The following is a 56,300-nucleotide window of genomic DNA, read 5'->3' on the forward strand; positions in this document are numbered from 1 at the left end:
TCCACCCACAATTAAGTTACGCTATGATCTAATTATTAAACGATATTTCTGTTATAATGCTTTATAAACAAGAAAGAAGGCGATTACATGACGGTTCATTTATATTTGGTACGACACGGACAAACAGAATTAAATCGCCAGCATAAATTTCAAGGAAGAACTAACTCAGCTTTGACGTTAAAAGGCGTTGCAGCTGCCAAAAAATTAGCTACTCTTTTAGAACCAATTCATTTCGATAAGGCATACTCAAGTTTTTCTGGTCGAGCCAGTCAGACTTCTCAGTTAATCGCTGATCGACATCATGAATTGAGTGAAATAACGGCTGTTGATGGCCTAAGTGAATATGATTTTGGTGGGCTTGAAGAAAAGCCTGTCTTAGCTTTCTGGCCGTTAGTATTGAAGAACTTAAAGTGGCGCGGACCTTTTCAAATTCTATGGGGTGGTCGACGAGTTGCCAGAATCGTTCATTTGTTCCACGAATTAGACGATACTGGGGCGGCAGAAACGATGGTTCAAGTCAGTTCACGAGCCCGTCAAACAATTCAAAAAATTGCCAGTGATTTAGATGATGGAAATGAGAAGAATGTGCTCATTGTGTCACATGGACTAGTATTAAGTGCCTTTTTATACGCTTTAAATGCCCGAGCAGTTCCTAGACTTCTATTGAAAAATGCGAGCGTTACGCGAGTTGATTTCGAACATGGTCGTTTCCACATTGTAAAAGTTAATGAGACAGCAAAATAAGAGAGTGAGAATAAAGACGGGTTGATTTTGAGCAATAGCATAGGAAACCGAATGATTCGTACTTGGAATCGTTTGGTTTTCGTAGCTATGCGCAGAAATCAGTCTTGATTCTCCGATTTAGACTATTATCAAATGACAATATAAAAGAGGTTGTGGGAAAACGATAGTTTTCTCTCAACCTCTATTTCTTTAATTCAAAAGTATCATCATAATCGGCACTACTGCTAATGATAGTAATGTTGTTTCAGTTACCATAATTGAAGCAAAGTCTGCATCTGCGTTATACAGTTTGGCAACTACCGGAGCGTTAGTCATAACCGGCATGCATGATTGTAAAATGAAGACTTGTTTCATCATGTTAGGCATGTCGCTGTGAGCAACTAAGAGATACATTAGGATTGGTGCAAAGATAAATCTTCCGGAAAGGACGCCTAAACTGTCCTTATTCAATCTCATATTTGAAAGGCCAGCATCGTAAACTGAAATTCCGATAAATAACATAGACAGTGGAATGGTTAATCCACCAAGGTAGGTAAAGGTTTTCGATAATACAACTGGAAGATGAATGTTTAAAACAATTAAGACAATTCCAATTATAAACCCTAGTAATGGAGCGGAGAAAACTTTTTTGATTCCATCTACAAAATTAAATTTAACTTGGGTATTCGGATTATCGCGCTGGATAAAGTACACGCCTAGCGTCCAGAAGATGGTAGTGTTGGCCATGTAGTACACTAGCACGTAAGGCAGACTCTTGGTACCAAAGATAGCTAGATTAATTGGCAGCCCCACAAAAACGGTGTTGGAATTAAAGAACATCGACATGAATAATCCGCGCCGTTTGGGATCGACTTTGATAAATCGAGCAACTATCCATGAGATACCCATCAGGATAAACATTGATAAAACCGGATAACGTAAATTGGGTAACAATTTTGCGAGCTCTGATTTAGAAAAGTCATTAGTCATTGAGATGATCATGTAGGGTGGCAAGGCAATTTGAGTAACTAATTTAGCAATTAATTTTTTAGAATTTTCTGTAAACCAATGTTTAGCAGCTAGAGTATAACCAACTGCAACCATAAGAATAATAATTAGAACTCCTTGAATACTGTTTAGAAATGTAGACATACAATCCGTCCTTTAAAGTTAGTACTTCCATTGTACGGCCTGGTTTGGGAAATAACCAGACGGGTTTCACAAATGAATAAATGATTTTGTTATAAACAAATACTTAAACATGATAGAATTGACCCATGAGAATATAGGAGGAATTGGAATATGATTCAGATACCAAAGGATATGGTCGAATTACGTATTCGATTAGAACAACTTAAAGAACTAGGTGACAACTCAAGCGAAGAAGATGTTATTAAAGATGCTGTTAGTGATAACGCACAAGGATTTTTGGACGAAGCACTTGAAGGACACTATTACTCATGCAAATTGGATGGGGATACTATCACAGTTTATGGGATGATTGATGAACCAGTAGGTACGATTAAATCAACTTCAGGTAGCTTTGTGGATGATTTTAAAAATGATGCTGCATCACTTTTACTTAAATTAGATACAGAAGTTAACAAAATAGTAAGAAACAGCTAGGAGGACGCTATGGCAGTTCAACTCATTGCAAGTGACATCGATGGTACATTTCTAAATGATGAACATACTTTTGATAAGGGCCTTTTTCAACAGCAACTTCAAGAAATGAATGATCGAAACTTAAAGTTTGTTGTGGCTAGTGGAAATCAATATGCCCATTGTCAGGATGTATTTGAAGGCATTGATGGTGATATGACGTATGTGACTGAAAATGGTGGATTGATTGTGGAGCAGGGCAAGATTCTCGATGAGAGTCCGCTTGATCCAAATTTGATGCGTGATTTTTTGGATTACTTGTTTAGTACACCTATTTTTGAAGGAGTTACGGTTATTCTTTCAACGAGAAATCGGGCGTATACAAATGTCACCCCTGATGCTGTAGACTGGGATCTCGATAATTATTTCTATCGCAATTTGATTTCAACTGAGGACTTTAAGTCGGTTAAGGACCCAATCTACAAGATTGATACACATTGGGCCAACTTAGATGATGTGCGTGATAAGGCAGATGTATTGCGTAAAGATCTCGGTAGCCAATTAGGCAGTGTTCTGAGTGGCTTTAGCGGGATTGATATCATGCCATCACATGTCAATAAAGCATATGGACTGCAGCAGCTCCAACATATCTGGAATATTTCTATGGATGAAACTATGGCATTCGGCGATAACGAGAATGATAAGGCTATGCTACAACATGCTCGATTAGGCTATGCAATGAAAAACGCTGCACCAGAGGCTAAAGACGCTACCAAGTTAATTACGCCGCTTGATAACAATGATAGTGGAGTAATGGATTTGATTGGCAAAGTTCTGGACGGACGAGTTAACTAGCACTTGTAATAAATAGACACTTTAACTAGAATTAAAGTGTTAAGCGCGGGTAGTGTAACGGATAGCACATGAGATTTCGGTCCTCATGATGAGGGTTCGACTCCCCCCCTGCGCATAAGAAAAAGACAACCACTTGGTTGTCTTTTTCTTTGCTATTATTTATCGTCGTCTTTGTCTTTCTTCATCGAGTTAATCACACCTTGAGCAGCGTCTTTTGCATCATCCACAGCCTTTTGTGTTTTCTCTTTCGCATCGTCGAATACTTCACGGGCTTTGCCAGCCAAGTTTTGAGCCTTACCTTCTGATTCGGTCTCTTTATCATCAGTTACTTTACCGATAGTTTCTTTAACCTTACCAGATACTTGATCCTTCTTATCATTGAACTTATCTTCTACAGACATATAATAACCTCCTTTAGTATTTGTACATCCTTAACTTAACAAATTATATAATTGTTTGTAAAGATATATGCTTATAGTAAATAGGCAAAAATATGTTAAAAAGTATTAGATTGAGTTACAATTTTAAGTAGAAAGACTAAGGAGGAATACATAATGATTAAAGAATTTAAAGCGTTCATTTCGCGTGGTAGTGTGGTTGATTTAGCTGTTGGTGTAATCATCGGAAGTGCCTTTACGTCAATCGTCAAGTCATTGGTATCTTATATGATAAATCCTTTGATTGGGTTATTTGTTGGAGGAATCAATTTTTCTGATTGGGTCTTTAAAATCAACGATGCCACATTTAAAGTGGGTAGTTTTATTAATGCAGTGATTAACTTTATAATTATAGCTTTTGTGATCTTTTTGATGGTTAAATTGATTAATAAATTTAGAAAAACTGAAACTAAAGAACCAACTAATACGGAAAAATATTTGAAGGATATTCGCGACATGATGAAGAAGAATGATGAGTACTAAAAAAGATGACCTCAAAAGGTCATCTTTTAATTTTTACTATTTTTCCGTTCCAGTATACCAATCAAAACTGTTCAACCAGTAACTAGTGCGATGGTGTTCGTCCATATTATGGATTTCAGTTAAGTCATCTTGGTCAAGTTTAAAGTCAAATACATCAGCATTTTGTTGAATGTATTTAGGATGAACTGACTTAGGAATTGTAATGAAGTCACTTTGTAAATCAAAACGAATCAAGATTTGCGCAGGTGATTTGTGATGTTTTTCAGCAATCTTTTGAATTGTTTCGTTTTGCATCAAGTGACCACCAGTACCGCCAAGTGGAGACCATGCTTCAGGTTGGATTTGTTCAGCCTTTAAGAAGTCTTGTAAATCTGGTTGTTGTAACAATGGGTGGAATTCAACCTGGTTAACCATGGGTTTGATTTCACTTTTAGCCATTAAGGATTTCATGGTTGCTTCAGTGAAGTTGCAGACACCAATAGCGCGAACTTTGCCATCTTTGTATAGTTTTTCAAATGCACGCCATGTTTCAGCCCATTTACCAGCAACTGGCCAATGGATGAGGTATAAGTCTAAGTAATCTAGTTGCAGACGTTTTAAACTTTCGTCAAAGTTCTTCAATGTTGATTCATAGCCTTGATCTTCATTAGCTAATTTAGTTGTGATGAATAAGTCTGAACGTTTCTTACCAGTTGCTTCAAGTCCAGCTTTGATTCCTTCACCAACTTCAGTTTCATTGCCATAAGCTTTGGCTGTATCAATTAAGATATAACCACTTTCGATGGCTGTTTTAACAGCTGTTACAGTATCTTTAGGTTCAGCTTGCCAAACACCGAGACCTAACTTTGGCATTTTAACACCGTTGCTTAATGTAACGGTATCTTCAATTCCACTAATTATGTTAAATTCCCCCTTTTATTCAATATATTCACCATAATACATAACTTTTTAAAAGTATAGTTTTAAGAGTGATAAAATGAACAAAACAACCTTGTGGAGGTATTTAAAATGGAACCTAAACGAATTAACCATATAGCAATTATCGGTACTGACTATGATGCATCAAAAGAGTTTTACGTTTTAAAATTAGGTATGCGCGTTATCAAAGAAACTGTCCGGAGTGTTAAAAATGATGTCAAAATTGATTTAGAATTTGGTGATACCGTGTTTGAACTGTTTATCAAACCAGATGCACCTAAGAGACCTTCATATCCTGAAGCAGCAGGATTACGACATATTGCATTTCAAACGAAAAACATCGAAGCGGATATTGCAGAACTGAAGTCAAAGGATATTCGGGTTGAATCAGTTCGTAGGGATGAACTTAATCACCGTAAAATGACCTTCTTCTTTGACCCAGATGGACTACCATTAGAATTGCACGAGTAAAAATCACTTTGCTTGTTTCCAAATCGATTCCCCGATATTATAAGCCTAAATGAAGAATCGGAAGGTGAATGGTATGAAAATTGGTGTTATTGGAGCAACTGGTAAAGCTGGCGATTTAATTGCCAAAGAGCTAACAGACCGTGGTCATTCCGTGACTGCAATTGTGCGTCATCCGGATAAGCTGCAGGGTGACTGGGATGTGCTTGAAAAGGATTTATTTGATTTGAATACCGATGATTTGACGCCATTTGACGTGGTTGTGGATGCTTTTAATGCTCCACGTGGACAAGAAAACTTGCATAAGATGTCGATTGAACATTTGGCAGATATTCTGAAAAATACTCATGTACGTCTAATGGTAGTGGGTGGAGCTGGTAGTTTATACGTAGATGACCATATTACACGGTTATTTGAAACGCCAAGTTTTCCACCAGCATTCAAACCAACTTCACAAGCAATGGCTGAAAGTTTAGAAAGTTTAGCAAATTCTGATGATCTGAACTGGACATATTTAAGTCCAGCACCTAATTTTATTTTTGGTGGACCACGTAAAAATCAATATGTTTTGGGTAATGATTTAATCATGTCAGATAAAGACGGCAAGAGTGAAATTAGCTATGCTGACTATGCGATTGCAATGGCTGATAAAATTGAAAATGAAGAACATAATCGCGAACATATTAGTGTGATTTGGTAATTATTGTTTGACGGGTCTTTTTTTTCTGATAAGATTCCAGTTAACAAATTAGAAGGAGGACATATAGATGACTAAAGTAGTATTGTGTTGTATGGGACTAACATATCAATCAAGTCCCCAGTATAGTTATCTATCATGTCGCACCTTTGAATAGGCGGGATCAAGTTTTTTAGACTTGTTTTCGTCATCTAAAATCATGATATTAAACGAACTACTCCCGGGCTTGGTCAATCCAACGCCACGGGAGCAGTTTTTATTTTCCACTATAAAATTTGAAAAGGTAGATTTAAATGTTTGAAACTGTCGATAACATTATTAAACGTGATCCAGCAGCTCGGTCTAGATTACAAGTTATATTAACTTATCCTGGTTTCAGAGCATTGAAAGCTTATCGTCTGGCACACAGGTTTTGGAATAATCATCACCTGTTGATGGCTGAGATAATAAGCAATTGGTCGAGAAAGAGAACTGGAATTGATATCCATCCTGGTGCAACCATCGGTGAACGATTATTCATTGATCATGGTATTGGTGTTGTGATTGGCGAAACAGCCGTGATTGGAAATGACGTTACAATTTTACACGGCGTAACGCTTGGATCGCGGCGAGAGGTCGATGGTAAACGGCACCCAACGGTAGGAGATAACGTTTTTATTGGAACGAACGCTTTAATTTTAGGAAATATTACGATAAATAATGATGCAAAGGTGGGCGCAGGTGCAGTGGTACTAAAGGATGTACCAGAAAATGCCACCGCAGTTGGCAACCCAGCTCGAATTTTAAAACAGAAAGAGGAATAATTATGACAATTAAAAAAGAAAGCATTTTAGAATATATCGGACACACACCAATCGTTAAACTTCAACGTTCAACACCAGATGATGCAGCTGATGTTTATGTGAAACTTGAGTTCTTTAATGAAGCAGGATCAGTGAAAGACCCGAATTGCTTTAAAGATGATTGAAGAAGCAGAAAAGAGTGGCAAATTAACAGATGATGTTACGTTGATTGAACCAACTTCAGGTAATACTGGAATTGGAATTGCTGCTGTGGCTGCTGCTAAAGGTTACAAAGCACTACTAGTAATGCCTGACACTGCAAGTGAGGAACGTAAACAATTAATGCGTGCTTATGGCGCAGAATTAATTGAAACTCCTGGTGCTGAAGGAATCGGTGGTGCCATTAAACTTGTTAATGAATATGTTGAAAAGGGCGGGTACTTACGTCTTGGTCAATTTATCAATGACCTTAATCCACAAGCTCATTACGAAACAACCGGACCCGAAATTGTGGATTATTTCGATGGTACTCGAGATGCATTTGTCGCTGGAATTGGAACCGGTGGAACTATCTCAGGTACTGGTAAGTTTTTAAAAGAAACTAATCCAGAGGTTGATATTGTTGGGGTTGAACCAGCTACATCTGCTGTACTAAACGGTGGACAACCTGGTAAACATCCAATTCAAGGTATTGGCACTGGATTTGTTCCAGATGTACTAGATACAAAAATTTATAATTCTGTTTCAGACGTCACCGGTGATCAAGCTAAAGAAACTGCACAATTAATTGCTCGCCAAGAAGGAATCTTATTAGGATTCTCAGGTGGTGCAGCGGTATACGCCGCAATCGAAAAGGCTAAAACAATGAAGTCCGGTCAAAAAGTATTAGCACTTGCTGCTGATAACGGTGAGAGATATTTATCAACACCACTTTACAAATAATTAATTTAAAATCTTACAGTCGAGAATTTATTTTAAAAATAATCAATCAAAAAGCCGCAATTCCAACGTCCAGGAATTACGGCTTTTCTTATTATATTTTCTTTGAAATCAAATAGTTCTTACCTTCATCAGTAGTGCTCTTTTTAATCATATCGTTCACAAAAAAAATAGCGTACTCTTCATGTTTTTGTGGATCTGAAACCACTACGAGTTCTTTACCTTCAGTATCTTTATGTTTGAAAATTTGACCGCTACGAACGGCTTCGTTGTAATCATGAAAATTACCAATTGAGTCACCCGGATTGAAAAATACTTCTTCACTCATACTATCAACTCCTATCACTCTTAATAACTTAACTATAGTTAAAATAGAATGAAAACGCAATTATTAAGTGCTAGATAACTAATTTAGTTTATATAAGATGTCTACCGCATATTGACCGACTAACTGCATAGTTGAAAGGACGGAAATTCGGTCGGCTGCCCCAGAAGTGAGAAATGCGATATCAATAGCGTGGTGATTACCAATCAGACGAACAACATCATGATCAGTCCGACTTCCTTCACCAGTTAAATTCAAGACTTGGACCTGGGACATACTTTCAACAAAGGCTGCCGAAACCTTATCTTTAGATTGTTGATTAAATAGTAATCGTTTAGCTAAAGGTTGACCTTCAGTTGATAAATCTAAAATGGATGTGAGCATTTTTAATGAATCGGCTGCTGAGATCTTATTATCATGTCCAGATTGCAAACTACTTTGATCCATAAAGAATCTTTCGAAGGTCGTTGAAGTATAAGGGCTACGTTTTAACCATTGTTGAAGCGTACCGGGGCCAATGCTACCAATGATGGCATTAGCTGCTGTATTATCTTCTGCTGAAATCGCAAAGACTAACAATTCTTCGAGTGTCCAAGTTCGTTCATTGAGATGTTGTAAAATTCCTTTACCACCAACGATATGTTGCGGTGCAATACTGATGCTTTGCTGAAGATTAAGACGGCCACGACTCAGTTGATCCATCACGTATGCTAGTAGCATTAATTTGGTTAAACCAGTTGCTGGATGAACAAAATCGGGATTAGAGTTAATGAACTCCTGACCATCAATGTGCATTTTTAAAGAAGTATTCCCATTAATTTTCTTTAGAGCTTCTAGTATTTCACTGCGCATAATTTGTAGTTGGTCATTCAAAAAATCCATCTCCCCTGTATAAAGTCATTAGTGACATTATAAAAGAAAAATGGATTTACTTGCATTAAATTAATGTAACAACTATAAGCTGGTAAGGATTTCCTTCTTATATTTAAGGAAATCTTCGGTCAATTCAAAATCATCCGTTCGTTTTTGTGGTGAATCAATGACGAGTTCTTTGGTAATAGTTGCAGGTTGACCACTAAGAATGTAAACCCGGTCCGATAAGGTTACTGCTTCATCAACACTGTGAGTGATTAGAAGAGTAGTCGTCCCAATCTTCTGATTTAAATCTAAATACCATTTATAAATATTGCGCTTTGTTAATTCATCGAGGGCACTAAATGGTTCATCTAAAAGATTAACGTTTTTGGAAGCAAGGTAGGTTCTGAGTAGTGCTGCGCGTTGACGCATGCCACCGGACAGTTGGTTCGGATACTTGTTTTCGGTACCTTCTAAACCAAATATTTTAAATGCCGGTGCGGCCTTTTGGATGGCTTCTTTTTTACTAGTATTCTTGATGATACTTGGTAAAATGGCATTTCCCATGATTGTCCGATAGGGAAGCAGTAAGTCCTTTTGCAACATATAACTGAAGAAACCACTTTGACCAGTAATATCTTGTTGGTTATAAATTACTTGTCCTTGATCAGGATTTGAAATTCCAGCAACGATATTGAAGAGAGTGGTTTTTCCAACCCCGCTGACACCAAGAATTGAGACAATCTCATGTGAATCAACATGAATGGAGATGTCGTTTAAAATTTGGTGACTTCCAAAACTCTTTTTAATATTTTTGATTTCGATTTGGTCCAATTATTGATCCTCTTTTGGTAAATATTGATTTGTGAATCCAGCGTTATGAGCTAATTTTTGATCAACTAACTTATGATCGTCTAACCAGCTGTAGAACTTGTTCCAGCGCTTCTCATCGATGGCACCGAATTGACCAGATTTAGTTAGATAGTATTTTGAAAGATAATTTTGACTTGCATAGATAAGCTTTTCATTACTCTTTAGTTCACTAACTGAATCTAATAAAATTTTAGCACTTGAACGAGGGTTCTTAGCTGCATAAGTGTAACCTTTAGCAGTTGCTTTCATGAACCGCTTAGCAACATCAGGATTATTCTTTAAGTAGCTGGTGTTACTGATAATAGTTGGTGTGTAGTAATCGAACGTATCGTTAATAGAACGGAAACTAAAGTAATTAGTAGGGAACTTCTTAACTTCAGCATTGATACCAGCCCAGCCATAGAAAATCCATAAGTCATCTGTTTGGTGAGCCTTTAATGCAGCTACTTCATCGGTGATATTGTTAGGAATCTTTTTGATCTTACTGTAGTCACCGTGGTCATCTTTAACAACTTGTTTAATAATGGCTTGTTCAGTAGGAAGATTCCAAGTTGCATAACGCTTGCCTTGCATATCCTTAGGGCTCTTAATATTATCGGCTTTACGAGACATGATTCCAGAAGTGTTATGTTGCAAAATGGCACCAACAGATGTGATTGGTAAAGAATTCTCACGTCCAATTGCATCAGCTTGTGTATCTTGAGCTGAAATACCAAATTGAGCTTTTCCACTAGCAACAACTTGTTCAGCGCCGTCCTTAGGTGGTTGAACGAATTTAACATTGAGATGTTCTTTTTTGAAATAACCTTTTTCTTTAGCTACATATAAACCAGTATGGTTGGTGTTAGGGGTCCAGTCTAGAACAACGGTAATGTCTTTAGTTTTAGCTGAATCTTTTTTTGAACCACAACTTGCTAAAAATAAAACGGATGATAGTAGTGCAATGGTTAAACTAATTCGACGAACGACTTTGTTCATGATGAGAATTCCTCCAGGGAGTCATAATTTTTTGTAGTAGATTTACAAGGAAAATCAAAAGCAGACTAATTATTGAAATGAGAAAGATAACCGCAAACATTTTATCGTAAGAGTAAGCCTTCATCACTCGTGTCATATAAACTCCAAGACCATTGAAACCACCAACCCATTCAGCAATTACTGCGCTGACTACTGAGTATGCCACGGAAATCTTTAAACTTGCGAAGAAATTATCGATTGAGCTAGGAAATTTAACGTAGTAATAGATTTTCCAGCGACTAGCTCCAAATGTTTTCATCAAAGTAATTAGATCATGATCGGTTGAACGAAATCCATCTAACATTTCCACTGCAACTGGGAAGAAAGTTGTAATCGTGATTAAAACAACTTTGGGCATAATTCCATAACCGAACCAAAGAATTAAAAGTGGTGCGATTGCGACGGTTGGAACCGTTTGGCTAATCACAAGAAGAGGATAGACGGCCCGGTAGATGGGTTCAAACATATCCATAACTAATGCGATTAAAAGACCTAAGATAATTCCTAAGAGTAAGCCCCAAAGAGCTTCTAAAAGGGTAATCCACATGTTGCTCATTAAATTTCCAAAATCAGAGACAAATGCCTCTATTACTGAAATAGGTGACGGTAACATATAAGTTGGGATGATATTTAACTGACTAATTATCTGCCAAATAATTAGTAAACCTAAAATTACAATGCCAGGAAGAAGATTAATGTTGGTACTTGTCGATTTTTTCATGAATACCTAGAACCTGTCCCTCCGGTTTGTAGTCAATTTTGACGTAAGTCATGATATGTGGAGCACCGGCCTTAGCAGCCATCAGGTTGATTTGTTTAACGATATCCATTAATTGGTCGTAATCACCTTCGATTGTTGTTTCGAAAGCACTAACCTCATAGCTGACACCGGTTGATTGAATATATTCAATCGCAGCATCAACGACTGATACTAATTTCTTTTCATCTTCCATCATTGGTAAAACTTGAATTGCAACACTTGCATCCATTGTGAGTCCTCCTTAAAAGTAAAAAAATAAGCTGACCGAAAATTCGGCCAGCTTTTTATTTGAAGTAAAAGTTTAAATTGAATAGATTTAGCCTAAATAGCTAAAATCGACATTTATTCTACTTCCTGCGCTGGCATTATCCATTTCAGGTTCGAGGGTCAGAAGTCGCTACTTCAATCTCAGCCGGGAACGCCCAGCACCCCTGTATGTTTTTTAGTATAACCGCTTTCAGTATGAAATGTAAATGATTTGTTTTAAAAGTTAAAACCGAACTTTGGAATGTGGCTTTGACTATTTAGTTCGTTATTTATACGTTAAACGGTTGAATAAAGTTTTGCGTCATGTTATATTTTAATCAAATGCGATGTATAAAACCTTGGAGGAAAGAAAATGTCCGTGTTTGACTACGATGATATTCAACTAGTACCGAATAAATGTGTGATTGAGAGTAGAAGTGAGGCTGATACTTCAATTAAGTTTGGCCCAATGACCTTTAAAATTCCGGTTGTACCCGCTAATATGGCGAGCGTAATTGATGATGATTTAGCAATTCAACTTGCTCAAAATCAATATTTCTATATCATGCACCGCTTTGCACCAGAGACTCGCGTTGATTTTGTGAAGAAAATGCACGATCAAGATTTATTTGCTTCTATTAGTGTAGGAATTAAAAAAGAAGAATATGATTTCATTGATGAATTAAAGGATAAAAAACTAGTTCCGGAGTACATCACAATTGATGTCGCCCATGGACACTCTGACTTTGTGATTAAAATGATTCAGTATATTAAAGAAAAACTTCCTGAAAGTTTTGTGATTGCTGGAAATGTAGCAACACCAGACGCAATCCGCGATTTGGAAAATGCTGGAGCAGATGCTACTAAAGTAGGAGTTGGGCCTGGTAAGGCTTGTATTACGAAGCTAAAAACTGGATTTGGTACTGGTGGCTGGCAATTAGCAGCACTTCGTTTATGCAGTAAGGCTGCGCGTAAACCAATTATTGCCGATGGTGGAATCAGACACAATGGAGATATTGCTAAGTCTGTCAGATTTGGTGCTTCAATGGTAATGATTGGATCAATGTTAGCCGGACATGTTGAATCTCCCGGTAATTTAATTAAAATCGATGGTAAAAATTACAAACAATATTGGGGTTCTGCTTCTGAAACACAAAAGGGAGCTTACCGTAATGTTGAAGGTAAACAAATGCTAGTTCCATTTAAAGGATCAATCGATGACACTCTAGTTGAAATGCAAGAAGATTTGCAATCAAGTATTTCCTACGCCGGTGGTCGTGACCTTGAATCAATCACTAAAGTTGATTATGTGGTGGTGAAGGATTCGATTATGGAAAGAAATTAGTCTAAATGAATTTTGGAGAGCCCTAACAGGCTCTTTTTTGTATAGATGAATGAAAAAGTTATTGACTACACACGATTAAAATATTATTATAATTGTAGTTTCTTTTTAATTTCTTTTTAATTTTAGAAACTGACAACACGTACTACTTATTAACTTAGTCATTGTGAGTAGAGAACAGCTCCGTTCTTATGTATGACGGTTTCTAAGATTAGGCGGCTAGGAGAAATCCTGCCGTTTTTATTTTAACTTTTAATGAGGTGATGGGTATGACAAAGGTAAATGTGAAGGATATTGATTGGAATAATTTAGGATTTGAGTATATGGATTTACCTTATCGGTTCACATCTCATTTTAAAAATGGTGAATGGCAGGATGCTGGATTAGTAGAAGATAGTACATTACATATTAGTGAAGCATCACCAGTATTGCACTACGGACAAGCAGTGTTTGAAGGTATGAAAGCCTATCGAACGCCTGAAGATAAAGTTCAATTGTTTCGTCCAGATCAAAATGCCGCAAGAATGAAAAAATCATGTGAAAGATTGTTAATGCCAGCATTCCCAGAAGATCAATTTGTGGAAGCTGTTAAATCTGTTGTGAAAGCAAATATTGATTTTGTACCACCATATGGCACCGGCGCAACGTTGTATTTACGGCCATTAATGATTGGAACTGGTAGTACGATTGGTGTGCATCCGGCTGATGAATATATTTTCACAATCTTTGCAATGCCAGTTGGTAACTATTTCAAGGGTGGTTTATCACCAGTTAATTTCATTACTTCAGATTACGATCGAGCTGCTCATCGTGGAACGGGTCAAAGCAAAGTCGGTGGGAATTATGCTGCAAGTTTATTACCTGGGGATGAAGCTCATAAACAAGGATTTGCTGACTGTGTGTATTTGGATCCAGTCGAGCACCGTAAAATTGAAGAAGTTGGTTCTGCGAACTTTTTTGGAATTACTAAGAACAATATTTTTAGAACGCCCAAGTCACCATCGATTTTGCCAAGTATTACAAAATATTCACTTTTGTGGTTGGCAGAAAATCGTTTAGGTTTAAAAGCTGAAGAAGCAGATGTTTTTGTGGATCAATTAGATGACTACAAAGAAGCTGGTGCTTGTGGCACTGCAGCAGTCATTTCACCAATTGGTGGATTACAACATAATGGAAAATTACACGTTTTTTATAGTGAAACAGAAGTTGGACCAATTACAAGTAAGTTGTTTGAAACATTAACAGGAATTCAATTTGGTACAGTTGAGGCTCCCGAAGGTTGGGTCCAGACTGTCGAATAAAAAGGAGAAATAAGATATGCGAAAATTTGGTGTTATTGGAGTCGGACATGTAGGGGTCACTGTGGCCTACACATTAGTTACAAAAGGAATTGCAGACGAATTAGTATTAATTGATAAGGATCAGAAACGAGCAGTGGCGGAACAACTAGATTTACAGGATGCACAAGCTCGATTAGATACAACGACCAATGTGAAGATTCAAGACTACGCAGAGTTAAAGGATGCTGATGTAGTATTCATTACAGCTGGCCGTATTAAAGCAATTAGTGAATCAAAGACTGGTAGCCGCTGGGCGGAGTTCGAATACACACGCAAAATTGTGAAAGATATTGCACCACAATTAAAAGACTCTGGATTTCACGGAGTAGTGATTGTGACAATGAATCCATGTGACGCAATTACACAATACTTACAACAAGAAACTGGCTTTGATTTTAATAAGGTCATCGCAACTGGTACCTTCTTGGATACTACTCGTATGCAACGAGTGGTTGCTGAAAAGTTCGGTGTTAATTCTAAGAACGTTGAAGGATACGTAATGGGTGAACACGGTGGATCTCAATTTGTTGCTTGGTCAACGGTCCGTGTCAATGGTCGTCCTATTCAAGAATTGGCCGAGTTAAATCATTTGGAATTAGACTATGATGATTTAGAAGAACAAGCTCGTCGTGGTGGTTGGTATATTCACCAAGGAAAGGGCTATACCAGTTTTTGTATTGCAACCTGTGCTGTTAAATTAGGACAAGCTGTCATTTCAGATGCACAGTTGGCATGTCCCGTTTCAATGTTAAATGATAAGTACCAAACCTATGTTGGACAACCAGCAGTTATTGGTGCACAAGGGGTTACAGCAACTATTGATCCTAAATTAACTGACGAAGAAGAAACAAAACTTGCTCATTCAGCAGAAACAATTAAAGAAAAATTTATCACAATGTAAAATTTTTCTAATCTCGCTTGGCACTAAGTAAAGGGAACACTTTTACTCGGTCAAGTGAGATTTTTTTTGCAAAAAATTAAAAAGAAAGGGTTTACATTTTTCTGAGACTTGATATAATGACCTTGTTAAATATTTCACAAACATTTTAAAAACGTTTGCATTTAGGAGGAAGATTCAAATGGTTGTAGCTAAAAAGAGTCAAGACGAAGTTAAAGTAGAAAAAGTCATTGACAAGATGGTTGAAAAATCACACGTTGCCTTGGATGCGATGGCAGACTTTACACAGGAACAAGTAGATAAAATATGTGAGGCAGTTGCACTTGCAGCTCTAGAAAATCACATGAAGCTAGCTAAACTAGCAGTTGCTGAAACTGGTCGTGGAATTGTCGAAGATAAGGCAATCAAGAATATCTACGCTAGTGAATATATTTGGAACAGCATTCGCCATGATAAGACAGTTGGTGTCATCAAAGACGATGACGAAACACAAATTATGGAAATTGCTGAACCAGTTGGTGTTATTGCCGGTGTTACACCTGTTACTAACCCAACATCAACGGTTGTTTTCAAAACATTAATTGCTTTGAAGACTCGTAACACAATTATCTTTGGTTTCCATCCACAAGCACAACAAGCATGTGTGGAAACAGGTAAGATTTTAGCAAAGGCTGCTGTTGAAGCTGGAGCTCCTGAAAATGCTATTCAATGGATTGAAGAACCAAGTATCGAAGCAACAAGTGCTTTGATGAACAATGATGGTGTTGCAACAGTTCTTGCAACTGGTGGTCCTGGCATGGTTAAGGCCGCATATTCAACTGGTAAACCAGCTTTAGGTGTTGGACCTGGTAATGGACCTGCTTACATCGAAAAGACTGCTGATATTAAACAAGCTGTTAATGATATTGCACTTTCAAAGACATTTGATAATGGTATGGTTTGTGCTTCTGAAAACAGTGCAGTTGTAGATGCTGACATTTATGCAGAAGTTAAGAAAGAAATGCAACACCTTGGTTTCTACTTCGCTAAGAAGAGTGAAATCAAACCTTTAGGTGAAGCTGTTATGGATCCAAACCGTCATACAGTTCGTGGTCCTGTTGCTGGTAAGAGCGCTTATGAAATTGCTAAGATGGCCGGCATCACAGTTCCTGAAGATACAAAAGTATTAGTTGCTGAAATTAACGGTGTTGGTGTTAAATACCCACTTTCGGGTGAAAAATTATCACCAGTACTTTCAATGTACAAAGTTAGTGGACATGAAGAAGCATTCAAACGTTGTGACGAACTCCTCAACTATGGTGGATTAGGTCATACAGCTTCATTACACACAACTGACGATGATTTGATTCGTGAATTTGGTCTTCACATGAAGGCTTGCCGTGTATTGATTAACACACCATCTGCTGTTGGTGGTATTGGTAACATCTACAACAACATGGTTCCATCATTAACACTTGGAACTGGTTCATACGGTAAGAACTCAATTTCTCATAACGTTTCAGACTTTGATTTGTTAAACATCAAGACAGTCGCAAAACGTCGTAACAACATGCAATGGGTGAAATTGCCCCCAAAAGTATACTTCGAGAGAAACTCAGTCCGTTACTTAGAAAGTATGGAAGGGCTTAAGAAGGTCTTTATCGTTTGTGATCCTGGTATGATGAAACTCGGCTTTACAGATCGTGTAGTAGCTGAATTAAACAAGCGTGCAGAAGCTCCTGAAATTGAGATTTTCTCAGATGTTGAACCAAATCCTTCAACAAACACCGTTTACCGTGGTGTTGACCAAATGCGCTCATTCGAACCTGATACAATCATCGCACTTGGTGGTGGTTCAGCAATGGATGCTGCTAAGGGAATGTGGTTATTCTACGAACATCCAGATGCATCATTTATGTCAGCTAAACAAAAATTCTTGGATATTCGTAAACGTACTTACCGCGTACCAACGGCTAACAAAGCCAAGTACATCGGTATTCCAACAACATCTGGTACTGGTTCAGAAGTTACACCATTCGCTGTTATTACTGATTCAGAAACACATGTTAAATACCCAATCGCTGACTATGCTTTGACACCTGATGTTGCTATTGTGGATTCACAATTCGTTGAAACAGTTCCTGCACGTACAACTGCTTTAACAGGTTTGGATGTAATCACACATGCTACAGAATCATTTGTCTCAGTTATGGCTACAGATTACACAAAGGGTTGGTCACTACAAGCCTTGAAGACAGCCTTCAAGTATTTGAAACCAGCTTATGATGGCGATCCAGTTGCTAAACAAAAGATGCATGACGCTTCAACAATTGCCGGAATGGCCTTTGCTAACGCATTCTTAGGAATTAACCATTCAATCGCTCATAAATTAGGTGGAGAATTCGATATGCCACATGGTTTATGTATTGCAATCACATATCCACACGTTGTTCGTTACAACGCTAAGACACCACGCAAGATTGCTATGTACCCAATGTACACACACTTCACTGCTGACGAAGACTATGCTGAAATTGCTCGTTACCTTGGTTTGAAAGGTAACACAACTGAAGAATTAGTTGAAAGTCTTGCACAAGCATACATTGACTTGGCACACAGCATGGACGTTGACCTTAGCCTTAAAGGTAACGGAGTCACAAAGAAACACTTTGATGACAGTGTTGATAAGTTAGCTGAATTAGCTTACGAAGATCAATGTACAACTGCTAACCCTAAAGAACCTTTGATTTCAGAATTGAAAGAAATCTTGGTTAAAGAATGGGACGGCAAGGATATTAACTAAGTGAATTAACTAGAAAAAGCTTCTCACAATTGTGGGGAGCTTTTTTTGGTTTGAAAAATTGAGCGGGAAAGCAAATTAAATAAAGTGTGCATGATAGAATTAAGTTGAATTATAAAAATCAAATACATACTAGTAGGAGGATTTTATTTTGAGAAAATTTGGTGTAATAGGTGTCGGACATGTTGGAGTTACTGTTGCCTATACGTTGGTAACAAAGGGGATTGCTGATGAGCTAGTTCTGATTGATACTAACGAGAAAAAAGCATTGGCAGAACAACTTGATCTTGAAGATGCTCAAGCTCGTTTGGACACAAATACTAAAATTAAGATCCAGGATTACTCAGATTTAGAGGATGCCGATGTTGTCTTTGTCACAGCTGGTGATATTGAAGCAACACGTACCGGAAAAGGCGGTCGTTGGGCTGAATTTGAAGAAACCAAAGAAATCGTGAAAGATATTGCTCCTAAGTTAAAGAATTCTGGGTTTCATGGTGTAGTGATTGTCACAATGAATCCTTGTGATGCGATTGCACAGTATTTACAAGAGCAAGGTGGTTTTGATCGACAACACTGCTTTGCAACAGGTACTTTTTTAGATACTGCGCGGATGCAGCGTGTTGTTTCAGAGCAATTCGGTGTGAATGCTAAAAACGTTGAAGGATATGTCATGGGTGAACATGGCGAATCTCAATTCGTTGCTTGGTCAACTGTTCGGATTAATGGCCGTCAGTTAAAAGAATTTGCTGAAATGAATCACAAGACTTTAGATTATGACGATTTAAAAGAACAAGCCCGTCTGGGTGGTTGGCGTATCTTAGAAGGTAAGGGATATACAAGCTTTGGAATTGCTACTTGTGCAGTTAAATTAGCAGAAGCAGTTATTTCAGATGCACAACTATTCTGTCCAGTTTCTTCATACAATGAAGAACTTGATACTTATTTAGGACAACCAGCTGTTGTTGGTAAAAATGGTGTTGAGTATGTTGCTGATATTCAGATTACCGATGATGAAAAGGCGCTCTTAAAGGATTCAGCAGAAACAATCAAATCTAAGTTTGCCACAATGTAACTGAGTTTTAGAAAATAATTTTGCAATAGTCTTGCATTTAAAAATATCCTGCACTATAATTGGACTATACCAAAAAAACAAAGGAGAAATTTAACATGAAAGTTCTTATTGTAAAGAGCGATGTTGAAGGCGGCAAAGAAGGATACAAAGTATTTGCTGACGAAAAGAAAAATGGTGCTAAGGTATTTGGCCTTGCTACAGGTAGCACACCTGTTACAACATACAAAGAAATCGTTGCTAGTGATTTAGATTTCTCAAACGACACATCAGTTAACTTGGACGAATATGTTGGTATGTCTGGCGATAACGAACAAAGTTACCGTTACTTCATGCAATCACACTTATTCGACTTCAAACCATTCAAAGAATCATTCTTACCAAATGGTTTAGCTGAAAACCCTGATGAAGAAGTTAAACGTTATGACAAAGTTATCGACGAACATCCAATCGATTTACAAATCCTTGGAATTGGCCGTAACGGTCACATCGGTTTCAACGAACCAGGTACATCACGCGATGTTACAACACATAAAGTTCCTTTGACTCAATCAACAATTGATGCTAACGCTCGTTTCTTCGAACGTGAAGAAGATGTTCCTAAGTTTGCTTACTCAATGGGACTTGCTTCAATCATGAAGAGCAAACACATCATTCTTGAAGCATTCGGTGCAGAAAAAGCTGATGCTGTTAAAGGTATGATCGAAGGCCCAGATACTGTTGACTTACCAGCAAGCATCTTACAAAACCATCCTAATGTTACTGTCATCATTGACGAAGCTGCTGCAAGCAAGCTTGAAGGTAAATACTAGGATTAACATTCTAAATTAAAATTGCGTCCTTTCCTTTTGGAGAGGGCGTTTTTTATTGCATTGTAAATTAGTTTGGTGTTCTATTGCCACAAAAGTCTGCCAATGGATTTTGGGCTGGAACGTGGTGGGCATTGTTTTGAACCAACCCTTTGGTTGTTTCAAAAACAAGCCTTATTCTAAGCGGTAAACCGCTAAGAATAATTTCACCACTGAGCCCAATCCATTGGCGGACTTTTGTTAACCATGTGTTTTGTCTTTAATTACGGCAAATAACTTATATCAAAATAAGAAAACGGTTTCAAAGAATGCTATTATTAGAAGTATCAAAACTTAGGAGGTAATAGTAATGCGTAATTTCTTTGAAATAAAGCATCCAGCTAGTAAAGGGCTGAGTATTTTGGATCAGAGACAGAAATGGCTGAAAGAGTTTTTGAAATCATTCGTTGTAGTATTTACAGTATATTTCTGTATGTATTTGATTCGAAATAACTTTTCTCCAGCACAACCTTTATTGGTCAAGAATAATGGGATAACGACTACTCAATTGGGATGGATTGGGTATGGATTCTCGCTAGCTTATGGGATTGGTAAAACACTATTAGGTTATTTAGTAGATGGTAAGAATACTAAAAAGGTTATGTCATTCCTACTAGTATTAGCTGCGGCTGCTACATTGATTATTGGTGTGGCATTGTTAATGAATCAAGCACCAGTTGGTTTGATTTTAGTGTTGTGGTCGATGAATGGATTATTCCAATCTCCAGGTGGATCATCATCACTTTCAACTATTTCAAGATGGACTACGACAACTTCACGTGGTCGCTACATTGGAATCTGGAATATCTCTCACGAATTTGGTGGAGCTGTAGCCGGTGTTTTTGCCTTATGGGGTGCTAATACCTTATTTGGTGGAAATGTTGGCGGAATGTTTATTGTTCCCGCTGTTATCGGATTGATTATTGGTATTTGGGGACTCTTCTTTGGTGCAGACGAACCACAAGAATTGGGTTGGGATTCAAGTGAAAAGATTTTTAATGAACCCGTACCTGAAGCAGATAAAGAAGCAAGTAAATTAACAAAATGGCAAACTTTTACACAATTTGTAATGCGAAATCCATGGGTTTGGCTACTATGTATCGCAAATGTCTTTGTTTATGTTGTTCGAATCGGAATTGTTAACTGGGCACCATTATATACAGTTCAACAACTTCATTTTACAATCGCACAAGGTGCTAACACCTTATTAATATTCCAATTGGGTGGAATTATCGGTAGTGTGGTTTGGGGCTGGTTTTCAGATTTATTAAGGGGACGTCGCTCTGTTGTTTCAATTTTATGTTTGTTATTAACAGCTGTAGTAGTTCTTGGATATAGATACGGAACAACGCCACTCATGATTAATACATCATTGTTTTTCTTAGGTATGTTAATTTATGGTCCTCAACTGTTAATTGGAGTGTCAGTGATCAGTTTTGTTCCAAAGACTGCACTAAACGTTTCAAATGGGATGACCGGAACTTTTGCCTATATCTTTGGTGATTTAATGGCACAAGTAGGATTCGCCGCAATTGCTGATCCAAAAGCAAACGGAATGAATCTCTTCGGTCACTTATTACACGGTTGGAATGACACGTTCATCGTCTTCTATATTGCTGTAGTTCTAAGTGTAATTACTTTAGCAATAGTTGCGATTGGCGAAGAAAAATTAGTAAGAAAACAAGAAAAGGTTAATTAAAATAAACTACTTACAAACGTTGTATAATCAAAACAGGAGATGATTTATATGAAAAAGGCATTAATTTTATTACCAACATTTATACTTTTTGCAGTTGTTATTATTGGTTTTGTCGCTACTAGTTTAAGTACTGGAGCTCGAAATGATTTGCTAGCAATTGGTGCTGTGGGTTTAATAGGTTATTCTTTCATAGCAATTTTTATGTACGTTATGTCCTTCTCATATAAGGGACAATCGAATAAGAAGCTCTCCGAATTACCATCTGCAACAAGATGGGTACTTATTTACCTAATTGCAGTCATGGTCGTTACTCTGATCGTTTCTATTTACTTTATGGTTCATAACTAAATTTAATGCTCATAATCTTATCTTTAATATATAAATTTATTTAGAACTTCGATTAATCAGAATCGGAGTTTTTTTGTGCTCGAAAATAGACTTACTTTTAGTAATTAAACGTTGTTATAGCTTGGTTTTTAGTCAGATGGTAATTGCCTATATTTATATATTCGAATATATGAACCGTTACTTTTAGAGATGGTATGTATCAGTATTTAAATTAAATAATATTAATTATTTGTTCGTTGGAAGGCCTGTTGTAACAGTGATTTGCAGATGGGCGTCATTTTAGGAATGAAGTTTTTTGGTCAAAATATTGCTTTTTTGATTTTGCATATTTGCGCTTTCTCAATATGCTGATGACATTGTTTTTTTGAAAAAGCAAAAAGCAAATTTTGAAAATGAAAGGACAAAACTAATGAGCATCATGAATGCATCTGAAATTATGGATTTCATTCCAAATCGTTATCCAATTTTATTTATGGATCGAGTCGAGGAATTAGAACCAGACAAATCAATTACGGCAATTAAAAATGTCACAATCAACGAGGAATATTTTCAAGGTCATTTTCCTGGTAATCCAGTAATGCCAGGAGTTTTAATCATTGAATCATTGGCACAAGCAGCTTCAATTTTAATTTTAAAATCGGAATCTTTTGCTGGAAAAACTGCTTATCTAGGAGCAATTAATAATGCTAAGTTCCGGCAAATTGTGCGACCGGGTGACGTTTTGGAGTTGCACGTTGAAATGGTTAAAACGAAACATAACATGGGCGTGGTCAGTACTTATGCCCAGGTAGGCGAGAAAAAAGTTTGTCAGGCAGAGCTAACGTTTATCGTTGGTGATGCAAATGCACATGCGTAATTAGTTGGAGGTGTGAGGATGGGCTTTCAAATTACAGCCGCAGCCAGTTACGTACCAACCAAGGTAGTAAGTAATCAAGATCTCGAGTCAATGATGGACACTTCGGATGAATGGATTAAGTCGCGAACAGGTATCACGCAACGTTACATATCAGAAAACGGCCGAACAAGCGAGTTATGCATCAATGTTGCACAACAGCTTCTAAAGCAACATGGTTTAAAAGCTCACGACATAGATTTAATAATCGTCGCCACCATGTCGCCCGATAGTTTAACGCCATCCACTGCTTCAATTGTACAGGGAGCTATCGGAGCTGAACGGGCTGGTGCATTCGATCTAAATGCTGCTTGTTCTGGGTTTGTGTATGGTATGAGCGTGGCAAATGGAATGCTGAAATCTGGAATGGCCAAACGAATTATGTTAATTGGCGGTGAAGTCCTTAGCAAGTTGGTAGACTGGTCTGACCGTGGTACGGCCGTTTTATTTGGTGATGGTGCTGGTGGCGTGATTATTCAGGATTCTGAATATTCCAACATGTTGAATAGCAAGTTGGAATCAATTGGAGAACAAGGTCAGTACTTAACAGCTGGGGTTATGAATAAACCAGTCCAGGTGTCTGATTTTAATTTTGAAATGAACGGGCGTCGTGTGTACGAGTTTGCTACTAAGCAGGTACCATATTCGATTGAAGAGACGGTATCCGAGGCCGGTCTGGAACTGAAAGATATTGATCATTTCTTGTTACATCAAGCGAATGCCCGAATTATCAAGCAGGTAGCTAAAAAATTGAATGAACCGATTGAAAAATTTCCGTGCAACATTGATCGATTCGGAAACACGGCTGCGGCAAGTGAACCACTTTTATTAGCAGAACAATTAGCAAATAACAAAATTAAACGTGGCGATGTTATTTTACTCTCCGGATTTGGTGGAGGACTGACAATCGCTACAACAATCATAAAATTTTAAATTAATGGAGGAACATATTATGACTAACGAACAAGTATTTGAAAAGGTAGTACCAATCATCAAGGAACAGTTGGATACAGGAGATAAAGAGATCAAACGTGAAACTAATTTCAGTCGGGATTTAGAAGCGGATAGTCTGGATATTTTTGAAGTGGTCGACAAATTAGAAGATGAATTTGATATTGAAGTCGAAACCGACGACAGCATGGATACCGTTGGAAAACTTGTTGATTATATTACAGAAACTTTGAATAAATAAACTTGAAGAGGTTTTGAAGAATGAAAATCGGTTATTTATTTAGTGGCCAAGGGCATCAATTTCCGGGTATGGGCCAGGATTTATTTACACAAGAACCCTTATATCGACAAACAATCAAGGATATTTCGGAAATCTTGAACCAAGATTTTTCTAAAACGGAAGTCATGGATAATCCGCAAAACACTGCAGTATCAATTGTTACTTTTAGTCTCGGAATTGAGCGAATACTAGCAAATGAATTTAAAAATCCGGCTGTTGAGTTAGGGCTTAGTCTGGGAGAATACAGTGCTTTGATCACTGCGGAGGCCATGGAATTACAAACAGGGATGCAGGTGGTCCAAGATCGGGCCCGCTACATGGAAGAGGCTGCACGAATTAATCCAGGGAAAATGATTGCGGTGATGAAAGCTAGTTCAGACCAAATAAAGAGTGTCTGTGAAAGAACGGGAGCGTTTCCTGCCAATTTTAATACACCAGTTCAAACTGTTTTAGGCGGGACGGACCAGTCAGTAATGCAAGCTACCAAGTTTTTAAAAGATGAAGGAATCAAAAGAATCGTTCCGCTAAAAGTTGATGCTGCATCACATACGCCTCTGATGGAACACGCTAGCGAACTTCTGGAAAGAAGATTAGCCGAAGTCGAAGTTACAAGTCCAACAGTCCCAGTGATTAGTAATACAACAACCCAGCCTTTTGATGAACAGACGTTAAAACAAGTGTTGGTTGAACAACTAGTCGAACCAACGCGCTTTAGCACATGTTTAAAAGAAATCAGTGACAAGAGAGTAAACACTTTCGTTGAAATTGGCCCAGGAAAAGCTTTAACCGGTTTTGTTAAAAAGACGCTTTCTGGAGTTGGTGCGTACCACATTGATTCAGTGGAAACCTTGAATGAAGTACGTCATGCGCTAAGCCAAGGAGGACTGGAATATGATAGATAAAAAAGTTGCCTTGATTACAGGTGGAACACGCGGAATTGGTTTAGCAACCGCACAATTATTTCAAGAAAAGGGTTATCAAGTTGTTATTACAGCTAGGCATCAACCACAAGCAGAAAAGAAGGATTTGAGATTTATTAGTGGTGATGTTGCCAATGAATCTGATGCGAAAAGAATTATTAATAATGTTGTTGAACAATATGGTCGACTAGATGTATTGGTCAATAACGCTGGGATTACTGTGGATATGCTACTTTCTAGAATGAAATTGGAGAGCTTTAAAAAAGTTTTAGATGTTAATTTGGGTGGAACCTTTAACATGACAAAATTTGCGATGAAGGCAATGCAAAAGCAACGATCCGGCAACATTATTGATCTTTCAAGTATTTCGGGGCTGAACGGTAACATTGGGCAAGCAAACTATGCTGCTAGTAAAGCCGGAATTGTTGGTTTAATGAAAACTACCGCACGTGAAGGTGCTTTAAGAGGAATCAGATGTAATGCGATTGCTCCAGGCATGATTGTGACGGATATGACCGACAAATTGAGTGACAAGATTAAAGAAAGCGTTGTAGAACAAGTCCCATTACATCGCTTTGGTAATCCTGATGAAATTGCCAAAACGGCTTATTTCTTGGCAGATAACGATTATATAACGGGCCAAACGATTGTAGTTGATGGTGGATTATCGATTTAAATTAAGGGGGGATTGAATATGGAAAAACGTGTTGTAGTAACAGGAATGGGTGCAGTGACGCCTTTAGGGAATGACTTAAACACATTTTTGGATGGTATTTATGGTTCAAAATTAGGGATAGCCCCAATTACACACTTTGATGCCTCAACAACCGGTATCACGGTTGCCGGCGAAGTGAAAGATTTTGATCCAATTCAGCGAATTGATAAAAAGCTAGCTAAAAGAATGGATCGCTTTTCGCAATTTGGTTTATACGCAACAACCGAAGCAATGGAAGACGCAGGACTTGGTCAAGGCGATTATGATCCTGAACAGTTGGGTGTTATTTATGGTTCAGGGATTGGTGGATTGACTACTATTCAAGAACAAGTTATTAAGATGCACACTAAAGGACCCAAAAGGGTTTCACCACTCTTTGTCACCAATTCGATTGGCAATATGGTGGCTGGTAATATTTCGATTGCTTTCAATGCTCAGAATACAAGCCAAGTAATCGTTACGGCTTGCGCCAGTGGGACTAACGCAATCGGTAATGCCTTTGAACATATTAAAAATGGAAAAGCAGAAATCATGATTACCGGAGGATCTGAAGCATCAATCAATGAGATCGGTATTGCCGGATTTGCTTCGTTAACAGCTTTGTCGACCAGTGAAGACCCAACCCATGCATCAATGCCATTTGATAAAAATCGTGGTGGTTTTGTAATGGGAGAAGGTGGTGGCACGCTAATTTTAGAAAGTTTAGAGCATGCTCAACAGCGCGGTGCCAAGATATACGGCGAAATTGTCGGATACGGTTCAACTAGTGATGCATATCATATGACACAACCGGATCCTGAAGGTGCTGGTGCAATTAGAGCGATGCAACAAGCTTTAGACGAAGGTAACGTAACAGCTTCAGATGTGCAATATGTTAATGCTCATGGAACCGGAACCGTTGCCAATGATAGTGGCGAGGCTAAAGCTATTAAAAAAGTGTTTGAAAAAGACAGTCAGGTAAAAGTTAGCAGTACAAAAGGTATGACAGGACATTTATTAGGAGCTGCTGGTGCCATTGAAGCCATTGCTACAATTGGCAGTTTCAAAAGGGATTGCTTGCCAGTAAATGTTGGAGTTTTCGACCAGGATCCTGAATGTGAAGTGGAACTAGTTAATGAACAAAATGCGGACTGTAAAGTGAACTATGCCTTAAGTAATTCCTTTGGATTTGGTGGTCACAATGCGGTTCTAGCATTTAAGAGGTGGGATTAATTATGGATTCAAAAGAGATTGAACATTTACTGGGCCTGATTGAAAAGTCATCACTAAAGAAATTTAAAATGCAGGATGGAGATTTTAAATTAAGCGTTCAAAAGCAAGATCAAAAAAGTGGCTCTGGGATTGAGCAGCCTACCAGCATTCCAGAAAATACAAATATAGATGTTGTCGAATCTGAAAACTTAGTTGAAATTAAAGCCCCGTTTGTCGGTGTTTCATATCTGGCTCCCAGTGAAGATCAACCAGCTTATAAAAAAGTTGGTGATTCTGTTAAAGAGGGAGAAATCGTTTGTTTGATTGAAGCGATGAAAATGTTCAACGAGGTCAAGAGCCCAATTAGTGGGTTTGTGGAAGAAGTATTGGTTGAAAGCGGACAGTTAGTTGAATTTGATCAGCCGATTATGAAAGTAAGATTGTCAAAATAAGGAGTGCTATTGTTTATGAAACAAAAGGCGAGTGATTACATTCCACAGCGATATCCATTTCAGTTGATTGATCAATTTATTGACGTCAATCCCGGCCATACGGTAACTGCAAGCAAGTTAATTACCATTAACGAGTGGTATTTCAAGGGTGGACAGTTCAACATTCCTCGTCCCATTTTGATTGAAATGTTAGCACAGACAGGTGTTGCTGCAATTTTGAGTATGAAAGAACATCAAGGAGATAATGTCTTTTTCGGTGGTATTCGGTCAGCTATTTTTAATGCAGATGTACAGCCTGGGGATGAATTAACTTTAAACGTTGAATTAGTCAAAATGCGTAAGCAAGTTGGTGTGGGTGATGGTCAGATCATTAAAAATGGAGCAGTTATTTGTGAAGCAGAGTTAATTTTTGCGATTGAGTAAGGAGATTAAGATGTTTAAAAAAGTACTAGTTGCAAATCGTGGCGAAATTGCTGTCCAAATTATCCGAGCTATTCAAGAATTGGATATGACTGCAGTGGCAGTTTATTCATCGGCAGATCAAGACGCACTTTTTGTTCGATTAGCAGATGAAAGTATTTGTATTGGTGGACCGCAGGCAAATGATTCCTATTTAAATATGACGAATATTATTAGTGCTGCCAATTTAACTGGTTGTGATGCAATTCATCCTGGATATGGTTTTTTATCAGAAAATCCTGAATTTGCAGAGTTATGTCAGGAGTGTGGCATTAAGTTTGTTGGTCCGGATCCTGAAACAATCAAATTAATGGGTAATAAATCAAATGCACGAGAAACAATGAAAAAAGCCGATGTTCCAGTTGTGCCTGGTAGTGATGGATTAGTAACTAGTTTAGAAATGGCACAACAAGTTGCCGCAAATATTGGTTTTCCAGTTATGCTGAAAGCTGCAGATGGTGGCGGTGGTAAAGGAATTAGAAGAGTTAAAAATGCTACGGAATTGGATAAAGCTTACACGGATACCAAACGAGAGGCTGGCGCTTCCTTCAGTGACGATAGTGTCTATTTAGAAAAAATTGTTGAAGATGCTAAGCATATCGAAATGCAAGTTTTGTGTGATGAAGAAGGAAATGTTGTTTATCTGCCAGAACGAGACTGCTCTTTACAAAGAAGTAATCAAAAAGTGCTGGAAGAGAGCCCTTGTATCTTAGTTAGTGACAGTGAACGAGAATATCTAGGATCGGTAGTAGTTAAGGCTTGTCGAGCTATGAAATATGTTAATACTGGCACGTTTGAATTTTTAATGGATAAAAACCATGATTTTTATTTCATGGAAATGAATACTCGTTTACAAGTTGAACATACGATTACCGAAGAAATTACTGGAATTGAAATAATAAAAGAACAAATTAAAATTGCTGAAGGGCAATCTTTAACCATTCGTCAAAATGATGTTCAGATTAATGGTCATGCGATCGAATGCCGTATAAATGCCGAAGTACCAGAAGATAATTTCCGCCCATCTGCTGGAAAGATTGACTATTTATATTTTCCGGAAGGTTCGACTGGAGTTCGAATTGATACTGGAATTGATAGCAAAAGCTCAATTTCACCATTTTATGATTCAATGATTGCAAAGTTAATCGTTCACATGCCAACCCGTGTTCAAGCAATTACAAAGATGAAACGTGCTTTAAAAGAATTTAAATTGGATGGGATTCAGACGAACCGTAACTTTTTATTAGAACTTATGAATGACGATCATTTTCAAAATGGCGATTTTAATACCAAGTATATTGAGACAGATTTTTTGTCTGAAGGGAGCCATCATGCCGAAAAAGTATAGTAGACCGACTGCTACTCAAATTGCAGAACGAATCAAACATATTCCTGATGGGATTTGGCGTGCATGTCCAGTTTGTGACGCTAAATTCTATTTTAGACGAGCTAGTTCCTTCAATGTTTGCCCGGAGTGTGGATATGGTTTTAGACTAGGTGCTCATGATCGTGCCAAAATGATTTGTGATCAATTCGAAGAAATTAATGGTGATTTACGTACCACTCAAACCTACGGGCAGGAACGATATTCTCAGAAAATTAAACAAGCTGAAAAAAACACGCATTTAGGTGAAAGTGTCTTAACCGGAATTGGAAAAATTAGTCAGACTAAATTTGCGTTGGGCATTATGGATGCTCATTTCATTATGGGAAGCCTAGGTTCGGTCACTGGAGAAAAGATAACTAGACTATTTGAATACGCAACGGAGCATAACTTGCCAGTGATTCTATTTACTGCTTCTGGTGGCGCCCGAATGCAAGAAGGGATTCATTCATTAATGCAGATGGCTAAGTGTTCCAACGCTGTAAAACAACATTCTAATGCCGGATTGCTGTATATAACGGTTTTGACGGATCCAACGACCGGCGGCGTGACAGCTAGTTTTGCGATGCAAGGGGATATAATCTTAGCTGAACCACATGCATTAATTGGATTTGCAGGTCGCCGCGTTATTGAACAAACGATTATGCAACAGCCTCCAGCTGATTTTCAGCAGGCAGAAACACTGTTACAAAATGGATTTGTGGATGCAATTGTGCAACGTAAAGATTTGAAACAAACCTTACACCACTTATTAAAAATGCATTGGGAGGTTTAACAGATGGTTAAATTAAGTCCATTTGAAATTGTTAAAGCAGCTCGCAGCACTGAAAAAATAACGACTAGCGATTTGATTAGAAACTTGGTTCCAGACTTCTTTGAATTGCATGGTGATCGCGGTAGATTAGACGACGCAGCCGTTATTGGCGGAATCGGAACTTTGAATGGACGACCCATTACCATAGTTGGGACGCAAAAAGGGGAGGATTTAGCCGAAAATATTAATCGGCACTTCGGTAGCGCAGAGCCCGAAGGATATCGAAAGATCCTGCGTCTTATGAAGCAAGCAGAAAAGTTTCACCGTCCTATTTTGGCACTAATTAATACACCAGGAGCTTATCCAGATATGAATGCGGAATACCACGGTCAAGGTTCTGCAATTGCAAATTGTCTGTTGGAAGAAATGCAGTTGCAAGTACCTTATCTGAGTATCGTTATCGGTGAAGGTGGCAGTGGCGGTGCCTTAGCATTGGCCTGTGGTAATCAGGTTTGGATGACTGAACAAAGCACATATTCAGTATTATCACCAGAAGGATACGCAAGCATCATGTGGAAAGATTCTAGTCGAGTGGAAGAAGCTGCTAAAGCACTTCATTTAACACCCACGGAGTTGTTAAATGAACAAATTATTGACCGAGTCATACCAGAAGTACGAAACGCTGAGGATATTCATGATTTGAGAAAAATTATTTTTGCAGAATTTCAAAAATTAGAGCAATTATCAGCAACTGAATTAGTAGAACAAAGATATCGACGCTTTCGAAAATATTAATAAGACAGGGGATTAAGCAATGAGTAGCTTATTGGAAGGAAAGAAAATTTTGGTGATGGGAGTTGCTAATCAACGCAGTATTGCTTGGGGATGTGTTCAAGCAATGCAATCACAAGGGGCAACGGTGATTTTAACCTATCAAAATGATCGTATTAAACGAAGTTTGGCTAAGTTTGTTGGTGATACGCCACTGGTTGAGTGCGATGTTTCAGAAGATGAAAATATTGCTAAAGCATTTAAGGTTATCAAAAATGCTTTCGGAACACTGGATGGAATTGTGCATGCAATTGCATTTGCCGATAAAGAAACTTTGGAAGGTGGAGTTATTAACACCAAGAAAGAAGGCTTTAATTTAGCCCAAGATGTTAGTGCATATTCATTAATTTCAGTAGCGCGCTATGGGCAAAAATTGCTTAAAAATGGTGGTAGTATCGTTACTTTAACTTACTTTGGTTCAACTCGAGCAATTCCCAATTACAACATGATGGGCGTTGCCAAGGCCTCATTAGAGGCGATCATGCGCTATTTAGCTAGTGACCTTGGAGAAAAGTCTATACGAGTCAATGCCATCTCAGCCGGAGCCATCAAAACACTAGCTGTTACTGGAATTAAAGAACATGGTAAATTGCTAAAACTTTCACGTGACCGCACAGTGGACGGCCTGAGTGTGACAACCGATGAAGTCGGAAACGCAGCATCCTTTTTGATGAGCGATCTTTCGACCGGAATCACTGGAGACATTCTTTACGTTGATAAGGGAGTGCATCTACAATAGCTGATAAAATTTGGATTGAATTTGCGAATACCCATGATGTAGTTATTAATACAAATGCTTACCATAACAAGTTTGGTGAGCAGCTCAGAAGCTTCAAATCAGCAAAACGTCAGGCACAATTTTACTTAGGCCGCTTTCTTTTAGCCAAATTACTGAAGGCACCATTTGAAAAGGTTATTGAAGATGGATTTATCCAATATCATCGAAACGGCAAGCCTTTTTTAAGTAGTAGCAGCTTTTTCTTTAACATCACCCACTCACAAAACATAGTGATGGTTGCTATTTCTAAATCAGAGTTTGGTATTGATATTGAAAAAGTTAAACCAATTAAACCAACCACTCTAAAAAAAGCCTTGTCAGACATTGAACTTAATGAAATTTATAAAGTTCAGAACGATGATTTAAGAAGTCAAAAATTATTAAAAATTTGGACAATCAAAGAATCTATCCTAAAAGCTGTAGGCACAGGCCTTACAATACATCCATCAAAAATTAGTATAAATAATAATCAAGGCACCTTAAATAATACAAGTTATCGCTATTTTAATATTCCACACGTCCCAGGATTTGTGGGATCAATTGCTATGAAAGAGGGTAAAACGGTTATTTAGAAAACTTGAATCCTTACAGGGGTTAGAAATTAATTATTTTATTTCAAAAGGGACATTGATATCGTCTCTTTTTAAATTCACTTTTTATTATCAATATAAACCAAAATAATAGTCGCTCAATTTAGTTAATAGAGTATATTAAATTTCACTATTTTTCGTTGCCTTTATAGAAAACAATACTGAGGTTACTACATGTATATTCAATACTGTATATTAATATAGATACTTTTATCTTAATTATGGAGGCCTTGTCTTGAAATATAGTGTAGAACCATTGAGAACACAAAAAGAAATAAGTGAGTTTTTAAGTGCTTTAGACCATGGAAAAAATAGAGAACGTAACAGAGTTCTTGTTTTATTAGGAATAAACACAGGATTGAGAATTAGTGACATTCTAGCGTTAGATGTTGGACAAATTCGTGAAAACGAAACAATTCAAATTGTTGAGATTAAAACAGGAAAGAAAAGATGGTTGTTTTTACATAAGCTTCAACCTGTACTTAAACCATATTTAGTAGGAAAGTCGGATGAAACACCTTTGTTTTTAGGAAGAAATGGACGATTAACAGTAAACGGGGCGTATAGACTTTTTCAACGTGCTGCAAAGAAAATTGGTAGAAAAGATATAGGTACACATACCTTGAGGAAAACTTTTGGATACCATTATTATCAACAAACACATGATATTGCAACGTTGATGTTAATTTTTAATCACAGTAGCGAGGTTATAACAAGAAGATATTTAGGTCTTGACCGTGATGTGATTGAGCAGAGTTTGTCTCATTTTGCTTTAGAAATTTTTTGAAAATTAAATTGTTATTAATATCTCATGTACATAAAGTAACTCAAGTATATTTCCAAAAATCACTATTTCAATCAAAATAGTGCCAATGGAGGAAAATATGAGAAGCGGAGTAGAACTTTCAAGATATAAGATGTATAAAAAAGGTAAACAGTGGCTCTTCGCTGCCACAGCATTTAGTATGTTTTTAATTGGGGGATCCTTTATTGAGGTTCATGCAGATTCTAATAATAATCAAACAAACAATGCTGTATTAAAAGAGCCAAGTAGTAGTAATACTGAAAACGCAGATAAAAAAATGCAGGTTCCTCGGTTAATAATGCTGAAGTGACAAGTCAGGGAACGAAGGTATCTACAAGTAAAGATTTGGATACTAGCATGTCTACAACGGTGAGCAACAACGCTACCGCCACAAATGAATCAAAGGCTGTAGCACCTACTAGTAAGGATTCAAATTTAGGATCTAATCAAGGTGAGGTAAGTAACAAAGCAGTAATGTTGAGCAAGTCTGTAAGTGCAACACCTAACGCTGAGGACTTAAATAATGTAAATAAAAATAATTTAACAGACTATTTTAATGTTAATGGTAATGCAACGTACGATAAAAGCACTGGTATTGTTACTCTTACGAAAGACAGCAATAATCAAAGTGGAAATATTACTTTAAAAGATAAGATCAATATGGATGAAAGCTTTACCTTGCAGGGTCAGATAAATCTTGGTAATAAACCTCAACATGCTGGCGCAGATGGTATGTCATTTGGATTTCATGATGGTGACTCTAATGAAGTTGGTCGTAAGGGCGGATCAATGGGATTGGGAGGATTAAGCAGTGCTTTTGGATGGAAAGCAGATACTTATTGGAATCAGTTAGGAACTTCTGAAGATACAGGATATTTTGAAGCAGATCCAGATCAATTCAAAGGTAACAGTGGAAAACCGGGTTATAGATATGATGGAGAAGGAGTACCATTTGGTGGTTTTGTGTACACACAAACTAATAATGGGATTGATGAAGCATTAAATTATGTTGGTGACGATGCTCCAGCAATGGTTATTAATAATCCAGCAAACAATGCCTTTGAACCGATTGAATTTAAGTACGACGGTCAAACAAAAATGATGACTGTTAATTTTGAGGGGAATACTTGGTCTAAAAGTGTTGCCACTTGGATTCACTCTGGGGCGCTTGCTTTCTTTATAACAGCATCTACTGGTGGATCAACAAACTTACAACAGTTTCAAATGGATTCTTTTGTTTATGTTTCAGCAGCGAGTGTTGATGTTAAGTATATAGACCAGAATGGCAATAAACTAGCTGAAGGAGTAGCTTCATATCCAAACGGAGCATATAACGGCAATAGTTACACTACAGAACAAAAAGTTATTGATAACTACCAATTCATTAAAATGGGCGATGATAGTTTACCAGCTAATGGTACTTTAACAAGAAATGGTAATAATGGCACAGTTGTGTATGTATATGCGCCAGCCTATAGTGCCAGTGTAAAGACAATTAATCAGACGATTGATTATGTGGATCAAGCCGGACACGAAGTGTCAACGAGTCATAATAGTGAACCAGTCAGTTTCGTAACGGTCACAAATCCGGTCGATAAAACAACGACGGTTTACTACAGTACTGGAAAGCAAGATGTGCCAAGTATTGGCAATGATGGAGTTCCAAGTGGAAGCAATTGGATAAAGGGAACGAGCATAAGTTTTGAAAGTGTGACGAACCCCGAAGTAGCAGGCTATCAAGTCATCAAGAATAATGCGCCAGGTATTGACTTAAAAGCGGTAGCAAGTCAGAGCGTCGCCGAAGATGGTGCCGATCAACACTTCACGGTCACATATGCGCCAAGTGAACCAGGAACACTAGGCAAACCAAGTGAACCAGGAACACCAGGCAAACCAAGTGAGCCGGGAACACCGGGCAAGCCAAGTGAACCAGGAACACCAGGCAAACCAAGTGAGCCGGGAACACCGGGCAAACCAAGTGAACCAGGAACACCAGGCAAACCAAGTGAGCCGGGAACACCGGGCAAACCAAGTGAACCAGGAACACCAGGCAAACCAAGTGAGCCGGGAACACCGGGCAAACCAAGTGAACCAGGAACACCAGGCAAACCAAGTGAGCCGGGAACACCGGGTAAACCAAGTGAACCAGGAATACCGGGTAAACCAAGTGAACCAGGAATACCGGGTAAACCAAGTGAACCAGGAATATCACGGGTTCCTAAAAAGACCAATTTAATTAACTCCAATAGGGGATTGAGTTATGAAAGCGAGTTTCCACAAACAAATGATGATGACTTAAATAGTTCATTATTATCATTAATTGGCTTGTTTGTTTTAGGGTTATTTGGAATTGGAGGATATAAACGTCGACATTAAATCGTATTGATTGCTTTTTAGTGTTTACTTAAAGGGCTCTTATGCAGTGTGGCATATAGAGCTCTTTTTCATATAACAAAAATAAGATTATATTTGTAGTCGCATTTTAATCAAATAACAGGAGGTAATTAATGACAATTAATATTAGTGATTTGAATATTATAATAAGAACTAAAAATTCGGGAAATAATAAAACTATTAAACAAGAGTTATTAAATAATCTAAAAGTAAGTTTGATGTTGTTATATAGATCACATACTTTTCTTCAAGACTTGCCCAATAACTTTCCGCGTCCAAGTGATTTAGAGTTTGATTTAGAAGATATTATTATGAATGTTTCTATTGATGATTGGAATTTAGAAAATGTATTTGCGCTATTTGTACTTACTACACATATACAAATGTTGAGAAAAACAGCAGGTATTGATAATGAAGGTAGATCTGTGCTATCTGAATTAGGAATTTTATACAAAGATCTGGGAGGACAAAATAATAATGACTTATTAAGTAAGGACGGATTAGTTGGAGAAAGTTCAGTTGAATGTTTAAATAGGATAGCTTGTGCTAATGAAATGATAGATGCGAGCAAAAAAATTCAGACTATTCTTATAAAAATGAGCAGTAATCAAAAACCACCAGAAGTTAGAAGCGTTTATATAAATCCTGAGGAAGTTAGAAGACCTGGATTACTGCTGGGATTCGTAGAAAGGTATTCTGATTCACAGTTGATGTTTACAAATAAAATTAAAACGTATATCGATGAAGCTTTATTAATATCAGAGGTTTCGTCTGATGAATTAACTAAAGTTGCCATTGCAGAAACAAATTGTAGTTTAAATGCTATGAATATTGAACTTAACAGACTAAAAAGTATTGTTACAGATGAAGTAAACTTGAGTAATGTTAAAGTTATTAATAGTGATGTTAAACATATATATAATATAAATAAAAAAATTGCCCTCGAAACCAAACGACTGAAAGTAATTGAACAGGATTTGAATCGATTTGTTTAAATATAATATGATTTTTTTGAAACCAGCAAAAAGACGTACAAGGTAAGCTTTCTTTGTACGTCTTTTTCTAGTAATAACTAATTTATACTATTGTTAACTAAATCTACAATTTCTTCGGGATTATCAACCCCTAAGACTAATCTAGTGTAATTTTCATTTGCTAATTGTACTACTACAGGTTTGTGATCTGCACTCTTAATATTAAAGAAAGTTTTTTCTCCATCTTTTCTAAAAGTGCCAGCCCAATAATTATTTAACTTTGTTCCTGGTCCTCTGAAACCAGCACTCTCATCTAATATTTCCATATCAATAGATGCACCTTGAACATGTTGCAGTGGTATTTCAAGTCTTTTTTTTAGAGATGTTAATTTATTTATTCCCTGGGGAATGATAATTAACTGATTATCTTTAATTTCTACCTTATTCTGCATAATAACTGTCCTTTCATTTTAAAATACCACTATGCTTTAACAATTCTTGACCTATTAGTTCAGCAATATTTTCATTATGCTGTTTTAAATACCAAGATTGAATTAAATTGTATGTTTTTTTACTTCTAGGTGTTACTTCAAGCATAGCAACCATAATTAATCCCCATTTGAGTTCCGGATCACTACTGTCCAAGCTTACCTTGAGAGCATCAATAAACATTCCTTCTTTACTTCCAAATGTGCCATATAGACTTCCTCGTAGTATTCCGGTTGTTTGAACAATATCTTCAAGTGATGTTCCATTGTAGCCACTTTTAATAAAAAGGTATCCAATTTTTACTAATGTATCTTTTACAATAAAATTTTTCTTATTTACCATATTTTTAGTATAGTCTTGTTTGAACGTTCAGTCAAATATGAAGATGGTTAAAAATTAACGATTTAGTAATATAGATATAAGTCAAAAAGAGGGGGTCACTGGGTGGGCTCAGTGGTGAAATTAATCTTAGCGGTTTACCGCTTAGAATAAGACTTGATTTTGAAACAACCAAAGGTTGGTTCAAAACAATGCCCACCACGTTCCAGCCCAACCAGTGAGCGCCTCTTTTTACGCGAACAGAACATCACGCTAAAATTAGCACACCATCAGAAAGCCCTTATTTCAATCACTAAAACCACTAAATTCATTTTGACACAAAAACTGTGCCAAAGACGACACTACAAACTGTTGTAAACGCTTACCTAACATTCTAAGATAGAAACTGTAGAAAAGAGAAAGGAGTTTTAACTATGCAAAACACAGTTTCTTCGACAGAAGCAAAGCCTAAGAAAAAATCTCTTAAGGCTCGAATGCAGAAATTTGGTAGTTTCTTGAGTGGTATGGTTATGCCGAACATCGGTGCCTTTATCGCTTGGGGACTTATTACCGCTATCTTTATCCCAGGTGGCTGGGCTCCGAACGCAGGATTGGCAACAATGGTTAAACCCATGGTTACTTTCTTGTTACCACTAATGATTGGTTATACCGGTGGTGAAATTATCGCCGGACATCGTGGTGGTGTTGTTGGTGCAATTGCCACAATGGGAGTTATCGTTGGTACATCAACTCCAATGTTTATCGGTGCCATGATTATGGGACCTCTTGGTGGATGGTTAATTAAGAAGTGGGATGACGCAGTTCAACCACATATCCGTCAAGGATTTGAAATGTTGGTTAACAACTTTGCAGCCGGAATTTTAGGTATGATTTTAGCAATTTTAGGATTCTTCATTATGGGACCTATCGTTGCCGCTGCAAGTGCAATCATGGGTGCCGGTGTTAATTACATTATCTCAGTTCATTTATTACCATTAGCTAATATCTTCATTGAACCAGCTAAGATTTTATTCTTGAACAATGCGATTAACCAAGGAATCTTGACTCCATTAGGTTTGGAAGCTGCATCACATGCAGGTAAATCAATTCTCTTCCTATTGGAACCAGATCCAGGTCCTGGTCTTGGTGTTCTACTTGCCTTTTCAATTTTTGGTAAAGGAACAGCTAAAGCTTCAGCTCCAAGTGCTGCAATTATTCATTTCTTCGGTGGTATTCATGAAATTTACTTCCCATACGTATTAATGAAACCAGCACTATTCCTAGCAGTTATTGCCGGTGGTGTTACTGGTACAACAGTATTTAGTGTTATGAACGTTGGTTTGAAAGCTACACCATCACCAGGCTCAATCTTCACATTACTTGCAATGTCACCAAAATCAGTAAGTAACTTTATTGGTTTGATTCTCGGTGTTACGTTAGCAGCTGCTGCATCATTTATTGTTTCGGCAATCATTTTACGTCGTGACAAGACACCTGATACAGACGCAGCAAGTTTGGAAGATGCTACAGCTCAAATGTCAGCAATGAAGAGCGGTGATAGCTCAGAAGCATCTTCAGAAAATATTGAAAATGCTCGTGACGTTGTTGCCAACTACGACAATGTTAAGAAGATTATCTTCGCATGTGACGCCGGAATGGGATCATCTGCAATGGGAGCTTCATTACTCCGTGACAAAGTTAAAAAAGCAGGTATTGATATGTCAGTTACAAACACTGCTATCAATAACTTGAAAGATGAACCAGGATTATTAGTTGTTACACAAGATGAATTAGCAGACCGTGCAGCTCAAAAAGCTCCAAATGCTATGAGAATCGCTGTTGATAACTTCTTAAGCAGTCCTAAGTATGACAGTATTGTTCTTAACCTTAAGGCTCGTGATCAAATGGACTCAAGTGCTGCAGAACCTAAACCAGCACCAGCAGCAAAGAGCACTCCAAGTGGCGCCTTAGATAACATTGATTTTGCTAAGATTAGCGAAATTGACTTCTTACGTGATGATGACAAAGTTGGAACTGCCACAATGGCAACTTCATTAATGAAAGATCGAGTAAAGAAGAATAGTAAGGCTGCAACTGTTAAGAGTTTGGGAATTAATGATATTGAAGATGATGAAAATCGTCTTGTGATCGTTACACCCGAAGCAGCTAAGAATTTGAAGACTCGTTACACAAATATTCAAGTATTTTCAACAAAAGATCTATTGAACTCTCCTGATTATGATAAGATGGTTTCAGAGCTTAAATAACGGCAATGGAAACAGTTTCATTGGAGGAGAAATAAATGGAATTTTCGGAACGAGAACATAAATTAATCGGATATCTGTTGGATTACCCCGATGGGTTGAAAATGACACAGATGGAAGAGAGTTTACACGCGAGCCGAAGAACCATTTATCGTGAATTTACAGATTTAAATGACACACTTCAAAATTATGAAGTGGTGATTAAGAATTTAAAACATCGCTACCAGTTGACTGGGGCTCCTGAAAATCTAAAAAAATTGCGTCAAGCAATTAAGAACGATCAGGATAATCTAGATTTAACGGTTCAACAACGTCAAAGTGCGATTGCGGTTCGACTATTAAATGGTCAAGAACCTGAAAAGATGCAGACGTTTGCGATTGATTTCCACGCTAGTATTGCAACAATTTCAAAAGATTTGAATTCACTAGAAGAGATTTTTAATGATTATCAAATTAAACTCCTGCGACAAAAAGCGCGGGGGATTGAAATTAAGGGTGACGAATTTGATATTCGGAATCTCTTAGTTGCAATCATTGATAACGAAATTAATCCGTTTGAGTTTTTCAGAAATCTAGCAAATCCTCAGTTATTTGATCCAAACGTTTCGTCAGCTCAGTTCTTTATGAGCTTGATTGGAATGGATGTGATTGAACAGAGTTACCGAGTTATTCGTTTATTCCAACAGACCTACTTCAAGCAGATGTCGGATGCTCAACTACAGCGAATCATTATCGTGTTAGCTGTGATGTTGAAACGAATGAAGGTCGGCAGGCTGATTAAGAAGCTACCGGATTTTGATCGAGAACGTATTTTGAAAGATCAACGCACCACATTAGATGTGTTCTTAAAGTTTGATCCGGCAGTTAAAAAGATTATTACTAGTTTGGAAGTCAATTACTTCACCTTGCAAATGCAGGGATTGCAACAAGCTACAAACGAGTTCCAGTCATTAGAAGATTATGATTTGAAGCTTTCGTTCTTAGTGAAACAGTTTGTGAACCAAGTTAGTTCTGACTTTGGTTGGGACTTTGGAACTGATCGAGATTTGTATAACAATTTGATGTTGATATTCAGTAATCCGATTGCAAATGATATTGCTGAACTGGACAGTGAGCCAGTACTAACGGATATCAAAGTTGACCGTGATGATTTAAATCAGATTGTTCAATCCAATTTAAGCAAGTTCTTTAATGAAGCAAAACTTTCAGACCAGCAGTTAAAAAACGTTGAAGTATTGTTTGGCAACGCTTTAGAACTAGGAATCAAAACGAGATCCTTATCAGTTTTAGTTATTTGCCCAAATGGAATTGCAACGGCACAGATTTTACGAAATCGTCTGTTACGGCGAATTCCAGAAGTAAACCGAGTCAGTGTTGCGAGAACTTCAGCGCTGTTAGATCTTGATTTCGATGAATTTGATTTAATTCTATCAACCATTGAGTTGCCAGGATTTAACGAAGATTACCGCATTGTTAGTCCGTTGTTATTGGATGAGGAAATCGATTCAATTCGAGACTATATTCAGAAACATATCTTACGGACACCAGGAAATCTGAAAGTAACAGAAGATAGTATCACGAAACCAGAAGATTTTGATGAATATTATCGGAAGGTAAGTGCAGCAAAAGGAATTTTAGATAATTTTCAAATTTCAGTAATTGATAATCAAGCTTCCACAATGGCAGAAATTTTAAAACAAATTGTTATGAAATTAGAACCTGAAATTGTGCGTGATACAAACGAAGTAGTTGGTAAGCTATTGCACCGAATTGCAATTGGAGCAGTTGGACTGCCAGAAACTAATTTAGCCCTAGTTCATACAACTAGTCGAAACATCAAGCATCCGTTCAGTTCCATCTATGAACTGAAGGAGCCAATGAAATTTCCGGCAATGGGTGGTGTGAATATCGAGTTAAAACGAATTGTATTACTTCTTGGACCAGCCACGATGACACCGGTTGAAAATGATTTGATGGCAAGTATCAGTACGTTGGTGATTTCTAACAAAGCTAAGACAGAACAATTTGAACAAAGTAAGCGCGATGTTCTAACGAAAATAATTGGTAGTGAGTTCATTCAAATAATAAATAAAGGGAGATAGGTGAACGATATGCAAGCTTTACAAAAGGACATGATCCTCTTAGACCAACATCCAGCAACTAAAGAAGAAGCAATTCGGCTGGCTGGTCAGTTACTTGTAGATAGTGGATGTGCAGAACCAGAATATATCGAATCCATGCAAGCTCGTAACCGCGATGTATCAGTATACATGGGTAACTTTATTGCCATTCCTCATGGTACTGACGAAGGTAAGAAGTACATTAAGAAAACTGGTATTTCAGTAGTTCAAGTACCAATGGGTGTTGATTTTAGTGGTGATAACGAAGATGAAAAAGTGGTTACAGTGGTCTTCGGAATTGCCGGACTAAATGGCGAACATTTGGATATCTTATCTAAGATTGCCGTTTTCTGTAGTGATGTTAATAACGTGGTTAAATTAGCCGATGCAAAATCAGCTGACGAAATCATCGATTTACTAAAAGATATTGATTAGAAATATAAAAAAGAAAGAAGTTAATTATGATGAATGATGTACATTTTGGAGCAGGAAATATTGGACGTGGATTTATTGGAGAAACACTAGCAGACAACGGATTTACAATTACATTTGTTGATGTTAATGAAACAGTTATTGATGAAATTAACAAACGTGGAACGTATGAAGTTGAACTAGCTGCTGAAGGACACAAGAAAATCACTGTAAAAGGTGTTAACGGAATTAACAACGGCAAGGAACCAGAAAAGGTTGTTGACGCCATTGCTAAGACAGACCTTGTTACAACTGCAATTGGTCCCAAGATTTTACCATTCATCGCACCTTTGATTGCTGACGGAATTAAAGCACGTCAAAAAGCTAACAACACAACTAAATTAGATGTGATTGCATGTGAAAACATGATTGGTGGTTCACAATTCTTAAAGGGTGAAGTTTACAAGACGCTTTCAGATGACGATAAAAAATTTGCTGACGAATACATTGGCTTCCCTAATGCCGCTGTTGACCGAATTGTCCCAATTCAAAAACATGATGATCCACTATTTGTATCTGTTGAACCATTCAAGGAATGGGTTGTTGATGAATCACAAATGAAGAATCCTTCTATTAAATTAGATGGTGTTGAATATGCTGAATCACTCGATCCATTTATCGAACGTAAGTTATTCTCAGTTAATACAGGTCATGCAACAGTTGCTTATACTGGAAAATTCAACGGTTACGAAACAATCGGTGATGCTATCAAAGACGAAAAGGTTCTTAACCAATTAAAGGGTGCTTTAGCTGAAACAGGTGACCTCTTAATTCACAAGTGGAACTTTGACCCAGCAACTCACAAAGCTTACCAAGAAAAGATTATTGGTCGTTTCCAAAACCCATATATTTCAGATGATATTGCTCGTGTTGGTCGTACACCAATCCGTAAGTTAGGCTTTGACGAACGTTTCATCCGTCCAATCCGTGAACTTAAGGAACGTGGATTAGATTACAGTGTTCTATTGGATACTGTTGGTATGATGCTTCGTTTCAACGAACCAGCCGATGACGAGAGTCAAAAACTTCAAGCACTTCTTAAAGAAAAATCAGTTGAAGAAGTTGTAAAAGAAGTTACAAACTTAAAAGACCAAGATTTAATCGATGAAATCGTTAAATCATACAACGAAAAGGCTTAGTTAACAGATAAGATTGCGACGATTATGCCACAATCTTTTTGTGTATGGACAGGATTTTACAACGCGTTATGCTGTGCTGTTACCGGTGTAATGGGTTACAATAATCTGAAGAAGTTTAAGGAGTGATTATCACATGGAAAAGACAATCTCTATTAATGCTGGTAGTTCAACGCTAAAATTCAAACTATTCGAAATGCCCGAAGAAACAGTTATTGCATCTGGTGCGGTAGATCGAATTGGAATCGACGGTTCGGTTTTCACGATTAAAACAGCTGACGGTCAAAAAAAAGAAATTAAACAACCAATTAAAAATCACGAAGAAGCAGTTAATTTATTATTGAATGAGCTTTTATCTCAGAAAATCATTAAAAGTTATGATGAAATCACTGGGGTAGGTCACCGTGTTGTTGCAGGTGGTGAAATCTTTAAGGATTCTGCCTTGATTACTGATAAAGCACTACAACAGATTGAAGATCTAAAGGAGTACGCTCCTTTACATAATCCGGCTAATGCCGTTGGAATCAAAGCTTTTAAGAAGGTTTTGCCTAATGTAACAAGCGTTGCAGTTTTTGATACTTCATTTCATGAATCATTACCTGCTAAGAACTATATTTACAGTATTCCCTATGAATATTATGAAAAGTACGGAGTTCGTAAATACGGTGCACATGGTACTAGTCACAAGTTCGTGGCCGGACGTGCTGCTAAATTAATGGGTAAACCACTTGAAGAGTTAAATTTAATTACGCTTCATTTGGGCGCTGGTGGCTCGATTACAGCGATTAAACATGGCGAGTCTTATGATACGTCAATGGGATTTACACCTCTATCAGGGATTACTATGGCCACTAGATCTGGTGATGTAGATGCTTCGCTAGTTGCTTACCTGATGGAAAAGCTGCAAGTTAAAAATCCCAATGACTTTATCGATATTTTGAACAAGAAATCAGGACTATTTGGTATTTCAGGTATTTCCCCAGACTTGCGTGATATTGAAGATCAAAAGGATTCTAATCCACGAGCTCAGTTAGCAATTGATATTTTTGTTAATAACATTGTGAAGTATATCGGTTCTTATGCTGCAGAACTAGGATCTATTGATGGGATCGTATTTACAGCTGGGATTGGCGAGAATAGTTGGAAGATGCGTGGCCGAATTGGACGTGCTTTGAAACTATTTAATGTTGAAGTTGACGACGAAATCAATCAAAATGGTAGTGGAGCACGGTTTATTACTAAACCAAACTCTGGAGTTCCAATGATGGTTATTCCGACTGATGAAGAATTAGCAATTGCTCGTGAAGTTGAAAAGTTTAAAAACGAAAAATAAGGGAGCGTAATTGAGAATGGATTTATTTGATGGTTTAAAAGAGAAGATTAAAGGTCAAAACAAAACGGTGGTTTTCCCAGAAGGAGAAGACTTACGTATTTTAACGGCTGCTGTTCGTTTGGCAAAAGATGGACTAGTAAAACCAATTTTACTTGGTTCCGAATCAGCCATTAAGGATGCTGCTGCCAAAGAGGATTTGAACTTAGATGCAGTAACTATTATTGATCCTAGTTCATACGACGAGGCAAAACACCAAGAAATGGTGCAGGCATTAGTTGAACGTCGGGCTGGCAAGAATACTGAGGAACAAGTAATTGAAATGTTGAAAGACGTCAATTACTTCGGTACGATGCTTGTTTACATGAAGCAAGCTGATGCTATGGTTTCTGGTGCTGTACATGCTACTGGTGATACAGTTCGCCCTGCTTTACAGATTATTAAGACTAAACCAGGAATGAGCCGCATTAGTGGAGCATTCATCATGCAACGTAACAATGAACGTTATGTCTTTGGAGATGCTGCTATTAACATCGATCCTGACGCTAAGACATTAGCTGAAATTGCAGTTCAAAGTGCTGAAACAGCTCGTTTGTTCGATATTGATCCTAAGGTTGCAATGCTTAGCTTCTCAACTAAAGGTTCTGCAGCTGGTGATATGGTTACTAAAGTTCAAGAAGCTACTAAGTTAGCTCAAGAACGTGATCCGAAAACACCAATCGATGGTGAACTCCAATTTGATGCAGCCTTTGTTCCAGATGTTGGTGCAAGTAAAGCCCCAGATTCAGAAGTTGCTGGTAAAGCTACTGTCTTTATCTTCCCTGAACTACAATCCGGTAACATTGGATACAAGATTGCTCAACGTTTAGGTCACTTTGAAGCTATCGGACCAATCTTACAAGGTCTCAATGCTCCAGTATCCGACTTATCTCGTGGTGCTAGTGAAGAAGACGTTTATAAAGTTGCTATCATTACTGCAGCTCAAAGTCTTTAATTAAAAGTTTAATACGAAATAAAAACTAGATTCAAAACCTAAGAGGTTTGAATCTAGTTTTTTTGATTAGCTAATTTTGTCTGACAGTCTGTACATATACCCTGAACTTCAACGTGGTTACCAGTAATTTTGTACCCAGTTTGTTCAGCAGCAATGCGATCGATTTTTTGTAAGTCCTTGGCAAAATCGGGATATGTCACGTCGATAATCTTACCGCAGTTTGTACAAATTACATGGTAGTGGGGTGATCCATAATAGTCGTAATGAATACTTTCGTCATTTCCAGAAAGCTCCAAAACCATGCCTTGATCAACAAATAGTTTTAAAGTGTTATAAACCGTTGCAAGACTAAGTGAAGGTTCTTCGTGATTAATCGCCGAATAAATTGTTTCAACCGTTGGATGATTACGTTTCGTAATCAAATAGGTGAGCACAAGCGTCCGTTGCGGAGTTATTCGAATGTGTTTAGCACGCAGCTGGTCAATTGCTTCTTGAATGGTCTTATCCGTATCGCTCATAATCAACCTCCTTTTCTCCTTTATTTAAACACTTTTTGGGATTGCTTTCAATTGATTACAAATGTTCGTGAATTTCTTAAAAAAGACACTAAAACCGCTTTACATTACTGCTTGAAATCAATAGAATTGAAGTAAAATGATTTTGGGAGGAACTGGCATGGATAAAAGCGGCCACAAAGCTAAGCCAATCGCTAAAAGTGAGTCTATCAATGCCATCGTTTTCGTAAGCGGTATGGTGGTGATGCTCTTTAGCATGTTAGCTACCATGGTTATGTTACCAGACATCCTCCGGGTAAATGACATTGGAATCGCCAGTGTTCAGCTGGTTAATACAATTCCAATTGCCTTAATTGCGATTATGTATCCAATCGGATCGGCTTGGTTGAGACTAGGCTCAGTTCGTCGGATGTATCAAATTAGTTTATTAATTTTTCTGATTGGAACAGTTTTAATGCTTGCTAGTAAAGCATTTGCTTGGATCTTTGTTGGAAAAATAATTCAGGCAGTTAGTTTTGGGTTGTTTTTCCCAATTGTTATTCCACTAGTTCGTGTGCTACTTCCGAACAATTATCAGGGTTATGTTGGGATTGGTCGTAAAATAGTAATTAGCGTTACCTTTGGTTTATCGATCATTATTCCAGGTATATTAGTTTCAGTTGCGGACTGGCGTTTTGTTTATTATCTAGTTTTGGCGTTGGCTGTATTAGCCCTTGTTGCTAGTATTTGGTTAACTACTGAATTAGAGGTCCACAAGCTGAATTTGGACTGGTACTCAATCTTATTATCAATTGGATTCTTAGGATTTGTATGGAGTGTCGGGTCCTCGCTAGTTAAAGCAGTTCCACTAGAGGTTAAAACTCTAGTATTTATCGGTAGCTTACTATTGATCATTGGTTATATTATTTACAATCAATATGTTCTGAAACAAAAAAGTAGCTTGAGAGTCTTCTTGAATGTTAAATTTAGTGTACTAACGTTCAACTCAGCTGTGGCCGCTATGTCAATGATGGCAGTATTAACAATCGGCGTTCTGTATTTAGAACAAGGCTTACACTATTCAGTATTCTTGACGAGTTTGTCACTCATTCCATCAGTAGCCGTATTTTTTGGTGGAGTTTTCTTTGGAACAAAGCTCAGTAACAAATTAAAAATATCACGATTAACAAAAATTAAAATCGGTTCTGCTATCTTGGCTACAGGATGGTTGATTATGGCCATTTTTGCTAGCTCATTAAATCTAGTGGCGTTCATCGTTATTTCAAGTTTGATTGAACTCGGACATGGAATTTTAGCAATTGCTAATCGAAAAGAAGTTTTACATAAACAAAAGGGCGCGACAAGACGGAAAAATCGTCAAACCTTCGATCAATGTACATTTTATCTAGCAAGTTTAGGATTAACAGTTTTAACAGTACTTTTGCAGCAAATTACGGAATCTGAGGTTGGGGGGACGTTGCCAGGCACATTGGCATCGTTATCAGGTTATCGAGCAGTATTTTTTATAATCTTTGTTATAACGATTTTTAACTGGGCTATTACGATGATGTTGGGGCATACTTTAACATTTATCGAAACGCTGAGATCTAAAAATCATCCCAATAAATAGACAGGTTGGAATGTAATGAACTTCAAAAAATTTAAAGGGCCAGTGGTGACTTTTTCAAAAGCACTTTTGAAACGGTTTAACGAGTCCGAAGTGGTTAACAACTCAATTGTGTTGGCGTACTACTTGTTATTATCGATTTTCCCAGTAGTAATTCTTTTGGGAAGCTTGTTACCAGTTTTCCATATTCAAGTAAAAACAGTGTTGGAATACATCGAGACCGTGGTTCCCGAAACAATCTATAATATAACGGAACCGATTGTGAAAGACTTCCTGAGTGAGGGAAATGGCGAATTATTGTCATTTGGTATTATCTTGACGCTTTACTCAGCTAGTCAGGCGGTAGCGGCCTTTCAACGAACCATTAATCGGGCATATGGGGTAGCTAAATACCAGAACCCAATTATCAATCGAGTAGTAGCCTTTATTCTGACAATCATCATCATTGTTGTGATGGGTGTAATCATCTTCATCTTCAGTTTTGGACAAACTTTAATCAGTTATCTAACACCAATTCTGAATTTGCCGACGGACTGGTTTAACTTCGTGGGTCAGGTTAAATGGCCGATTGCATTGATTGGTCTGTTTATCAGTTTGGCATTACTTTATTACTTAGTACCAAATGCTAAAATTAAGTTTAAATATGCGCTCCCTGGAGCTGCGGTTGCTACAATCGGTTCCATTATTCTATCGCAATTCTTCTCGTACTATCTAAGATTCTTCGCTCGTTCAGTTAATAGTTACAAAACTTTAGGAACATTCATTGCTATCATGTTCTGGTTGAACTTCTCAGCAATGATCATCATGTTCGGTGGAGTAATCAACGCCACGTGGCAAGAACTTCGTACTGGCCGAATTGAAGAAACCTCCGGTAGTTTACGGAAGGTTGCTAATAAATATCGAATTAAACGACACAAATAAAAAATTGGAACCAACTCAGATGAGTTAGTTCCAATTTTTTTGTTATAGACCTAATTTAGATTTGATATTACTAATCTGATCTTTAATGCCATCCAAAGTGTTATTGATATTAGCATTGTTTAAGGCATCGTTAGCTTGATCAGCTGTTTGAGCTTGGCTAATTTTATCCATTGAGTCGGACAAACCACTTACTGTCTTAGATAAGGCTTGTGTCACACTGTTTTGCTGGAGAGCTTGAATTTGATTTTGTAAAGTCTGGTTTTGACTTTGAAGTTGATCCATCTTTTGCGTGAACTGCTGACGGTCGTTAGTATTCTTGTAGTCTGTGACCGTTTGCTTCAAATCAGAAACTTCTTGTTTTAAACCATCATTTACATTCTTTAGTTTATCGTTAGTTTGGGATGATTGGTTATTAGCAGATGAAAGGGATGAAGCCTTACTGCTTTGACTACTTGCATCTGATAGAGCAGCGTTTTTCTGCTGAACCTGTGTCCAGAAGCCCCAACCAACTACGATAACTACAACTGCTAATAAAGCCCAAAGCCACCCATAATGACGGCGCTTAGTGCGATATGGTGGTTGCATGTTAGCTCCTGGAATATTTTGTCGAGCATTAGGATTGCTTAAAGCACCAGGATCACGAACGACATTAACACTAATTGGTGTTTCAGCATAGTTGCCTTCAGCGTCTTGGACACTAACCATGGCGCGGTAGAGTCCGGGATGGTCGTAATCAACTTGGCGGTCATCAATCATGACTGAGCTAGTAATATCATTTCCCTGATAATCAATTGCCGTGACACCAGCTGTTTGAAGAATATTTTGTTGATGATAACCCAGTTGTGAAGTTACATCAAAGTTTGAAATTCTAAGTTGTGGAGTATTTCGATTTTGCATAATAAACCTCCTTTAATGCCCTTATTATAGCATTGTGAGGTGTTACCGTTAAAATGAAACGATAAATTTTAGTCAATATATAAGTTTCGAGCTTTAAAGCGTGAGTAGAATAGTACCGCAATGATAGTTAATAAGAGTCCGGTTGATACCAAGATCCATTTAATATCAACTACATCAGCTAATGGTCCGAAAAACAACATAGCAATTGGGTAGATACCAGTTGATACAATTTGAAGGATTGAGAACACGCGTCCCATCCATTCGTTGGGAACATTTTCTTGAATCAGAATATTAGTAGTTCCTTGAATAATTGGCATGCAAATTCCAGAGCCAAACATGAAGATTAAGTAAACCCAAAACGGTTTAACCAATCCCATGGCAACAAAGCATAATCCAGATCCGATAAATCCAAATGTGATCCAGCGTATTTTGTGTAGAATCTTGGAATGAATCGAAATGTACACTCCACCAAGCGCGGCACCGATTGTCCATAGTAACTCATTAAAGGTTAACAACCATACTCCAGATCCAAATGTTCGTTTAACGAAGAGGGTTGATAACTGTGAAGAAGGAGCAATCAGGATAAAGGAAGTGACTGTAAATATCATTAAAAGTCTTAACCTGAGTTACCAAATGTGTACTTCAATCCAGAGATGATCTGAGGGATTGATCCAGTTGATTCTTTGGGCTGAACTTTTTTAATCTGTGGTAATTTAATCAGTACTAATAATCCAATTCCGCCAAATGAAGTAATTAAATCAATAATAAAGACCGCCATGATACCTAGATGTCCCAGGATATAACCACTCACCAGAGGAGAAATAAGTAACAGAATTGAATTAGCGGTCTGATTAATTCCGTTTACACGGGTTAGGTTGTCGTGAGGTGTTAACTCGGGTAATAAGGAATTTCCTACCGGAGTAGCCACACCAGTTCCTAACGAACGTATTGCAGCAATTGCTAGTAACAGCCACAAACTACGGTCGACAAAAAAATAGATGACCGCAATTAAAATTGTAAAGACTGTCGTAAAAAGACTCGCCAAGATTAAAAGATTTCGTCGATTAAATCTATCTGACCATGTTCCGGCCCAAAGTGAAATTAAAATCTGGGGGAGTGTGGTTGCCAGAGTCGCAAGCATCATCCAAGTTCCAGACGATGATTTGAGTGCGATATACCATAAAATAGCAAAATAAACCGCCGAAGAACCAAATAAGAAAAAGTTCTGGGCGGTTATAAAATATCCAATATTAATTTTCCAAGATTTTGTTGGTGCTTCATTCATTAAATATCATCCTAGTCTTCAGGACGGTATACAACTTTAACTACTTCACAAACAATTGGATTCTCTTCGTTGAAGTGAGCATCGTATTTTTGCATTAACTTCTCGAAGTTTTCCTTACTGTTGGTACGCCAACTTTCAAGAGTCTGGTCACTATCAACTTCATTGTATGCATGTTCCGCAGAGACACGTAAAAATGGGATTAATTCTGAAACCACTGTTTCAATGACTGCAACAGGTTTCATATCGCCATTTAGAAGAACGTAGTAGTCACCAACCTGAGGGACAGCTTCTTGTTCGGAAGCATAGTATGCCAAAGGTTTAGATGTTGAATTCCGTTGTCCTGTTAATAATTGTTCATTAATTCTGTTGATTTGTTCAGGATTGTCTTGTTCACCGAACCAACGGGTTTGAAATGTCTTACCTGTAATGTGATTCTTTTCGATAAATTTATTCCATAATGTTTCTGATGGTGTTGCCATAAAAATCCCTTCCCCTCGCTATATATTGTAACTTAGTTTAGCACTATGAAACCGTTTTCGCAAAGGCTAGGAAGCGGAGTAGGAATTTACAAATTACTCAAGATATAGCTTTTTAAGATCGGCCAAATCATCTTCACTGAACTCTAAGGCCTTGATAAAATAATTTTGCCAAGTTCCAAATTCATCTAAAACTGCTTGATTAGCTTGATCCAGATTGTGACTCTGAACTTGGAAGTTGCTATTCATTTCATTGATAACATCTGAAACATGTTGATGATTTAACTGATGGCGTAGTTGGTCCTGGTCATAACTGTTATATACCACATTAGTCAGTAGGTAGTCTTGTTTAATGATGTCATATGGAACGCCTAAAACAGATAAGATAATTAAAGCACCAATTCCTGTTCGATCTTTTCCAGCGGCACAGTGGAAAAGTAGGGACTGATTTTCACCCGAGTTATCTAACATGTCGATAAACATTTGACGAAAGGCCACACGAGGATGATCTCCCAAAACCATTAGTAAGTACGGATCATAGTAATTGGTCTTAGCTTGATAGGTCCATGCTACTTGTTTTGGTAAATCAGATTGTTCGCCATCGCGAATTGGGTAAACTGGATAAGAACGATAAATCGTGTCCTTGGGAATTCGGTCTTTGACCCATTCAACCTCAGCAGGTGAGCGTAAATCAATATCGTATTTCAAACCATATTCGTCTAAATTGCGAAGAGCCTTTTTACTTAGTCGAGCCAATTCTCCCGAACGCAATAATTTTTGCCACTTCAAGCTTTTATTATCAATTGTGGGATAGCCACCCAATTCTCGAAAGTTAACAGCACCTTCTACATTTAAAATTCTTTCCCGTTTCATCTGATCAACCTCCATAACTGAACTAATTATACCGCCCGGTGTATGGAACAAAAAGTGATATGTACTAGAGTGTGGATCAAACCGGTTAGACTTTGAGTATTAGCATAAAACAGAGAATATTTCCGGGTTGGGGGAATGTTCTCTGTTTGTAGCTAAACGGAAAAGTTTGGTTTGAGGAGCACGTTTCAAAACTAGAGTGTGGATAAAATCGGGTTGCTCTTGAGCATTACATAGGAAAGTGATTATTACGGGTTAGGTAATGATTACTTTTCGTAGTAAGCGCAAAGAGCAGATTTTAGGAACACGTTTCAGAAGAGAAGTATGGTTAAAAGCATTTGAATAGCTCGTTTAAATAGAACACACATTTAAACGAAAAAAAAGAAGCTCACAGGCTTCTTTTTGGGGAGTAGGTTGTTAACTAAATTCTGTACTTTGGAGGAGTAATCAGAATAAAAGTTTTTGAGAAACAATGGTTTGGGATTACCATTGCCTATGAGTATTATACTACAAGTAAAATGTGAATTTTTTGTTACGTAATTGTATGGAAAATCAAAAGTTTACTTGAATAAATTTTGATTTATAAAATCCATAACTCTATTTTTATATTCAATTGGGTTAATCCAGAAACTTTCAGCATGAACAGCGTTCTTTACAATCCACTTTGCTTTAGGTCCTTGCGTTGCTGCGTAAGACTTTTCAAGCATTGAGGTAGGGACGTAAAGATCCTTTTCACCATGAATAAACATAATAGGTAGCTTGTTTTTCTGTAACTGTTTAACTGAAGAAACTTCGTCAATTGAAAACCCTAGACGACGCCGATTAATTTGGCTAATAATTTGTGTCAATGGTGTTCTTGGTAAATGAAATTGAGTTTTAAGTAGGTAAGTTAACTCTTCATCCAAGCTTGAATAACCACAGTCTGAAATGAGAACTTTAACTTGTGGTGGTAATTTTTCACCACTAGTCATTTGAATGGTTGCACCACCCATACTTACGCCAAATAAAACAATTTCAGAGTTATCTCCGATTTTATCAACAACCATTTTAGCCCATTCCACGTAATCCAAACGATCTAACCAACCAAAGTTGATGTAGTCACCAGAACTAGTTCCGTGAGCACGATCATCGGGACAGACAACATTAAATCCATTGTCATAGAACATTTTAGCGAAGTTTGCCATCGTTTCACCATTGCCTTTGTATCCATGAGCAATGACAACTGTTTTATCAGATCGATGTTCAGCAGGAATAAAAGTTGCTTCGACGTGATTTTCAAGATCTTCTTTATGAAGAGTCCAGTGTTCACTAGGAACCGAGTTGAACCAGTTTACATATTCAAAGTATTCATCAGCGTACTTCTGTTTATCGGCGGCTGCATCAGGAACATAGTCAACACGACGAAAAGCATAATCATAGAATCGAGTAGCTGCAGCGGCAACACCAGATGCCGCTAAAGTGATTGGCGCTAATATTTCTAATCCAATTCGATATTTACGTTTCAAGGTAGCCTCCTAGTTCAAATAAATCTTTTGTAAATCTTTAATTTCAGAATCGCTAACTTTTAGGTATTCATTCATATAGTTATGCACGTTACCTGAAATTTGATTGATTTCGTGCATGGCGGTGTTGTAGTAAGAAATATGAACTGACTGTAAAGCTTGCATACTTTGAATGAAAGCAGCGGATGAGTTCTTAATTTTAAGACTCTTTGTCATTGCATCTACAACTGATTTGGAAGCACGGTTAGTTAATAAATAGTCAGCACGAATAGTATCTTCGTCGATATTAAGAGCGTTTAGTAAGAATACGGCGCCCATTCCAGTGCGGTCTTTACCAGCAGTACAGTGGAATAGAAGAGCAGAGTCTTCATCAGAGTTAGCGAGTAATTGATCAAAGAATGTACGATATGCTTTTTGAGCATGAGGATTTTTTACTAAATCAACGTATACTTTTTGCATTTCAGTACGTCCAATAGTTGGGTCGATACGCATTTTCCGTTGAAGTAATTCAGTTTGTTTGGAACTTTGAGTTTCATCAACTGAAAACACTGGATTAAATGAGTATTGAACGCCTTCAGGAACGCGGTCAGGACTTTCTGAACGTTCTTCAGGGGAACGGAAATCAATATCATATTGCAATCCGTAGTTACGTAGAAATTCTAAATCTTGTTCAGTAAGTTCGTTTAATTTACCAGAGCGGATTAATTTGTGCCACTTGATACTTTGACCATCAAGGTTCTTGTAGCCTCCAAGTTCACGGAAATTAGTTCCTTGTTGAATGGGTAGTAATCGTTGTTCTGTCATTATTAATCAACCTTCCATAAAAAGATTATTTACGATTAAATCATAGCATAACTACAGCTATTCGGCGGGAAAATTAAATTCTACCAGCCATGTTTTCGTAGATTCGTTTGCAATCGGTACTATTTCCACGTAATTCGTAGTCATCAATCATTTCAAATCCGTAATCGCTGGCATAACGACGAGCAGTTAAACAATACTGTTCATTGAAGTTCCGATTACCACTACCAATGACACCTAAGCACAATTTACGGTTGTCCTTATAAGCAATATATTCACCTAAAATGTTGGTCATAAGTTCTTTAACACCGTTATCAATTCCATTTCCACCATCTAGATATGTTGGAACAAAAGCGAAGTACGGATCGGTTTCAGATTCAAAATCAGTCTGATCGGTAATTTCTTTCTTGACGATGAGCGGATTATTAGCATCTAGTTGATGTTGTTGTTCAGCATAATCCTCTAAATCATCCACAAAAGACTGGGTATTACCGGCGATTGATATGTATAAAATATAAATTGATTTGCTCATAAGTGACTACCTCCAGAAATTATCTATGTATTAATATTACACTGGTGATGGTTAAATTGATACCAGATTTAGAGATATTTAATCCTTGAAATACTGTATGTTGTGTGCATGAGGATTTATCACGGTTCGAAATGGAAACGCATTCATTTTGTAGTACAATAATAGTTATTAAGATGAGTGGAGGACGACAATTTGGAACCATATTTGATATTTATGGATATAGATGGAACGTTGATTGATAATCATCAGAACGTTTCAGCACTTACTAAAAAGACAATTAAAGAATTACAAGATCAAGGAGCAATTTTTTACATTGCCACAGGAAGAATGCTCTCATTAGCAAAATTAATTCAGCAGAAGATTAACAATGATGTGGAAATAATTGCATCAAATGGTTCTGTCTATCAAAAAGGCCATCATATTCACAAATAACATTTAGGATGGAAAGCCTTAAAGGACGTTTACGAAATTACGCAAGCAAATGATATGTCTGTTAATTTCTTCTCAACGGATAAGACATTTTATACCAAAGAAAAGCCATGGATGTTGAGTCGTTTAGCCCGTGTGCGTGTTATGGCCGATAAAAATGGTAGTCGGAGTTTTTCACATGTGAAGGATATCGATGAATTACATGGTTTGAGTGATCAGATTATTAATGGAATCATTATTGATCGAAATGATCCAGAAAAGTTAGCTAAGGTGCGCAAAGAACTACTGGATCACGACTTACTGAACGTTTCTTCATCATCACCAGATAATCTAGAATTAATTCCACGTCGAATTTCTAAAGCCACTGCCGTTCGTGCTATTAGTGATCAATACGGCATTCCGGTTGAACGTACAATTGGATTTGGTAATGATATGAATGACTTAGAAATGCTTAAAGCCGTTGGTGTCGGTGTCACAATGGGCAATAGTCCCGATGTTTTAAAAGCTGAAACTGACTTTACAACTGACTCAAATCTAGAAGATGGTTTACCTAAGTTTTTACGGAAGTATTTTGAATTAGACTGAGTGTGGAACAAACCGGTTTGAGGAATACGTTATAAAAAAGCCCCCATAAAATTGCCTTAACATGCGATAATCCCTTTGTGGTTGAC

Annotated in this window: 60 protein-coding genes, 1 tRNA gene, 2 pseudogenes and 1 riboswitch; of the genes and pseudogenes, 43 read left to right on the top strand and 20 right to left on the bottom strand. The window is 37.5% G+C overall.

Annotated features, from left to right (window positions below):
• The first annotated feature begins 87 nt into the window (after positions 1-87).
• On the top strand, positions 88-744 hold the full coding sequence (locus tag IV88_RS03245) for a histidine phosphatase family protein (RefSeq protein ID WP_057798708.1): 657 nt from the start codon (positions 88-90) through the stop codon (positions 742-744).
• 189 nt (positions 745-933) lie between these two features.
• Here the strand turns inward: IV88_RS03245 and IV88_RS03250 are convergent, their stop codons facing one another.
• The gene (locus IV88_RS03250) at positions 934-1,875 is read right to left on the bottom strand and encodes an AEC family transporter (protein WP_057798710.1); all 942 of its coding nucleotides are present in this window, start codon (positions 1,873-1,875) and stop codon (positions 934-936) included.
• Positions 1,876-2,025: 150 nt separating this feature from the next.
• Here IV88_RS03250 and IV88_RS03255 point away from each other — a divergent pair, with 150 nt between their 5' ends.
• The 3 genes from IV88_RS03255 (at position 2,026) to IV88_RS03265 (ending at position 3,295) form a co-directional block, all read left to right on the top strand.
• Entirely contained in the window at positions 2,026-2,349 is a 324-nt protein-coding gene (locus IV88_RS03255; RefSeq protein WP_057798712.1) for a hypothetical protein, read from the top strand.
• Between the two features lie 9 nt (positions 2,350-2,358).
• Positions 2,359-3,180 carry a Cof-type HAD-IIB family hydrolase gene (locus tag IV88_RS03260; RefSeq protein ID WP_057798714.1) on the top strand — a complete coding sequence of 274 codons (822 nt, stop codon included), beginning with the start codon at positions 2,359-2,361 and terminating at the stop codon, positions 3,178-3,180.
• A gap of 43 nt (positions 3,181-3,223) precedes the next feature.
• Positions 3,224-3,295, top strand: a tRNA-Arg gene (locus IV88_RS03265).
• A 40-nt stretch (positions 3,296-3,335) separates the two neighbouring features.
• Here the strand turns inward: IV88_RS03265 and IV88_RS03270 are convergent.
• Positions 3,336-3,581, bottom strand: coding sequence for a CsbD family protein (locus IV88_RS03270; RefSeq protein ID WP_057798716.1), 246 nt, complete (start codon positions 3,579-3,581; stop codon positions 3,336-3,338).
• Positions 3,582-3,734: 153 nt separating this feature from the next.
• Here IV88_RS03270 and mscL point away from each other — a divergent pair, with 153 nt between their 5' ends.
• On the top strand, positions 3,735-4,100 hold the full coding sequence (gene mscL / locus IV88_RS03275) for a large conductance mechanosensitive channel protein MscL (protein ID WP_057798718.1): 366 nt from the start codon (positions 3,735-3,737) through the stop codon (positions 4,098-4,100).
• Positions 4,101-4,136: 36 nt separating this feature from the next.
• Here mscL and IV88_RS03280 read toward each other — a convergent pair whose 3' ends face one another.
• Complete coding sequence (locus IV88_RS03280) at positions 4,137-4,952, bottom strand: aldo/keto reductase (RefSeq protein WP_057798719.1); 816 nt, start codon at positions 4,950-4,952, stop codon at positions 4,137-4,139.
• 156 nt (positions 4,953-5,108) lie between these two features.
• Between IV88_RS03280 and gloA2 the strand changes: the two genes are divergently transcribed.
• From gloA2 to cysK, 4 genes and pseudogenes are all read left to right on the top strand, one after another.
• Positions 5,109-5,489 carry an SMU1112c/YaeR family gloxylase I-like metalloprotein gene (gene gloA2 / locus IV88_RS03285; protein ID WP_057798720.1) on the top strand — a complete coding sequence of 127 codons (381 nt, stop codon included), beginning with the start codon at positions 5,109-5,111 and terminating at the stop codon, positions 5,487-5,489.
• A 73-nt stretch (positions 5,490-5,562) separates the two neighbouring features.
• Complete coding sequence (locus tag IV88_RS03290; protein ID WP_057798721.1) at positions 5,563-6,186, top strand: NAD(P)-dependent oxidoreductase; 624 nt, start codon at positions 5,563-5,565, stop codon at positions 6,184-6,186.
• Positions 6,187-6,476: 290 nt separating this feature from the next.
• The gene (gene cysE, locus IV88_RS03295; protein WP_057798723.1) at positions 6,477-6,986 is read left to right on the top strand and encodes a serine O-acetyltransferase; all 510 of its coding nucleotides are present in this window, start codon (positions 6,477-6,479) and stop codon (positions 6,984-6,986) included.
• A gap of 2 nt (positions 6,987-6,988) precedes the next feature.
• A pseudogene (gene cysK, locus IV88_RS03300) lies at positions 6,989-7,907 on the top strand (cysteine synthase A).
• A gap of 91 nt (positions 7,908-7,998) precedes the next feature.
• On the opposite strand, the gene IV88_RS03305 reads toward cysK, so the two are convergent.
• From IV88_RS03305 to IV88_RS03330, 6 genes are all read right to left on the bottom strand, one after another.
• Positions 7,999-8,232, bottom strand: a complete 234-nt coding sequence (locus IV88_RS03305) for a hypothetical protein (protein ID WP_057798725.1) — start codon at positions 8,230-8,232, stop codon at positions 7,999-8,001.
• 78 nt (positions 8,233-8,310) lie between these two features.
• Entirely contained in the window at positions 8,311-9,102 is a 792-nt protein-coding gene (locus IV88_RS03310; RefSeq protein ID WP_057798727.1) for a serine hydrolase, read from the bottom strand.
• An 81-nt stretch (positions 9,103-9,183) separates the two neighbouring features.
• Positions 9,184-9,918, bottom strand: coding sequence for an ABC transporter ATP-binding protein (locus tag IV88_RS03315; protein WP_057798729.1), 735 nt, complete (start codon positions 9,916-9,918; stop codon positions 9,184-9,186).
• A complete protein-coding gene (locus IV88_RS03320) occupies positions 9,919-10,935 on the bottom strand; it encodes an ABC transporter substrate-binding protein (RefSeq protein ID WP_057798731.1) in 1,017 nt (338 codons plus the stop codon). It abuts the gene before it with no gap.
• Entirely contained in the window at positions 10,910-11,695 is a 786-nt protein-coding gene (locus IV88_RS03325; protein ID WP_057798733.1) for an ABC transporter permease, read from the bottom strand. The genes IV88_RS03320 and IV88_RS03325 overlap by 26 nt, the downstream gene beginning before the upstream one ends.
• Positions 11,667-11,963 (bottom strand): thiamine-binding protein, encoded by a 297-nt coding sequence (locus IV88_RS03330; RefSeq protein ID WP_057798735.1) that lies wholly within the window; start codon positions 11,961-11,963, stop codon positions 11,667-11,669. Before IV88_RS03330 ends, IV88_RS03325 begins: the two co-directional genes overlap by 29 nt.
• Positions 11,964-12,068: 105 nt before the next feature.
• Positions 12,069-12,177, bottom strand: a riboswitch (TPP riboswitch).
• A 176-nt stretch (positions 12,178-12,353) separates the two neighbouring features.
• On the opposite strand from IV88_RS03330, the gene IV88_RS03335 reads away from it, so the two are divergent.
• The 25 genes from IV88_RS03335 to IV88_RS03455 all read left to right on the top strand — a co-directional run bounded on the left by IV88_RS03335 (position 12,354) and on the right by IV88_RS03455 (position 36,694).
• Positions 12,354-13,325, top strand: a complete 972-nt coding sequence (locus tag IV88_RS03335; protein ID WP_057798737.1) for a GMP reductase — start codon at positions 12,354-12,356, stop codon at positions 13,323-13,325.
• Between the two features lie 266 nt (positions 13,326-13,591).
• Positions 13,592-14,623, top strand: coding sequence for a branched-chain amino acid aminotransferase (locus tag IV88_RS03340; protein WP_057798738.1), 1,032 nt, complete (start codon positions 13,592-13,594; stop codon positions 14,621-14,623).
• A 16-nt stretch (positions 14,624-14,639) separates the two neighbouring features.
• The gene (locus IV88_RS03345) at positions 14,640-15,563 is read left to right on the top strand and encodes an L-lactate dehydrogenase (protein WP_057798740.1); all 924 of its coding nucleotides are present in this window, start codon (positions 14,640-14,642) and stop codon (positions 15,561-15,563) included.
• Between the two features lie 178 nt (positions 15,564-15,741).
• On the top strand, positions 15,742-18,342 hold the full coding sequence (gene adhE, locus IV88_RS03350; protein WP_057798742.1) for a bifunctional acetaldehyde-CoA/alcohol dehydrogenase: 2,601 nt from the start codon (positions 15,742-15,744) through the stop codon (positions 18,340-18,342).
• 148 nt (positions 18,343-18,490) lie between these two features.
• On the top strand, positions 18,491-19,411 hold the full coding sequence (locus IV88_RS03355) for an L-lactate dehydrogenase (protein WP_057798744.1): 921 nt from the start codon (positions 18,491-18,493) through the stop codon (positions 19,409-19,411).
• A gap of 95 nt (positions 19,412-19,506) precedes the next feature.
• The gene (locus tag IV88_RS03360; protein ID WP_057798746.1) at positions 19,507-20,220 is read left to right on the top strand and encodes a glucosamine-6-phosphate deaminase; all 714 of its coding nucleotides are present in this window, start codon (positions 19,507-19,509) and stop codon (positions 20,218-20,220) included.
• A gap of 346 nt (positions 20,221-20,566) precedes the next feature.
• Positions 20,567-21,955, top strand: a complete 1,389-nt coding sequence (uhpT, locus tag IV88_RS03365) for a hexose-6-phosphate:phosphate antiporter (RefSeq protein WP_057798748.1) — start codon at positions 20,567-20,569, stop codon at positions 21,953-21,955.
• 48 nt (positions 21,956-22,003) lie between these two features.
• Positions 22,004-22,303, top strand: a complete 300-nt coding sequence (locus tag IV88_RS03370; RefSeq protein ID WP_057798750.1) for a LasU family protein — start codon at positions 22,004-22,006, stop codon at positions 22,301-22,303.
• Between the two features lie 409 nt (positions 22,304-22,712).
• Entirely contained in the window at positions 22,713-23,159 is a 447-nt protein-coding gene (gene fabZ / locus IV88_RS03375) for a 3-hydroxyacyl-ACP dehydratase FabZ (RefSeq protein WP_057798752.1), read from the top strand.
• Between the two features lie 18 nt (positions 23,160-23,177).
• On the top strand, positions 23,178-24,128 hold the full coding sequence (locus IV88_RS03380) for a beta-ketoacyl-ACP synthase III (protein ID WP_057798754.1): 951 nt from the start codon (positions 23,178-23,180) through the stop codon (positions 24,126-24,128).
• Between the two features lie 19 nt (positions 24,129-24,147).
• Positions 24,148-24,387: an acyl carrier protein gene (locus IV88_RS03385; RefSeq protein WP_057798756.1), complete on the top strand. Its 240-nt coding sequence runs from the start codon at positions 24,148-24,150 to the stop codon at positions 24,385-24,387.
• A 20-nt stretch (positions 24,388-24,407) separates the two neighbouring features.
• Positions 24,408-25,328 carry an ACP S-malonyltransferase gene (locus tag IV88_RS03390; RefSeq protein ID WP_057798758.1) on the top strand — a complete coding sequence of 307 codons (921 nt, stop codon included), beginning with the start codon at positions 24,408-24,410 and terminating at the stop codon, positions 25,326-25,328.
• Positions 25,318-26,022, top strand: a complete 705-nt coding sequence (gene fabG, locus IV88_RS03395) for a 3-oxoacyl-ACP reductase FabG (protein ID WP_057798760.1) — start codon at positions 25,318-25,320, stop codon at positions 26,020-26,022. Before IV88_RS03390 ends, fabG begins: the two co-directional genes overlap by 11 nt.
• An 18-nt stretch (positions 26,023-26,040) precedes the next feature.
• The gene (fabF, locus tag IV88_RS03400) at positions 26,041-27,273 is read left to right on the top strand and encodes a beta-ketoacyl-ACP synthase II (RefSeq protein WP_057798762.1); all 1,233 of its coding nucleotides are present in this window, start codon (positions 26,041-26,043) and stop codon (positions 27,271-27,273) included.
• 2 nt (positions 27,274-27,275) lie between these two features.
• Positions 27,276-27,704 (top strand): acetyl-CoA carboxylase biotin carboxyl carrier protein, encoded by a 429-nt coding sequence (locus IV88_RS03405; protein WP_057798765.1) that lies wholly within the window; start codon positions 27,276-27,278, stop codon positions 27,702-27,704.
• 15 nt (positions 27,705-27,719) lie between these two features.
• Complete coding sequence (locus IV88_RS03410) at positions 27,720-28,127, top strand: 3-hydroxyacyl-ACP dehydratase FabZ family protein (RefSeq protein ID WP_057798768.1); 408 nt, start codon at positions 27,720-27,722, stop codon at positions 28,125-28,127.
• Positions 28,128-28,137: 10 nt separating this feature from the next.
• The gene (gene accC / locus IV88_RS03415) at positions 28,138-29,511 is read left to right on the top strand and encodes an acetyl-CoA carboxylase biotin carboxylase subunit (protein ID WP_057798770.1); all 1,374 of its coding nucleotides are present in this window, start codon (positions 28,138-28,140) and stop codon (positions 29,509-29,511) included.
• On the top strand, positions 29,495-30,322 hold the full coding sequence (gene accD / locus IV88_RS03420; protein ID WP_083486832.1) for an acetyl-CoA carboxylase, carboxyltransferase subunit beta: 828 nt from the start codon (positions 29,495-29,497) through the stop codon (positions 30,320-30,322). The genes accC and accD overlap by 17 nt, the downstream gene beginning before the upstream one ends.
• A gap of 3 nt (positions 30,323-30,325) precedes the next feature.
• Positions 30,326-31,096, top strand: coding sequence for a carboxyltransferase subunit alpha (accA, locus tag IV88_RS03425; RefSeq protein ID WP_057798772.1), 771 nt, complete (start codon positions 30,326-30,328; stop codon positions 31,094-31,096).
• A gap of 19 nt (positions 31,097-31,115) precedes the next feature.
• Positions 31,116-31,871: an enoyl-ACP reductase FabI gene (gene fabI, locus IV88_RS03430; RefSeq protein WP_057798774.1), complete on the top strand. Its 756-nt coding sequence runs from the start codon at positions 31,116-31,118 to the stop codon at positions 31,869-31,871.
• 272 nt (positions 31,872-32,143) lie between these two features.
• Positions 32,144-32,482 carry a 4'-phosphopantetheinyl transferase family protein gene (locus tag IV88_RS03435; RefSeq protein WP_147165230.1) on the top strand — a complete coding sequence of 113 codons (339 nt, stop codon included), beginning with the start codon at positions 32,144-32,146 and terminating at the stop codon, positions 32,480-32,482.
• A gap of 253 nt (positions 32,483-32,735) precedes the next feature.
• Entirely contained in the window at positions 32,736-33,287 is a 552-nt protein-coding gene (locus IV88_RS03440; protein WP_057798778.1) for a tyrosine-type recombinase/integrase, read from the top strand.
• Between the two features lie 97 nt (positions 33,288-33,384).
• Positions 33,385-33,615, top strand: a complete 231-nt coding sequence (locus IV88_RS03445) for a KxYKxGKxW signal peptide domain-containing protein (protein ID WP_057798780.1) — start codon at positions 33,385-33,387, stop codon at positions 33,613-33,615.
• Between the two features lie 47 nt (positions 33,616-33,662).
• Positions 33,663-35,681 (top strand): lectin-like domain-containing protein, encoded by a 2,019-nt coding sequence (locus tag IV88_RS09535; RefSeq protein ID WP_057798782.1) that lies wholly within the window; start codon positions 33,663-33,665, stop codon positions 35,679-35,681.
• 131 nt (positions 35,682-35,812) lie between these two features.
• Entirely contained in the window at positions 35,813-36,694 is an 882-nt protein-coding gene (locus IV88_RS03455) for a hypothetical protein (protein ID WP_057798784.1), read from the top strand.
• A gap of 77 nt (positions 36,695-36,771) precedes the next feature.
• On the opposite strand, the gene IV88_RS03460 is transcribed toward IV88_RS03455, so the two are convergent.
• Positions 36,772-37,125, bottom strand: a complete 354-nt coding sequence (locus IV88_RS03460; RefSeq protein ID WP_057798785.1) for a hypothetical protein — start codon at positions 37,123-37,125, stop codon at positions 36,772-36,774.
• Positions 37,126-37,138: 13 nt separating this feature from the next.
• Complete coding sequence (locus IV88_RS03465) at positions 37,139-37,504, bottom strand: TetR/AcrR family transcriptional regulator (protein ID WP_057798787.1); 366 nt, start codon at positions 37,502-37,504, stop codon at positions 37,139-37,141.
• Positions 37,505-37,914: 410 nt separating this feature from the next.
• Here IV88_RS03465 and IV88_RS03470 point away from each other — a divergent pair, with 410 nt between their 5' ends.
• The 6 genes from IV88_RS03470 (at position 37,915) to pta (ending at position 45,795) form a co-directional block, all read left to right on the top strand.
• Complete coding sequence (locus IV88_RS03470; RefSeq protein ID WP_057798788.1) at positions 37,915-39,747, top strand: PTS mannitol transporter subunit IICBA; 1,833 nt, start codon at positions 37,915-37,917, stop codon at positions 39,745-39,747.
• Between the two features lie 35 nt (positions 39,748-39,782).
• Positions 39,783-41,846 (top strand): BglG family transcription antiterminator, encoded by a 2,064-nt coding sequence (locus IV88_RS03475; RefSeq protein ID WP_057798790.1) that lies wholly within the window; start codon positions 39,783-39,785, stop codon positions 41,844-41,846.
• A gap of 9 nt (positions 41,847-41,855) precedes the next feature.
• Positions 41,856-42,299 carry a PTS mannitol transporter subunit IIA gene (locus IV88_RS03480; RefSeq protein ID WP_057798792.1) on the top strand — a complete coding sequence of 148 codons (444 nt, stop codon included), beginning with the start codon at positions 41,856-41,858 and terminating at the stop codon, positions 42,297-42,299.
• A gap of 29 nt (positions 42,300-42,328) precedes the next feature.
• On the top strand, positions 42,329-43,474 hold the full coding sequence (locus tag IV88_RS03485) for a mannitol-1-phosphate 5-dehydrogenase (protein WP_057798794.1): 1,146 nt from the start codon (positions 42,329-42,331) through the stop codon (positions 43,472-43,474).
• A gap of 133 nt (positions 43,475-43,607) precedes the next feature.
• Complete coding sequence (locus IV88_RS03490) at positions 43,608-44,804, top strand: acetate/propionate family kinase (protein ID WP_057798796.1); 1,197 nt, start codon at positions 43,608-43,610, stop codon at positions 44,802-44,804.
• Between the two features lie 16 nt (positions 44,805-44,820).
• Positions 44,821-45,795, top strand: a complete 975-nt coding sequence (pta, locus tag IV88_RS03495; RefSeq protein ID WP_057798798.1) for a phosphate acetyltransferase — start codon at positions 44,821-44,823, stop codon at positions 45,793-45,795.
• Positions 45,796-45,848: 53 nt separating this feature from the next.
• Here pta and IV88_RS03500 read toward each other — a convergent pair whose 3' ends face one another.
• Complete coding sequence (locus IV88_RS03500; RefSeq protein WP_057798800.1) at positions 45,849-46,313, bottom strand: Fur family transcriptional regulator; 465 nt, start codon at positions 46,311-46,313, stop codon at positions 45,849-45,851.
• Between the two features lie 157 nt (positions 46,314-46,470).
• On the opposite strand from IV88_RS03500, the gene IV88_RS03505 reads away from it, so the two are divergent.
• Together IV88_RS03505 and IV88_RS03510 are read left to right on the top strand one after the other, a co-directional pair.
• Complete coding sequence (locus IV88_RS03505) at positions 46,471-47,919, top strand: MFS transporter (RefSeq protein WP_057798802.1); 1,449 nt, start codon at positions 46,471-46,473, stop codon at positions 47,917-47,919.
• 15 nt (positions 47,920-47,934) lie between these two features.
• The gene (locus IV88_RS03510; protein ID WP_057798804.1) at positions 47,935-48,837 is read left to right on the top strand and encodes a YihY/virulence factor BrkB family protein; all 903 of its coding nucleotides are present in this window, start codon (positions 47,935-47,937) and stop codon (positions 48,835-48,837) included.
• 42 nt (positions 48,838-48,879) lie between these two features.
• Here the strand turns inward: IV88_RS03510 and IV88_RS03515 are convergent, their stop codons facing one another.
• The 8 genes from IV88_RS03515 to nrdI form a co-directional block, all read right to left on the bottom strand.
• Complete coding sequence (locus IV88_RS03515; RefSeq protein ID WP_057798805.1) at positions 48,880-49,734, bottom strand: hypothetical protein; 855 nt, start codon at positions 49,732-49,734, stop codon at positions 48,880-48,882.
• Between the two features lie 68 nt (positions 49,735-49,802).
• A complete protein-coding gene (locus IV88_RS09550) occupies positions 49,803-50,342 on the bottom strand; it encodes an MFS transporter (RefSeq protein WP_371862093.1) in 540 nt (179 codons plus the stop codon).
• Between the two features lie 8 nt (positions 50,343-50,350).
• Positions 50,351-51,019, bottom strand: a complete 669-nt coding sequence (locus tag IV88_RS09555) for an MFS transporter (protein WP_371862094.1) — start codon at positions 51,017-51,019, stop codon at positions 50,351-50,353.
• 11 nt (positions 51,020-51,030) lie between these two features.
• Positions 51,031-51,498: an ASCH domain-containing protein gene (locus tag IV88_RS03525; protein WP_057798807.1), complete on the bottom strand. Its 468-nt coding sequence runs from the start codon at positions 51,496-51,498 to the stop codon at positions 51,031-51,033.
• 93 nt (positions 51,499-51,591) lie between these two features.
• Positions 51,592-52,368: a tyrosine-protein phosphatase gene (locus IV88_RS03530; protein WP_057798811.1), complete on the bottom strand. Its 777-nt coding sequence runs from the start codon at positions 52,366-52,368 to the stop codon at positions 51,592-51,594.
• A gap of 557 nt (positions 52,369-52,925) precedes the next feature.
• Complete coding sequence (locus tag IV88_RS03535) at positions 52,926-53,870, bottom strand: alpha/beta hydrolase (protein ID WP_057798816.1); 945 nt, start codon at positions 53,868-53,870, stop codon at positions 52,926-52,928.
• Positions 53,871-53,879: 9 nt separating this feature from the next.
• Positions 53,880-54,671 (bottom strand): tyrosine-protein phosphatase, encoded by a 792-nt coding sequence (locus IV88_RS03540; RefSeq protein WP_057798820.1) that lies wholly within the window; start codon positions 54,669-54,671, stop codon positions 53,880-53,882.
• A gap of 73 nt (positions 54,672-54,744) precedes the next feature.
• A complete protein-coding gene (nrdI, locus tag IV88_RS03545; RefSeq protein ID WP_057798829.1) occupies positions 54,745-55,200 on the bottom strand; it encodes a class Ib ribonucleoside-diphosphate reductase assembly flavoprotein NrdI in 456 nt (151 codons plus the stop codon).
• A gap of 213 nt (positions 55,201-55,413) precedes the next feature.
• Between nrdI and IV88_RS03550 the strand changes: the two are divergent.
• A pseudogene (locus IV88_RS03550) lies at positions 55,414-56,214 on the top strand (HAD family hydrolase).
• The last annotated feature ends 86 nt before the right edge of the window (positions 56,215-56,300 follow it).

The sequence above is a fragment of the Pediococcus argentinicus genome (assembly GCF_001437605.1).
Lineage (GTDB): Bacteria > Bacillota > Bacilli > Lactobacillales > Lactobacillaceae > Pediococcus > Pediococcus argentinicus.

Bases quoted from the DNA above. Each gene is read 5' to 3' on its own strand.
- IV88_RS03410 (WP_057798768.1), top strand. From the start codon at position 27,720: ATGAAACAAAAGGCGAGTGATTACATTCCACAGCGATATCCATTTCAG.
- IV88_RS03465 (WP_057798787.1), bottom strand. From the start codon at position 37,504: ATGGTAAATAAGAAAAATTTTATTGTAAAAGATACATTAGTAAAAATT.
- accD (WP_083486832.1), top strand. From the start codon at position 29,495: ATGCCGAAAAAGTATAGTAGACCGACTGCTACTCAAATTGCAGAACGA.
- fabI (WP_057798774.1), top strand. From the start codon at position 31,116: ATGAGTAGCTTATTGGAAGGAAAGAAAATTTTGGTGATGGGAGTTGCT.
- IV88_RS03480 (WP_057798792.1), top strand. From the start codon at position 41,856: ATGCAAGCTTTACAAAAGGACATGATCCTCTTAGACCAACATCCAGCA.
- IV88_RS03515 (WP_057798805.1), bottom strand. From the start codon at position 49,734: ATGCAAAATCGAAATACTCCACAACTTAGAATTTCAAACTTTGATGTA.
- IV88_RS03505 (WP_057798802.1), top strand. From the start codon at position 46,471: ATGGATAAAAGCGGCCACAAAGCTAAGCCAATCGCTAAAAGTGAGTCT.
- IV88_RS03445 (WP_057798780.1), top strand. From the start codon at position 33,385: ATGAGAAGCGGAGTAGAACTTTCAAGATATAAGATGTATAAAAAAGGT.
- IV88_RS03470 (WP_057798788.1), top strand. From the start codon at position 37,915: ATGCAAAACACAGTTTCTTCGACAGAAGCAAAGCCTAAGAAAAAATCT.
- IV88_RS03250 (WP_057798710.1), bottom strand. From the start codon at position 1,875: ATGTCTACATTTCTAAACAGTATTCAAGGAGTTCTAATTATTATTCTT.
- IV88_RS03540 (WP_057798820.1), bottom strand. From the start codon at position 54,671: ATGACAGAACAACGATTACTACCCATTCAACAAGGAACTAATTTCCGT.
- IV88_RS03330 (WP_057798735.1), bottom strand. From the start codon at position 11,963: ATGGATGCAAGTGTTGCAATTCAAGTTTTACCAATGATGGAAGATGAA.
- IV88_RS03455 (WP_057798784.1), top strand. From the start codon at position 35,813: ATGACAATTAATATTAGTGATTTGAATATTATAATAAGAACTAAAAAT.
- IV88_RS03385 (WP_057798756.1), top strand. From the start codon at position 24,148: ATGACTAACGAACAAGTATTTGAAAAGGTAGTACCAATCATCAAGGAA.
- accC (WP_057798770.1), top strand. From the start codon at position 28,138: ATGTTTAAAAAAGTACTAGTTGCAAATCGTGGCGAAATTGCTGTCCAA.
- cysE (WP_057798723.1), top strand. From the start codon at position 6,477: ATGTTTGAAACTGTCGATAACATTATTAAACGTGATCCAGCAGCTCGG.
- IV88_RS03380 (WP_057798754.1), top strand. From the start codon at position 23,178: ATGGGCTTTCAAATTACAGCCGCAGCCAGTTACGTACCAACCAAGGTA.
- fabZ (WP_057798752.1), top strand. From the start codon at position 22,713: ATGAGCATCATGAATGCATCTGAAATTATGGATTTCATTCCAAATCGT.
- uhpT (WP_057798748.1), top strand. From the start codon at position 20,567: ATGCGTAATTTCTTTGAAATAAAGCATCCAGCTAGTAAAGGGCTGAGT.
- gloA2 (WP_057798720.1), top strand. From the start codon at position 5,109: ATGGAACCTAAACGAATTAACCATATAGCAATTATCGGTACTGACTAT.
- IV88_RS03475 (WP_057798790.1), top strand. From the start codon at position 39,783: ATGGAATTTTCGGAACGAGAACATAAATTAATCGGATATCTGTTGGAT.
- IV88_RS03320 (WP_057798731.1), bottom strand. From the start codon at position 10,935: ATGAACAAAGTCGTTCGTCGAATTAGTTTAACCATTGCACTACTATCA.
- adhE (WP_057798742.1), top strand. From the start codon at position 15,742: ATGGTTGTAGCTAAAAAGAGTCAAGACGAAGTTAAAGTAGAAAAAGTC.
- IV88_RS03345 (WP_057798740.1), top strand. From the start codon at position 14,640: ATGCGAAAATTTGGTGTTATTGGAGTCGGACATGTAGGGGTCACTGTG.
- IV88_RS03500 (WP_057798800.1), bottom strand. From the start codon at position 46,313: ATGAGCGATACGGATAAGACCATTCAAGAAGCAATTGACCAGCTGCGT.
- fabF (WP_057798762.1), top strand. From the start codon at position 26,041: ATGGAAAAACGTGTTGTAGTAACAGGAATGGGTGCAGTGACGCCTTTA.
- fabG (WP_057798760.1), top strand. From the start codon at position 25,318: ATGATAGATAAAAAAGTTGCCTTGATTACAGGTGGAACACGCGGAATT.
- IV88_RS03435 (WP_147165230.1), top strand. From the start codon at position 32,144: ATGGTTGCTATTTCTAAATCAGAGTTTGGTATTGATATTGAAAAAGTT.
- IV88_RS03510 (WP_057798804.1), top strand. From the start codon at position 47,935: ATGAACTTCAAAAAATTTAAAGGGCCAGTGGTGACTTTTTCAAAAGCA.
- accA (WP_057798772.1), top strand. From the start codon at position 30,326: ATGGTTAAATTAAGTCCATTTGAAATTGTTAAAGCAGCTCGCAGCACT.
- IV88_RS03305 (WP_057798725.1), bottom strand. From the start codon at position 8,232: ATGAGTGAAGAAGTATTTTTCAATCCGGGTGACTCAATTGGTAATTTT.
- IV88_RS03360 (WP_057798746.1), top strand. From the start codon at position 19,507: ATGAAAGTTCTTATTGTAAAGAGCGATGTTGAAGGCGGCAAAGAAGGA.
- IV88_RS09555 (WP_371862094.1), bottom strand. From the start codon at position 51,019: ATGAATGAAGCACCAACAAAATCTTGGAAAATTAATATTGGATATTTT.
- IV88_RS03280 (WP_057798719.1), bottom strand. From the start codon at position 4,952: ATGCCAAAGTTAGGTCTCGGTGTTTGGCAAGCTGAACCTAAAGATACT.
- IV88_RS09550 (WP_371862093.1), bottom strand. From the start codon at position 50,342: ATGATATTTACAGTCACTTCCTTTATCCTGATTGCTCCTTCTTCACAG.
- IV88_RS03370 (WP_057798750.1), top strand. From the start codon at position 22,004: ATGAAAAAGGCATTAATTTTATTACCAACATTTATACTTTTTGCAGTT.
- IV88_RS03390 (WP_057798758.1), top strand. From the start codon at position 24,408: ATGAAAATCGGTTATTTATTTAGTGGCCAAGGGCATCAATTTCCGGGT.
- mscL (WP_057798718.1), top strand. From the start codon at position 3,735: ATGATTAAAGAATTTAAAGCGTTCATTTCGCGTGGTAGTGTGGTTGAT.
- IV88_RS03255 (WP_057798712.1), top strand. From the start codon at position 2,026: ATGATTCAGATACCAAAGGATATGGTCGAATTACGTATTCGATTAGAA.
- nrdI (WP_057798829.1), bottom strand. From the start codon at position 55,200: ATGAGCAAATCAATTTATATTTTATACATATCAATCGCCGGTAATACC.
- IV88_RS03260 (WP_057798714.1), top strand. From the start codon at position 2,359: ATGGCAGTTCAACTCATTGCAAGTGACATCGATGGTACATTTCTAAAT.
- IV88_RS03340 (WP_057798738.1), top strand. From the start codon at position 13,592: ATGACAAAGGTAAATGTGAAGGATATTGATTGGAATAATTTAGGATTT.
- IV88_RS03525 (WP_057798807.1), bottom strand. From the start codon at position 51,498: ATGGCAACACCATCAGAAACATTATGGAATAAATTTATCGAAAAGAAT.
- IV88_RS03530 (WP_057798811.1), bottom strand. From the start codon at position 52,368: ATGAAACGGGAAAGAATTTTAAATGTAGAAGGTGCTGTTAACTTTCGA.
- IV88_RS03335 (WP_057798737.1), top strand. From the start codon at position 12,354: ATGTCCGTGTTTGACTACGATGATATTCAACTAGTACCGAATAAATGT.
- IV88_RS03490 (WP_057798796.1), top strand. From the start codon at position 43,608: ATGGAAAAGACAATCTCTATTAATGCTGGTAGTTCAACGCTAAAATTC.
- IV88_RS03245 (WP_057798708.1), top strand. From the start codon at position 88: ATGACGGTTCATTTATATTTGGTACGACACGGACAAACAGAATTAAAT.
- IV88_RS03290 (WP_057798721.1), top strand. From the start codon at position 5,563: ATGAAAATTGGTGTTATTGGAGCAACTGGTAAAGCTGGCGATTTAATT.
- IV88_RS03405 (WP_057798765.1), top strand. From the start codon at position 27,276: ATGGATTCAAAAGAGATTGAACATTTACTGGGCCTGATTGAAAAGTCA.
- pta (WP_057798798.1), top strand. From the start codon at position 44,821: ATGGATTTATTTGATGGTTTAAAAGAGAAGATTAAAGGTCAAAACAAA.
- IV88_RS09535 (WP_057798782.1), top strand. From the start codon at position 33,663: ATGTCTACAACGGTGAGCAACAACGCTACCGCCACAAATGAATCAAAG.
- IV88_RS03325 (WP_057798733.1), bottom strand. From the start codon at position 11,695: ATGAAAAAATCGACAAGTACCAACATTAATCTTCTTCCTGGCATTGTA.
- IV88_RS03270 (WP_057798716.1), bottom strand. From the start codon at position 3,581: ATGTCTGTAGAAGATAAGTTCAATGATAAGAAGGATCAAGTATCTGGT.
- IV88_RS03485 (WP_057798794.1), top strand. From the start codon at position 42,329: ATGAATGATGTACATTTTGGAGCAGGAAATATTGGACGTGGATTTATT.
- IV88_RS03460 (WP_057798785.1), bottom strand. From the start codon at position 37,125: ATGCAGAATAAGGTAGAAATTAAAGATAATCAGTTAATTATCATTCCC.